Raw genomic sequence first — 57671 nt, 5'->3', positions numbered from 1 at the left:
TACTCACTTCAACTACGACGAGGGTTTCTGGGGAGATTTTAACGTAATATTACCCGAAGACAAACTGAATGAGGCTATTAGCAGAATCACCTCAAAGATAGAGGAAACGAACTACTAATCTCCTGAAAATCATAAAGGGAGCCTTTTCGCAAAGGCTCCCTTTATAGGTTTTTAATAGGTATTAGTCTTTAAGGCAAAAAGATTGTTTAGGTTATCTGCATGCAAAGATGGGCTAATTAATATAATTGAGCAAATAAAAAAAGATATTGTACAACACATTTTTTTAAGTTTATCGAAATTTCTTTGCAGCTTGTGTTACTTTTTAACAATTACAAGCTCCAATAGATCATCTGATGGATGCGACCTCGATAGACTCCTTTCACGTCCGCCAACACGGCATGTTCGTTCGTGATCGACATGAAGTAGGACTCATCCAGCTTCAAATAAGTCGTATGAGCGACAGCTACCACTACTGCGTCATATTTCTTCCCGGGCCTCTCTACTAACCGGATACCGTACTCTTGCAATACCTCAAAAGGGGAAGCGAACGGATCCATCACATCGACCTCGGCTCCGAAGTCCTTAAACTCATTGATAATATCGGCTACTTTCGAGTTACGTATATCCGATACGTTTTCCTTAAAAGTCATACCCATCACCAACACATGCGCTCCTAGGATATTTTTCCCCTGCGAGATAATCTTTTTCACGACCTTCTTTCCGATATACCGTCCCATGGAATCGTTCACGTAGCGACCGGAGTTGATCATCTTCGTGTGATATTGCAATTCTTTGGCTTTATGCACCAGATAGTAAGGATCTACCCCTATACAATGCCCACCTACCAATCCGGGAGAGAAAGGCAGGAAATTCCATTTTGTTCCGGCGGCTTTCAAGACATCAAACGTATTTACCCCCATTCGATCGAAAATAATGGAAAGCTCGTTCATAAGGGCTATATTCACATCACGCTGGGTATTCTCGATAATCTTGGCGGCTTCGGCTACCTTGATACTAGGCGCACGGTGCAACCCCGCTTGAACGACCAGCTTATAGACGTCCGATATCGTTTCCAAAGCTTCGGCATCGCAGCCAGAAACGATCTTCACGGTATTTACCAAGGTATGTACCTTATCACCCGGATTGATTCGTTCCGGTGAATATCCAACCTTAAAGTCCTCTCCTACTCTCAACCCTGAAACCTCCTCCAAGATCGGGATGCAATCCTCTTCCGTACATCCCGGATATACGGTAGATTCGTATACTACATAATCGCCTCGTTTAAGGACTTTGCCTACCGTGCGGGTCGCACCCAACAAAGGGGATAGATCCGGCTCGTTATGGCTGTCTATCGGGGTAGGAACAGCTATCACGTAAAAAGAAGCCTCCCTTAGCTTCTCTATAGAAGAAGTAAATGTGATGTCCTTATGTTCAAATACCTCAGAGGAAAGCTCACCACACGGATCTATACCGTTCCGAAGCTTGTCCAAGCGATCCTCGTTGATATCAAATCCGATAACGGAAACATGTTTAGCGAATTCCATCGCGATAGGAAGCCCGACATATCCTAGTCCGATTAGGGCAAGTTTTGTTTGTTTATCTAGTAACTTTGTATACATCTTATTATTTCATCATTCTACTTAAAAAGTCCGGATTCCGACGAGTATCCCAAACAGACAAGATTGTATGCAAATGTAGCAATCTTCAGTTTACCTAACGGAATAAAGGACGTTTTATTTCATAAAGAAGGTCCCTTATCTCGTTTTCAAAATAAGGGACCTTGTCTTCTAAGTATAAATATGTTTCTTTTACTGCAAACGGCGAATACCTATAGCCTTGTTATATTGGGCTAAAGAAGCCTTTTGCTGATACCAAGTCTGGATCAAGCTACTGTAAGACTGAATCCATGACAATTGGGCGGAGAGCACATCCAAGATCGGTAGTTTACCCTCGTTGTAGCTGAAGGTATTCAAATCAAGGTTCTCCTCGGCAATCTTACAAGCCTCTTCCGCGACGGTAATTTGTTTCGTATACTCGGTTAGGCTTGTCCATGCGTTCGCTACCTCTTGAGCGATCTTATCACGCGTATTGTCCAAGGCGTATTCCTTACTACGAAGGATGGCCTTCTGGGAATTTACCTCCTTGAAACGGGCTCCCCAACGGAACAAAGGTATCTTCAAGGAAGCGAAGACGGCCGGAGTCCACAACTGGTCCGAACCTTTCACGTTCAACATCGGCGTACCCCAAGTACCTTGAAAACCGATCGCCAAAGACGGGTTATATTTCGCCTTCGACAAATTGATCTGTCTCTTTTGATACTCTATGTTCAACTCGGAAATAGCGTAGTCCGGACGATTCCGAAGAGCTACATCCTCTCCTACTTGCAACGGCAAGGCCAGATAGGTCGTAATGGAATCTTCCACCTCGATCGGGTCTAACGGAGACACACCCATCAATGAGTTCAAGTTCTGTAACGCGATCTGATATTCCTTATAAGCCGAGCTTTTATTCAATTCCGCTTCTTTCAAGCGGGACTCCACTTGCAATAAATCGGTCTTGCTGATCTGGCCGTCATTGAAACGGATCGTCAACACGTTCGCCAACTCCCCGACAATGTCTACATACTGACACATCACATCGTACATACCTTTACGTGCGGCGGCCGTCCAATAGTTCAAATCGGCGGAATAAACGATATTATCCGTTGTCAATTCTTCCGCTTGCTCGGTGATCTTGCCTTGTACCTGAGCTGCCTTATAGTTATTATAGATCTGTCCGCCGGCATAGATGGGCTGGCTCACCGTAGCGCCTAGGCTATACGTATTATGGTCCATCTCTACGGACATGCCCGGTCCGAAATCCAAATCATATTTATTGATACGGTACTGATAACTGCCGGAGAAGTCCACCGAAGGGAAGAAACCGGTCTTAGCGGCCTTGATCGCATGCTGCATAGCGATACGCTCCTCAGAGCTTTGCTTGATCTGACGGCTGTATTCAAGGACCCGTTCCTTATATTCCACAGCCGATAGCCGGGCGTCTTGCGCTTTAGCGGACAAGGCACCCAACAATAAACAACCTATGATTATTTTATTTCTCATACCTTTTACTCTGATTTAATCTTAAAGAAAACACAATAAGTAACCGGAAGCACGAAGATCGTCAAGATCGTAGATACGAACAGACCACCCATGATGGTAGCCGCCATACCGGCGAACATAGCGTCACCCAACAACGGCAACATACCTAAGATCGTCGTACCGGAAGCCATCGTCACCGGAACGATACGGGTTTTCGTTGCCTCTATCACGGCATTCACCGGAGACAAGCCCGCGTTCAATTGTAAACCGATCTCGTCCACCAGCACGATCGCATTCTTGATATTCATACCGATCAAGCCCAACAGACCCAGCATAGCAAAGAAGTCGAGAGACTTACCGAACACCAACAATCCCAATACCACACCAATGAAGATCAACGGCAGCATCGCCATGATCAATACCGGTTTCCGGTAATATTTCGGGAATAAGAATAACAAGGTGACATAAATCAAACCGAACATCAACGGGATATTAGCGGCGATCGCCTTATTACCTTTATCTTGCTCGGATTGCTCACCGAAATACGTCATCTTATATCCTTCCGGCACCTGAATCTTCTCCTGTACCTCTTTCCACAAATGACTGAAAGCAGCCATCGTATTGGCGCCACGCTTCGGCTCACACTGCATAAGCATACACGGCTCACGGTTGAATCGTCTCACTACGTTAAACTCATAATCCAGCGAGAAATCATCGATCACCTGCTCCACTTTTACCGAACGGCCTTTAGCGCTATAAACCGGCAAAGTCTTTATATCATTCAGACTGATAGAATCCTTATCCGCATCTTTCAGTAAGATCGGCATAAACACGTCGCCCTCACGATACTCACCCAAAGGTACGCCATTCGTAGCCGAACGCAAGGAATAAGCCACCTGCTGACGGGTAATACCCAGACGCAAACCTTTCTCTTGGGAATATAGCGGCTTCCATACCGGAACCTTGTTACCCCAACTATTGCGAACCTCCATCACCTGATCATAATTCCGGGCGATCTCCTGCGCCCTTTGCGTCAAGGCAACCAACGTATCTACGTTATCGCCGATAAAACCGATCTCGATCGCCGCATCCGGAACCGGAGACAAGGCGAACAAAGCCGAACGGGTCAATATATTCGGATAGTTAGCGACCATATAATCGTAGAACTTACCCTCTTCCGCTTGCGCATCCTCCGGATCTTGTGTCTCGATCAACACATTGGCGAAGTTTGGCTTCGGACCGATAGAAGAACTGGCCAAGTAATAACGCACCGGCGAACCTCCCAAGGTAAACGAGTATGATTTGATATTCTCATTCTTGCTGAGATATTCCTCCTCTATCTTCTTCACGTTCGTCTCCACGTCGTAGATGCTATATCCTTCCGGGAAGATCAAGTCCGCACGGAAATAAGGCTTGCTCATGATCGGGAAGAAACTCTGCGGCATGATGCTCATCACGAACAAGGAAAGGAATAACGTAGCTACCACGGTAGAGATCGTTACATATCTACGCTTGATCAAACGGCCCAATACCGACTCAAATTTATGATACAGCTTCGTATCGTACGGGTCTTTGCTCTCACCCGGTTTCGCCTCTTTCAAGATAAAATTACCGAAGGTAGTCGTTTGCGTCAAGGCCAAGACCCAGCTTAATCCCAAGGATACCGCCAATACGATAAACAACGGTTTCACGATCTCGGCCACGGATGCCGGTGCCAAGTACATCGGCAAGAAAGAACATACGGCGATAAAGGTAGCGCCCAACAACGCCCACTGCGGTTTCGTCGCGCCATCGATCAACGCCTGATAACGGGAAAGTCCCCGCTTGATACCGACTTGGGCATTATCCGTCACCACGATAGCGTTATCCACCAACATACCCATAGCGATAATAAAGGCCGCCAACGAGGTTCGGTTCAAGCCGACACCCCAGATCAACATGATCAATAAGGTACCACCTACCGAGAACAACAACGAACTACCGACCAACATACCGGCACGAGACCCCATCACGATAAAGATAATCACGATAACGATCAACAACGACTCGATCAAGTTCAAGATAAAACCGTTGTTCGCCTCATCCGCGATCTTGTTCTCCGGATAGATCGTTTTCAGGTCCATACCCACCGGGAACAGCTGCTCCATCTCCGCTAAATGATCCGCCACGGCGTTACCCACGGCAACCACATCGTCTTTCGAACCGGTAGCGACACCGATACCGATGGCACGCTTACCGTCCACACGCATCAGGTTCGAGGGAGGGTCCATATAACCACGCTCTACCGTAGCGATATCTCCCAAACGAACCTCACCGCCACTTTTCGTCACGATCAATTGGTCCCGGATATCTTGTATATCCTTATACGTACCTTCCGCACGCAAACGCAATTGATAATTACCGGTATTGATATCTCCCGTATTCACCAACAAGTTCTGCGTTTGCATCACCTGCTGGATAGCGTTCGGGTCGATACCTAGGTTAGCCAGTTTCGGGATAGAGATCTTTACGTTGACAACTTGTGTCTGTTCACCGAATAGGTAGACCTTCTGTACACCCGGTACAGGAGATAGCTCCGTCTTGATCTTTTGCGCCCAATTACGCAGGTCGTCGTAAGTATATCCCTCATCGGCCGTCAAGGCATAATAAATTCCGAATACGTCACCGAAGTCATCACTAACGGATATCGAGGAGGCGCCAGACGGAAGGCGGGGCTGTATATTCGCCACCTTACGACGCAACTCGTCCCACTTGACCGGCATATAATCCGGAGACAAGGTAGGCTGCAACTCAATAGAAATCTTGGACATACCGAAATAAGACTCAGATTTGATCTGGAACACATCCGACATAGCCTGAATCTCCCGTTCGATCGGCTCAGTCACCAGCTTCTCCACCTCCTGAGGTGTCGCTCCCGGATATTGGGTAACCAAAACCGCTTGCTTGATTACGAAGGGAGAATCTTCCTTCTTCGGCAATTTAAAGAAAGAATATATACCACCTATCAGCATGACCGCTAGGAAAAAGTATATAATCTTCTGATTCTCTAAGGAATATTTTGGAATATTCATTGTTTATCTCTTAATCTGTTAATACTTTTACCTGTTGTCCATCCACCAAACGAGTGGCTCCGGCTGAGACAACCTGTTCGCCGGGTCGCAAGCCATCCGTTACGATCACGCCATCCTTGCCGATCAGCATAGACTCGGTAATCTTGCGACGCTCAACCTTTTGAGACTGCCCATTATAAACAAACACATACTTATCGCTATTGGCATCGTCAGCCACGACAGCGGCTAGCGGAACCAATACGGCGCCTTGCGTGAAACTCTCGCTATCCACGTTCAAGATCACACGGCAAGAGAAACCTACGGCTACCTTATATTTCTCTAAATTAAAGTTCGGATCGTCGATATACAGATATACGGGAACGCCGGAACCATCCGGAGAGGCTTCCACGTATTCTTTCACCTTCGCCTTGAAGCGAACGCCCTTGTAATTATCGAATTCCACATAAACAGAATAAGGAGAAGAGAAGTAATTGATATTACTCTCCGGCATCGTAAACACGACCTGTAACTTATTCGGGTTGATCAAGCAAACGATTCCTTGTCCGGCCTGTACCTTCTGGTAATTCTCCACATATTTCTTCTGGATAAATCCATCGAACGGCGCACGAAGCTTTGTCTGGTTCAATGTATTTTGCGCATACTCGAAAGCCGCCTTGGCATTTGAGTAAGAGGCTTCCGTAGACTCATACTCTTGTTTGGAGATAGCTTGTTTGGACAATAACTTCTTCGCACGTTGCAATTGCGCCTCAGCGGTCTGGAAAGACGCTTTCTTCGCCTCATATTCCCATTTAAAGTCCAGCGGATCAATCTCGGCCACGATCTGTCCCGTACGGACCTTCTGGCCTTCATCCACGTTTAATGAGATCAGCGGGCCGGACATCTTAAACGCCAAATCACTGAATTGATCGGGCGATACCACTCCACTGAATGATTTCTCAACCATGTTCAGAGAAGTAACGTCCGCCAATTTAACTGGACGAGGACCTTGCTCCTTAACGGGTGGTTGACTACAGGAAACCAATGCTGCCAAAACAAACACAGGGATTAATTTTCCTTTCATGATAACTTGCATTTTGTTATTTAATTATGATTTCTTTTTCTTCACAGTAAATATAAAACATTCTCGCCTAGAGATTGTTGAGCATAACGTGCCTTAAAAAGACCAACTACCATCATTCACGTATGCTTCCATCGGATTTTCTATCGAATCAGGCAAAGAAGGGAAAAAATCAATTCCGGTAACCTTCTCAACGCTATCGATAGGGATCATCATCGATTTCAACGGAGTCTTTCCATAGTCTTTATTATCAAACAGAAAACCTACCCCTTCCGGTTTACCGTTCGTTATCGTACAGATTACCTTATAAAAGGTCTTCGGGATTCCCACCCGATTCTTGCCTAACCGTTTCAGGTCGTCCGTGATCACCGGGCCGGTCACGATCAACAAAGAGCCATTCTCTTTCGCCCACAAACGAGCCTGCTCTTCCAGATCTTTCCAGATACCCCGGTTCAAGCCGGGCTTTTGCGGACAGATATTACTTAGGTAGAACGATTCCCGCATGGCCTTGGCGGACCATTTCATATCGCCGGCAGGCGCCATATGTCCTCGGTCATAGCCGGAACGGGTATAGTCCTCGTTCGTGGCGCTAGCCCCTTTCACCATGGGGTCCGAGACGAACTTATTAGACCGCTCGTTCTTCTTACTTGTCGCCTCTTTCGAGGTCAGTTCATAGGCTACCCAATTGGCGATCTTATAATCGGAATTATAAGAAACCGTATAGCCCTCATGCTTTATAACCTGCTCTTTTTGTTTATTCTTTAGTCTCGGTATCTCAGCTCCCTCTTGAAAAGTATAAGCGGAGGTCTCTTTCTTTGGGTTCGTCGTTTGCTTGTTTTTCGTCGCTTGCGCGGCTTTCTTACCCGATGTTCCGGAACCGCCCTTGTCCGAGATATTCGGACGGACTATTGTCTCCCCCCGATCCTGTTTCTTCTCTACAGGCCGTGTCTTGGATACCGGATAAAACCAGTTATATATGAATAATACACCGATAAAACAAACAACTACCGCAAAAGCGCCAAGAAGCATCTTCTTTACAGAAGACATGAATGATGATGCCCGCTTCTTCTTGCTTTTCCGGGGTTGAGGCTTACCTTTCTTTTTTGCCATACCTAAAACTTCCTATTCTTAACCTTTCGTATTGGGCGCAAAAATAGATAAATCCGGCATGTTATACAACACTATTCTAGGATAGTATTGGTCTCGATTACTATAAAAGACGGCTTAATTTAATGCAGACAGCATCCGGTGCAAATTCTTAGGGAAAATCATCGGTGGAATAATAAATATCTGTAACTTTGCTTACGGTAACAGAGTGGTATTTAATTTGTCAACAAATATTTCTTATGGAAGAACTCTTTCGACTCGTACGGGATGAAAACGACATTGACAAAGCCTTGTCTATGATTCGTTCGGGCTACATGCTGGAACCGTCTTACAAGGACCAATACAATTGCAGTCTCTTGTTCCATGCCGTTTATCGGAAAAGCCTGGAGCTGGTCAAAACACTGGTGGAAAAAGGCTTTGACGTGAATGACAGGTTGCCCGATGGTGCGACACCCTTGATGTCTGCGGCCAAAAACAATGTCATCGACATTGCAGAATACCTGCTGGAGAATGGGGCGGAGCTGGATGCGTGTGACGAGGAAGGTTGGACTGCCTTGATGACTTCCGCTTCTTTCAAACATTTCGACATGATGCGTTTTTTGGTTGAAAAAGGCGCAAATATTCATGCAAGAGCCAACTGGGGATACACAGTCCTGTTCTATGCCGTGATAAAAGGAAGCCTTGCCGATGTCCGATACTTGGTAGATAAAGGTGCGGACGCCAACGATAAGAACGATGGCGACCGAACCGTACTGATGGACGCGGTAACAAGAAACGACCCGGAAATGGTACGTTTTCTCATAGAACGAGGTGCCGATGTGAAGATACGGACAACTGAAAACAACTGTTGCGTGTTGGGAGAAGCCGCCCGTTGGGCTAACGCGGAGATTGTGCAACTGTTAATTGAGCATGGCGCGGATGTCAATAATGTCGATACGATGGGAATGACCCCATTGTTGTATGCTGCCACACACGATAATGTCGAAGCTGCCCAAATGTTGATAGAAAACGGAGCTAACCTAGAAGCTCGCGAACGATATAAAGGTTTCACCCCTTTGCTGTATGCCTGCCATTTGCTCAAGCCGAAAATCATACCTTTGCTGGTAGAGAAAGGGGCAGATTTAAACGCAAAAGACAAGAAAGGCAAGACCCCATTGGGGAATGCCTGCAAAAAAGGAGGGCTTGAAATAGTGAAGTACTTAGTGGAACATGGAGCTGGTTTACAGGTCGGCAAAAAGAATGTAGCGGATGTGGTAAAAGACAAAGCGATCAAGCAGTATCTTTCCGAATTGCCATGAATCTCATATTGAATCAGACAATCCTTAATAAATTACTGTAGTTATGTCAATGCATGCAATAGAAAGTTTGGTGGAATATTCCGTAATAACCATAGCGACCGCTTCGCCTGTTCCGCCTACGGCACAAAGACTGCGGGTACACGGCCTTGCGAGTTCGTGACGAACTGGAAAAATCGGTTATCTCTCCCTGCTCTCACCGGAGCAATTGCCCGAACCCGAGCGTTCTGAACACTGAGCCACATTCTTTTGTACGCATTCCCTACTTGTATTGGCATAACAATAGACACAGAAATGGCGGCAAGTGTTATACCTACCGATATCTTTGCTTATCATGCAACCACAGGCTTTCCGTTGGCCTTTGTCTTTTAGGTCTTTGCGTTTGTCGGGTAAAGCGGGAAACGTACCAAAAAGATCCGGTTCGGGTAATTGGCCTGTTCGAAGATAATAAACCAATTCATAATCCTCCCCAAACACACGCTCCATTAAATCACCGTCGATACACCGGTTATGCTCAATGCCATAAACCGTAAGGTCAATATCCTCGGCACAAGTAGCGAGTGTCACATTCCAACCAGTAGAAGCCCAAATTTCCCTCAACTTCACCAATCCCTCTACAGTTTCTTGACGTTGCATCGCATTCATCTCAGCGGTTTCCACATCCTCTTTCGTAAAGCAATTCGTCTCTTTTATAAGATTGTTCTGTACCTTACGATACGCCTTTACATCTACGAAACTGAACACGAGCTTATCAGTATATCCTTTCAACTGATTGCCGATCTTCCAAATACGGCTAAGCAGGACACGAGGCGTGATAGATGGAGTTATAATCAATGGGTCGAATCGCCAGATCACCCGTTCCTTCCCTATCATTTCCGACAACTCCCGAAATGTCTCCACCCGTTGCGTAACGCTCGGCACATTCGGCTCAAAGCCTTCGCTCACATAGTCATTCAACGTGAACTGGAAATAATAATGGATACCCCTCCTATCCAACTCATGCAAATAAGGTAATATCGGCTTCGGGTTCTTTGTCCAAAACACGATTGCCTTACACCGCTCAAACGACACATACATCTTCCGCCGATTAAACGGATTATACCAAACACAATACCCCTTGGCCAAACGATTAAAGAACCACTTGACATAAAAGGCCGGGATATCCGTTGACCGGCTGGCCGAAATGATGATGGGAGCAAGTGCCTCGACTTGCTCACCGGAGTCCGTTGTGATCATTCTTCCGTATTATTATGTAATTAGGGTCATAACATCCGTAATTTGTCTACCGCAAGATAGGGATTATCTCGCTATTTTTGTATCCTAAAAATGAATGTAGAACCTAATAAATAACAGTAAACATGAAAAATGTATTGATTTTATCTTCCAGCCCCCGTCGTGGAGGCAATTCCGATACGCTATGCGATGAGTTTATGCAAGGGGCGATCGAAAGCGGTCATCGTGTGGAAAAGGTTTTTCTGCGAGACAAGACCATTCACCCCTGCACGGGATGCGGCGTGTGCAGCCAATACAAGAAGCCTTGTCCACAAAAAGATGACGCGGCAGAGATTATCGGAAAGATGCTTGCCGCCGATGTGATCGTGATGGCTACGCCGGTCTATTTCTATGCCATGAGCGCACAGATGAAGACGCTGATAGACCGTTGCTGCGGTCCTTATACCGAAATGAAAAACAAGGAGTTTTACTTCATCGCCACGGCCGCTGAAGACGATAACGGCATCATGGATCGCATTGTAGCCAACTTTATGGGATTCCTCGACTGTCTGGAGAACCCGACCGTGAAAGGAACGCTATTCTGCGGTGGTGTGTGGCACGTGGGCGAGGTCGAAGGGAACCCGACCTTGAGGCAAGCATACGAGCAGGGAAAACGAGTATAATACTCTTGATCGCGACCAATACGTCCGGGTATAATCCATACAAGCGACCTACTTCTATGGGGAGCGAATACGGTAGTCCTTTTCTACAAGACCTTTTCCTCGTCTTACAGCTATACCCGTTTAGGGAAGATAGAGAATCCCGCAGGGTTGGTCGACGTACTTGGCAGAGGAAACGTGAGGGTTGCCCGCTTCTCCCTAAGTAAATAATGCTCCGATACCGCATAAATACCTTATCGGTAGCAGATGAATTCTTGTTCGCATACTGTATAATTCTACAAACCACGACGTGGTCCGTACAGATCAAGACGTGGAATATACAAATCACGACGCGGTCTATACATTCCACAGTGATAATTTGGAAATAGATCAAGTAATAAGTATATTTGTATATAGTAAGAAGAATGTTTTTAACTTGAAGATACGAACAATTATACCTAGTAGCAGTTATGGCAGAATATATCAAGCAAGAGATGTGCGACCTGAACGGGACGGGGGAAAAGCCGGTGTATTATCGGATGAAGATACAACGGAACATGGACATGGAGGATTTCGTGGAACGGATCACCTACCCCGGATCGGGCTTGAGCAGGGGTAGCGTAATACAGGTGATGACGACAGTAGCGGAACATCTGGCCTATTGCATGGCGGAAGGGCAGTCGGTCACGTTGGATGGCATCGGTACGTTCACGCCCCGCCTAGGCGTAGCGAAGGACAAGGAGATCGACTCGCTGGATGGTGACGAACCGAAGCGTAACGCACGGAGCATCGAGGTGAATGGTATCAACTACCGGGCCGACAAGGAACTGATACGGGAGACTAACCTGCGTTGCGATTTAAGACGGGGAGGTATCAGCCGTGTCCGGAAATCGCCCTTCACCGAAGAGGAACGCCGGACACGGGCATTGGATTACCTGGATGAACACCCATTCTTGCGCATACAAGACTACATGGCTGTCACCGGACTAAAACGTAGTAGCGCAAACCGTGAGCTACTACGCCTCAGTAGCGACCCGACGAGTGGGATCACCATATCGGGTTATGGAAGCCACCGGGTGTATGTCCGCAGGAAAACAGAGGGCGATCACTAATCCACCCAATGGTGCCCCGGGCCGGAGAAAATACATACATTTACTCCGGCTTTTGACTAAGCATTTGTATCGTTTCAGTAAACTCCGCGACTATAGACTTCAAATTGGGATTATCGAGTCGAATAATAATCGCCGCATAATTCTGTATCCCATCTGCATCTCGGATGTCCGCAGACATGAAAGCGAAATCAGATTTACGCGGCGAGGAATGAAACCAAAACTCAAAAAGGCGATTGCGCATACTCTGCTTGCTATCTCCTGTCTCACAAATATACAACAGAGTTGTATTAGAACATTCGAAAAACTCATAGACTATCGCCATTATCGCCCGCCTCAACTTAGAATCACGAGGAGACTTTCTATTATTCGTATTAGCAATAATAAATTGATAGGATTCATCACTAAGCATCAATTCGTCCTCAAGAAAACTGACATAATAAATCACACCAAAGTCCGTAACAAACCGGAAACACATAGAATCCCTAAGAGCTGTTACCGCATAAGGAGAATTAGAATTTATACGTTCAAGGTTAAGGCTTACCATACTTCAAAATAAGTAGCTTCTTGCCCTGTACGTTTCTTAAACTCTTCTTTCATCTCTTTTTCCAGTTTAGCTACATACTCTCGCTTCAGCTTCCGTGCGGTCTCCAACCGACGCAAAGCCTCTTCTCTGGTAATCTTGCTATTTTTCTCTTTTTCCATATCCTTCGATATAATACTTATATATTACAAATGTAGGATAAATTCCGTTCTTTACCAAAATATTTATTCTTTGCTTCTGTTTTTGAGAAATATAACAAACACACAGATCACTAATCCACTTGATGGTGCCCCGGGCCGAGATGCTTGCGGGTACCATTTGGCTTTATCAGTTCGGCGGAGGTGCCTTCCGGGATTTGGAGATCGAACTTCATTCGCTTGCCTTTCTTCTTGATACTTACTTGGATGGTTCCATAATGAGTCTCTAGACTGGCAGAGGCTTCCGATAAGGAACCCAGTTGAGGCGAGATCTTAAAGGTACGGAAGCCGGGAGAGGTTGGCTCGATACCGCAGACCTTCTGGCTCAATAAGGTAAGCGGGCCACCGCTCCAAGCGTGATTGATCGTGCCGCCACCGAAGCCCTCGGCTCCGATGCCCCATCCCTCGAACAAGGTCGTATATTCGGCATAATCCAGCATACGGGTGTAACGTTGCTTCATCCGTTCCAAGGCAAACGTCGGCTCGCCCATCTGGAAAAGGGCCTCTAGGACATACTTCTCCATATAAGGGCTGGCGTGATACTCCTTTTTAAGCACCTTCGTCAGCGCCGGATACTTATCTTTCGAGGCCAGCCCGGAAACAACCGCCATGGCTTGGGAGCGATCGTCCGTCTCCCCTTTATAGCCGGGGGAGCGATAGGCGGAACCTGTCCAGAACTTCGTGTCGAAACAACGTTCTATGCTACGCATCATCTGGGAGATCTCATCGGCATCCTTATCCTTGCCGAGTTGCAGGGCGAAGGCTCGCTCCGCTTTCAAGGCCAGATAATACCAGCAATTGGTCAATACACCCATATCGACGTGCTCGCCCCAGTCGCCCCAACTCCAAGCGCCTTGACGCTCGATCACCAAGCCACTCTTATCGACTTGCCAGACCTCGTGCAGGTAACGGCGCATCCGGTCGTATATCACCGGAACGAAACTACTGTCGGCACTATAATAATATTGTGTATAAAAACCGTACCAACCGATAGACGCCAACATCTGTAAAGGAAGCTCCTTATCCCAATTACCCGCCGGAACCGGAGAGTAGAGCGTTCCGTCCTCCCGCTGCCAATTCATTAATTCATGGATGCCTTTTACGGCTAGTTTCTGCCCGGACGGAGAAAAGGCGTAGAAAGCCTCGCCTAGCTCATTCACCTCGTCGCCCCACCATTGGGCACGTTCACGATCCGGACAGTCCATATAATTATCACGCATCGTTATGTATAAGGTGCGGGCAGAACGTTGCCAAAGCTCGTCGTAGAACGGGTCGTCACAATGGAAAGAGCCGGCGAGGTCCGTGTTGTAACCGGTCTCACGGTATTTCACATCCAGCACCTTCACGCCCTCGGGGATGATGTAATAGACCTCATGGCCGTTCATCCAGCCATAGCTTTCGTATTCCTGCTCACCCTCATGGGTAATATATTCGGCACGTACGTTGCGCTCGCTTCCTCCCTCGTAATTATCCATCCGGATGTGGATAGTCTTCCCGGCCTCCGCCTCTACTTTCAGATACGGAGTGATCTGGGCATTATAGGGCAAACGACAGAACAGGGTATCGCCTCTCAAGGATTCCCGGACGGATACATAGGATAACAGGCCGCTGTTTTTCCACTGGGGTATCGGACGTTCCACCAGCTCCCCGAAAGGAGCTTTCCCCGCCTTACCGACGCAGACCGCCCCCGGAAGGGAACCTTCGAAACTCGTACGGTTCCAGTTTGTTATCGCTTGACGGGCATCGAAGCGGATATTACTCTCCGGCATACGGTAATTCGGGAAAGGGGCCTCGGTATTTTGATAAGCCTCATACAAGGCGCACTGCCAGCTCGCGTCGGAGACGATCTCCAGTCCCGGAGCGATCGCCTCGAATAACAAAGCTGCTTTCCCGCTGTTAATATGACTGAAACCGTCTTTCCCGAAATGCCAGAGCAAGATAGCGATGGTGTTCGAGCCTTTTGTCAGGTAAGGGGCGATATCTACCGGATCGTAATAAGTCCCGGAAGGAGAAGGTCCTCTTTTCAAGCCACCCTCAAAGATAACCAGTTGGTCGTTGATCCAAAGCCAATACTTGGAATCGGCGGCGATACGGGCGATGAGTTGATTCGGGACATCCGTCACAGCGAATGATTTACGGTAGATCAACCAAGTATTCGTAGCGCTTTGGCAACGCTCGGTATTGATCCATTGGGCTTTCCAAGGGAAGGCAGCGGGACAACTGTCCGAGGCAGTCACTTTTATCCAGCTGAAAGATAGGAGAAACAATAGAAGAGCAAGAAGTAGCTTGTTCATACGTTTAATCTTTAAGGTTCTCAATTATTTGCTTTCGAAATCCCCAGTTGTAGAGACGGGGCACGCCCCGTCTCTACAACTAGGTAAAATAAGCCAATATAGGCGATGTCATTACCGGCTTACTAAAGTCATACGGTTCTTATCACACCGGATATGAAAACGTATGCGTACCGGCGGATACGGTCTCGGTCTGATCGCCTACCACGATATCGGCGGAGCAATCAGCCGGAATCGTCACGGTAAGCATAACCTTATCCCCTTCCCGTTTCCATTCGCTGGCGATACGGCCGCGTACGGAATGGTACTCACCTTTCGCCCAATCCAGTTCTTTCACGAAATGAGGCGTGATACGGATATGACGGAAGCCCGGAGCCGAGTCGTCATGATTGATACCGGCCAGCTGGTTCATCATCCAAGCGGAGACATCTCCCATAAAGACATGGTTCAAGGAAGCGTCGGCAAACTTCGGACTAAGTGTCCACGTCTCCGGCAATGTGGAGTAACCCATCGTCTCTACCCAATATCCCCAAGAAGGTGCCTCGGTCTTCGTGATCATCTTCATGGCATCCTCGATATAGCCATATTTCGTAAGCATGGCCGGAACGGTCTTACTGCCTAATAGACCAAAATCCAAGAAATAGTTATTTCCCGCTACCACCTCACGCAGCTTATCCGCCACGAGTTGTTCCTTTCCTTCCGGTACAAGTCCCAGATACAAGGCCAAGGCTTGCGCCGTTTGGGTCCCTTCGGCATACACACCGGTCTCGGCGTTGAAGAACTTCTGGTTGATCAAGGATTTGAGCGTATTCGCTTTCTCTTGATAAGGAGCGGCGTCCTTGCCCAGCAAAGAGGCGAAGCGAGCCATCAACTTATAATCCAGATAATAGTAGGCGGTAGAGGTATATTCATTATTCGTCGTAGCTTTCCAATACACCCAGTCACCCAAGCCAAACGGCAAGTAACCGTCTTTCTCTTTCGTCTTCAAATAATCCAGATATCGCAGCATCGTAGGATATAAGCGTTCTATACTGCGAGACTCGCCATAATAATCATACAAGGCGTTCGGGATGATAAACATGACAGCGTCCCAAACCGGACCCGGCCACTCGCCATATCCCCAACCGCTGGAAGGAATGATACCGGAAATCTCACCCGCCTCACGCTGGTTATCGATAATATCATTCATCCATTTCTCATAAAGCGTGATACCATCGAAGCCCAGCAAACCGAGGTCGATCGCGATATGCGCATCGGCTGTCCAGCCATTCTTCTCCCGTTGCGGACAATCGGTCGGGATACTGTGCAGGTTACTGCGGTAAGCCTGCATCGTAGCCTCCCATATCTTATTCAATAGAGGATTCGAACAAGCGAAGGAACCGGACGGACGGACATCGGTATGCATAAACAAGCCGGTCAAGTTCTCTTCCGTTAAAGTAACGGGACGGCTACTCTCCACCTCCACGTATTGGAAACCGTGATAAGAGAAGGAAGGCATGAAGATCTCCTCCTCTCCCGTACCTTTCAAGGTAAAGACATCCATCTGGAATACCTCGTCCAGTTTGACCGGATGATAATATACATTGATATTGCCTTGCTCCAAGCGACCGTCTTTCTTCAACAACTCACCATGTTTTAACGTGATACGGGTTCCCGCCTCACCTTTCACCTTCAAGCGGCAAAGGCCGGACATGTTCTTCGGGAAAGAATATACATATAACTGATCGGAGAAACGTTTCATCGACACGGGCCTCACCTCTTCCGTGATACGGATTCCCGGCATTTGCTGGGCTACCAACAGAGGTGCCGGAGCCTGCGCCGGAAGTGCCGCTTCCCATTTACTATCGTCGAAATGAGCGGTTTTCCATCCGGCCTCTTCCAGCCGGGCATCGAATTTATCGCCGCTGTATATATTATTATAGGTATAGGCCCCGGTGGAAGTCTTCCAAGTCTCGTCCGAACCAATCACCTCCGTCGTACCATCCGTATAGGTAATACGCAACTCACATAGCAGGCGGGGACGATTCCGCCAGCGTGCCTCATGAAAATTCCAGACCGCCACGGACTGCTCATTGTACCAGCCGTTTCCCAGAACAGCGGCCACGGCGTTGTCGCCTTGCTTCAGCAAAGAGGTAACATCATGCGTCACGTACAAAATACGTTTATCGAAATGCGTATACCCCGGGTCCAGATAATTCGTTCCGACCCGCTCGCCATTGATGAATAGCTCATGATACCCGGCGGATGCTACGTACACACGGGCATCCTTCACTTCCTTGCCTACCGGGAAAGACTTGCGGAACAGAGGGGCAGGCTCGAACTCCTTATCCTTATGATCGGTAATCCAAGAGGCGGACCAATCCGAGGGATCGAACTTAGCGGTCTCGAAAGAAGCCGTCTCCGAGGTAGCGCACGGACGCCCTTCACCATCCCATACCGTAACATTCCAGTAATAACGGGTATGAGGTTTCAGGGCCATTCCCTCCGCATAGGGCCGCAAGTCGTCCGGACTCGTACCGATCCGTACCTCATAGCGGGAAGCCTTAAAGCCCTCCTCATTTCCGGAGTATTCCCATGTAAAGCGAGGAGACGAAGTATCCAAGCCGATAGGCTCCGTAAGGTATTCCGTACGGAGATTCGTAGGTATCGTTAATTCATTATTGCTTTTGCAACCGCCTAATAAGAGGGCGGCGAAAGCGTAGATGCAAATAGTTTGTTTCATATATTCTATAATTATATACATTCAACATATCCAGTTGTAGAGACGGGGCGTGCCCCGTCTCATCCCAGCTAAATGGCAACTTAAATACTATCAGTCTATGGTGAGACGGGGCACGCCCCGTCTCTACAACTAAGTATAAGAGCTACGGATTAACTCGTATCTCTTCAGGAGCGTTGATATGGCTTATCACCTTGCCGTCCGCACCTTTCTCATGTCGGATCTCAATCACCCCATAAGGCGTGGGAAACGTACCTTCCACCCATTCGAGATCTCCCAGATGTGGGATGATACGTACCGTACGGCAACCCGGTTCCACCACTTGTACGCCCAATACGTACTCGCTCAACCACGATGTGGGGCCCGAAGCCCATCCATGGCACAAGCTATGGCGGAAACCTTGATAGCAATACGCCCCATAATCCCCATGAATGTCTTTTTTCCCAGCGGGGACCAGCTCATCAATACGCCCTGCGTCAGGAAGCCATTCCATATTGAAATCCTCCCAAAACGTCGTAGCACCTACATCCAGCATAGCTCCCCAATACGTACGGATCACATCTAACGCACCTTGGTAATTACCAGCCAACGCCATCGCCCGTAGCATATAATACCCGTAAAACGTAGAGAAGCCTTTCGCCCCGTCCACCGCCAAGCAACGCTCGTTCGCCTCCTTAGCATCCATGATACCCGCCAGAGCCATCAAGGCGGCGGCCTGTTTATCCCCGGGCGTAATCCGATCTTTCTCCGAAGGGAACCGGGATTTCTTCCGAAGGGAAAACTCAATAGCTTTGGAAGCTACCGCACGGCACTCCGAGGCCAACGCATCCTCGCCTAAAACGGTACATAACTCCTCTCCCGCACGCATGGCTTGTATCATCAGCGATTGAAGGCCGGCATCGATAGCGGGTGTATTCTCACTGGAAGGCCAATCCAAGAAACGGTTCCCATCCAGTCTCTCTTGTCCGCTTGGGTCAACCTTCGAGATCAAGTGACGCAGCAAAGCAGTCATATAAAAGCGTTGCTCTTGTAGATACGCAAGATTCCCTTGGTAATAATACCAATCCCGCTGAATCAACAACCACCAGATCGAGTACGAACTGATACCGTTCATCCAACTAGGCAGCGGCGTAATATCCCGAATCAAATCCAAGCTCTTAGGAACCACCTCATTATAACCGAAGACGGTACTGACCGTCATTACCTCCGGATGTAAATCCCCCACCCAGACCAGACGATCCCGTTTTACGCCGTCCCATAGATATTCCTGCATATTCAAGTGGACCGTGTACGCACCTGTCTTCCAGATCCGGTTCAACCGCTCGTCATTACAACGGAAAGAGCCCAGATAAGGAATATCCCGGAACGTGGAGATCGCACGGACCTCTTTTAATTGCAACTCCGTAGAATCACCCAATACATCAATACGCACGAAACGGAAACCGGAATTACCGATCTCCTGCACGCCCAGCCAAGGGAGCGATACCACGAAATCCCGCATCGCATGATCGTTGCTCGCCCCGTTCGCGCCATCGATCTCGCACATAGCCTCACTAACGGACTCGCCGAAACGAACCCGCACGGAAACCGGATCGTGAGACGGCGGCATACCGGTCACCAGCTGAAGGCCGCCTTGCAACTCCTTCCCGAAATCAAGCAGCAAAGCGGGATGTTCGGTTGGCGTACTTTTCAACACACACAACCGATTATTCGCCAAATCCGACTGTCCGTTGCCCGGAACAAGCAAATGGTTCGCTCCCGTAATTCGCGAACTATCTTGCTGCCAGACAATACGGACCGGAGCGATATACTCCCGTGTCCGATGGTCTCGCTGCTGGGCGAACAACGTGAACGAACCGATCCCTATGAATAGAATGATTAATTTCTTTCGCATACGCTAGAGTCCAAAAGCCGGAACCAAGTCATCCAATTGCTGATCCGTCATACCTTCCGGCTCGTAACCGGTCATGCGGGCACTGAAATAGATCTGGGCGGATTTACTCAACGTATCGATCGCATCGAAGCACTCGATCAGGTCCTCACCGACGGCAAGGATACCGTGCTTCTCCCAGAACACCACGTCGTGCTCCTCCAACTGACGGATCGTAGCGTGCGCCAACGCCAAAGTGCCCGGTATCTCGTAAGGAACGATACCAACCCCTTTCGGCACGATAATCCGACATTCCGGGATCATACGCCATAACGTGCGGGTAATCTTCTCCGAATCCAAGAACGGCTTACAATGCGTCATGCCGATAATATCCGTCGGATGCGTATGCAATACCACCCGGTTATCCCGTCCCTTCGCACGCAAGAAATTGTGCATCAACAAATGGGAAGGCAACTCGGAAGTCGGTGGGATCGGTTGCTCCGCTAGGATATCATACGATTTCCCATCGGCGGCGATACGGATCAAAGAGCCGTTGGCGAAAGGATCTTTCGCCACGTAACGCATCCGTTTTCCGGTACCCGTCACATAAAAGACGTGCCCGCATAAGGCCGTCATCGCCTCTTGCAAGGGAATCGAGGAAACCAAAGCCGGCAACGCCTTCTCCTCCTCGCTCAATAAAGTAGTCAGGTTCACCGATATATTCCCGCCGTTTCGCTCAGCCCAACCCTTGGTCCACAAATAGCCGGCGACCTCGGCGATACGATCTATTTCCGCCATCAGGCGTTCATTGTTTCTTAGTATTATCATGTCTATTTTAATTAAACTATATTCAGATATAATAAGGAAAGGATCAAGATACACATGCCGGTAATCAATACCACGATTGTCCGGCGATCCACACCCTTCCATTCTTTTAATAAGATGCCCCAGACATTACTGAAAATAACATTCAACGACATCAGGATACTCCACGAGAAAGCCAGCATAACCGGGGAATCCGAGAAATAGCTCTTTCCCATCCCCAGTCCAAAGAACTGCGAGTACCAAAGCACGCCTGCCAAAGCGCAAAATAAGACATTATTCAGCAATGTACCTCCCGATACCGAGAAATAATCCTTGCCCGTCCCGTTTTTCACGTTCTGGAAAATACAATACACAGCGTTCGTACAAAAGCCGCCCAAAGTAACCAACAGTATCACGGGATTCAAGGCGAACAGATCGCTAGCTCCCGCCTCTCTCGCTTTCGCCAGCACCTCGTTTCCCGATTCCAAACCCAAATTGAAGCAGGCGCTCATCACACCGGCAAGCAAGGCTACCGCCAAGCCCTTAGTCAAGGCAAAATCCTTCACCGCCGCTTTCTTCTCCTCCTCACTCATATTCCGGGCCCGCAGGCTTCCGGCGTAACCGATCACGGCGATACCTGCCAAGGTAATGCAAACACCGGTCAACAGGATCAATCCGGTTCCCTCAAACAGATTCGTTCCACCGAACAAAGCCGGGAAGAGCGTACCGAAACCGGCGCATGTACCCAAGGCGATGCTCTGTCCCAAAGCTACGCCCAGATAACGCATACTCAACCCGAAAGTCAACCCGCCGACACCCCAGAGCATGCCATAGATAACCGCTCCCAAGCTACCCGGCGAACGCCATAGTTCCAGCAAGGTACTCCCTTCCGGTACCGCCAACATCGCTCCGAGATAAGGGAAAACCAACCAAGCGAAGATACCTTGCACCAGCCAAAAGCTTTCCCAACTCCAATCCCGGACCTTATTGATCGGCACGTACGAGCTACTCTGCCCGAAACTGCCGATCGCGATGATCAACAACCCGATCCCGATCTCTATCATTGCCGTCTTGAGGTAACGTCGGACTCATATTTCTCGATCTCAGCGATATAAGACTCTCCTACGGGGACCCCACTTTGCAGACAATACATATCCCAAACCGCACCCCAAGGCAGACTCTTCGCTTCCTCCTGCAAGGCAAGACGCTGGAAATACTTACCCTCATCCTCGTACTGGCGAAGCAAGGCGATCGGCTCCAGCAAAGCGAGCATAAAGGCTTTTTGCGTAGCACGGCTACCAATGACATAAGCACCGATACGATTGATGGTAGCGTCGAAATAATCCAAACCGATATGTACCCGGTCCAAGGCGTCGCAACGCACGATCTCACGAGCTAAATCCTGCACATCGTCATTCAAGATCACGACATGATCGCTATCCCAACGGATCGGACGACTTACGTGCAACATGATCTCGGGCGTAAACAGCAATAACGAGGAAACCTTGTCGGCGATACTTTCCGTCAAATGGAAATGGCCAGTGTCCAAGGTAACGATCTTGTTCTTTTTCGCCCCGTAACCCAAATAGAAATCATAGGAACCTACCGTATAACTTTCCAGACCGATACCGAAGAGTTTCGCCTCGATACAATCTTTCATCCATTTATATTCGGTAGCGAATATCTCATCCAGCGATTCCTCCAAGATACGGCGATAACGTAAGCGGCTGGCCGGTACTTCCTTGCTCCCGTCATGTATCCAAAGGTTCATCATGCAAGGATCGTTCTGGGCTTTACCCATCTCATCGCTGATCCAGCGACAACGCTTCGTATGCTCGATCCAGAAGTTACGGATATCATCGCTGGGGTTCGCCAAGGTCAAATCTCCGCTTTTAGGGTGCGAGAAAGAGGTACTGTTGAAGTCCAACTTAAAATCATTCTCTTTCGCCCATTGTATCCAACTCTCGAAATGATGGGGTTCTACCTCGTCACGGTCTACTTTCTCCCCTTGGAAATCCCCGTAGATCTCATGCAGACTAAGCCGATGATTACCGGGGATATAGGATTTCGCCTTCAATACATCCCGACGCAACTCGTCGATAGTACGGGCACGTCCCGGATAATTGCCGGTCACTTGTATACCACCGGTCAAGGAGCCGCCTTGGTTCTCGAAACCGCTTACGTCATCGGCCTGCCAGCAATGCAGGGATAGGGATATTTTCTTCATATCCTCTAATGCTTTACGAACGTCTACACCTACGGCCGCATAACGTTCTGCCGCTACTTCAAATGCCTGTTGAATTAAACTGTCTTTTGTCATGGTATGATGTTTTTAAATTTATATGATTTGAAAGTGTATCACCTTTCCGGATAAAATTCCTTGGGAGGGAATGCGGTGGCTATCAGTCTTCGCATCTCCCAACAATCCGTCAGTAATCCTGCCGACTTAGCCTGTATCAAGCAATTTCCAATGGCTGTCGCCTCAGACGGGCCTGCCAATACGGGAATACCGATAGCGTTGGCTGTCAATTGATTCAGCAGATCGTTCCGAGAGCCACCACCTATCACATGCAATCGTTCGATCGGATGTGGCGACATCGATTTGAGTATTTCCAGCACCTCTTTATAACGATTCGCCAAGCTATAAAATATACAATGTACATAATCGGCGTCCGAAGCGGGAACAGCCTGTCCGGTTTCCTCACAATAGGCCGTAATCTCACGTAGCATATTCTCTGGATTGGCGAAACGGGGATCATCCGGATTGATCAAAGAAGTAAATTCGCTCAACTCCGCCATCCGAACCATATCATCGTACGAATAATCCAATCCGGACCGCTTCCATTGCTCCCGGCAACGTTCCAAGATCCACATACCTGTAATATTCTTCAAAAAGCGAGTCGTACCCTCGATACCCCCCTCATTCGTGAAATTATTCTTGAAAGAGACCTCGTTGATGATCGGCTTCTCCACCTCGATACCCATCAAGCTCCAAGTACCGCTACTCAAGTAAGCGAAATTAGGAGAAGAAGCAGGAACAGCGGCTACCGCCGACGCCGTATCGTGACCGGCTACGGCGATTACCGGGATTTCCCCGATTCCTGTCTTACGGGCGATCGACTCGCTCAACCGCCCGATCAACGTCCCCGGCATCACCACCGGACACATCAAGGTAGGAGATACACCCACGGCCTCCAAGAGTTTGTAATCGAATTTATGGGTTTCCGGATTCAATAATTGAGACGTGGAAGCGATCGTATATTCACATACCATACGCTCCGTCAACATATAAGCCAAAAGGTCCGGTATGAATAATATCTTTTCCGCCACTTCCTGCGGTATAAACGAGTCTTGCCCCGCCCTGAAAAGCTGGAACAAGCTATTAAACGGCATCACTTGAATACCTGTCCGCTTATAGACCTCTTCCTTGGGAATCCGTTTGAAAAAGTCCTCGGGAGCGCCGTCCGTATAAGGATCTCGGTAAGCACGAGGTAAGCCCAATAAAGAGCCATCCAAAGCCACATACCCAAAATCCACCCCCCATGTATCTATTCCGATCGAGTGCAACCGGATTCTTTGCCGGGCGCATATCGTCAAGCTTTCTATAAGAGAAGTATAAAGATGATAGATATCCCAATAAAACCGTCCGTGTAATTCCACCATCGGATTCGGGAACCGATGGATCTCTTTCATTTCAAATTTGGCATCCTTTAAGGTCCCGAGCACGGCCCGTCCACTGGTAGCCCCTATATCAAAGGCTAGAAAATTATATTCCTTCATGGCTTAACAAAGTTATTTGTTTGACGAAAGCAAAAGTAGAAGCATTATTGCTATATTTGCTTACGAAAATGATTTTAAACCTTTCAAATCTGACATGAACGAACTGCGGAATGATTTACTACGTTACTTGACGATCAGCGCTACGGATGAGGAATGGGGAATCGTCGTCACGACGGTCGGATATCAATTCATCCCGCCGGGTTGCGCCTATCCGCTTTCCCGGCATCCGGAGAAGTATAATTTCAAGCCTCAGACCGGACGCATCCTGAATGAGTATCAATTGGTATATATAACGAAAGGTAGCGGGTACTTTTCCTCCCAGTCTTGTAAATCGCAAAAGATAAACGCAGGGACGATGATCCTCCTTTTCCCCGGGGAATGGCATAGTTATTATCCGGACCGGGAAACGGGATGGGATGAGTATTGGGTAGGTTTCCGGGGCATTCATATCGATAAACGTGTGGAGAAGAAATTCTTTACCAAGGAAGAGCCGCTACACCGGATCGGGCTGAGCGCTACGATCGTCGGACTTTATGAGGATATACTGAAGTTCGCCTCGGAGGAGAAATCCGGTTACCAACAGATGATCTCCAGTATCGTGCTTCATATATTAGGCTCCGTATATTATAAGGAAAAGAACAACTCCTTCACGAACACCTATGTCGTAGATAAAATCAACGAGGCACGTATATTAATGAAGGAGAACATCGAGGACCCATTAAGCCCGGAAGAGATCGCTGCCCATCTTGGTTTAGGTTATTCATGGTTTCGCCGGATGTTTAAGGAATACACCGGCGTCTCCCCCGCCCAATATCAATTACAACAGAAGCTCCTTCGTGCGAAAGAGCTTCTGACTAGTACCCTTTTGACGATCTCCGAGATCGCCTATAGCCTACATTTCGAGAATGCCGGCCAATTCTCCACATTCTTCAAGAAGAAAGAAGGGGTTACACCCTCGGAGTTCAGGGATCGGACGCATTGAGCTGGAGTGAACCGCTCAATAAGGTTTATAAGGCGTACGCATGACATTCCATGTTTTTGGTAGCCACACTCTATAACGTTCTGCCTGATTCCACGTATTACCAGCTGATGCGAAATCGCACAGATGAATCGGGCGAGCCTTGCCGTTTCCTTCCAAATCCGTTCCTAAAACCATAGGAACGGTAAAAGCCATCCAAGCGAAATCGGGGGCTTGTACCGGAGTTAATTCCACATAACCATCCTTGCTGACGATCACGGAAGCCTCATCCACATCTCCATCCTTAAAGCGGCTATCTCTAGCCAGCACCAAAGGGCCTCTTACGATCGCTTGAGCCTCGTTCAGCTCCACCAAGCGAGCCCGCATATCCAACTCCACCGTAATCTCATCCCCTTTCTCCCAAGTCCTATGAATCGGTAGGTATGCTCCAGCCAACAGATCCGTTAAAGGCTCACCATTGACAGACACCACAGTTCGCTCACTCCACGCCGGGATACGCAAGGCGATCGTAAAATCACTCGTCTTCTCCGGTTCCACCACAATCCGGACTTGCCCATCTATCGGGTAGTCCGTCTCCTGCGTCATCGACACCCTCGTCTTTTTATCCAACTCTACCTCCACGCTCGAAGCCGCATATAGGTTGACATCGATACGTCTGCCGTTTACCTGATAAGCGAATTGCGGAATCATCGCGAAAGCACGAGGTCCATTCGCATTGCAACAATTGATATGCATACCGCATTGCTCCTCTCCTTCATGCCGCCAGCCCTCCAACGGACTGTATTTCGCTATTTGAGAGGCATCCGCTTTCAGCGAGGCTAGTAAAGCGTTATACATAGCCTTCTCGATCTGGTCCGCATATAAGGAATTTCCGGTTAGTCCGAGCATCCTGTCACAAATCTGCATCCACGTGAACGTCACACAAGTCTCCATCGTATGATAAGTAGGATAAGTCTGTAACGCCTTGCCTCCATACCAGCACTCGAATGCACTACCAGAACCGGCCACATTGATTTCCTCATTGATTATATGATTCATCGTTTTCTCCACCACAGATAAATATAATGGATTCTTAGTGACCTTGTAAAGTTCCAACAAGCCCTCATAACAAGACATCATCTCATATGCTTTTTGTCCATTCTCCGGAGAGAACCAAACCTTTGGATGCGGGAAACGTCCGGCGACAGGAATATCCGCAATCGCCTTACTAATCAATCGAGGGCCTTCCGGAGTCTCCCATTGCTTTACGATGTACTTGGCAAAATCCAGATATTTATCTTGCCGGGTACGATTATACAGATACATCACCGGCTCAAGTACCGAAGAGCTTGGCATTCCTATATAATTACCGGTCGTCACGATATTCACTTTTCCGGGTCCCACCTGCGTCATCAAATGGTCGATCACCCGGCAGGCGGCATCCAAAGCTTTTCGATCCCCGGATAAGTCATAATAAGCGATCAAACCTAAAGCCGTGTATTTTCGCCCCCATATATCCCACTGGTTCAACTGTGCTTCCTCGGAATAGTTACCGATATATCCATTTGGCAATTGGGTTTCCATCAACAATTCCGCTCCATTCTTAATAATCTTGTACAACTCAGGATCTTTATCATAACGGTATGAGGCGATCGCCCCTTGTATCCATTTTCCCCAAAATTCCGATTGCCAGCGCGAGGTCTCTTCCTTATGCCGGAAAGGTTCCACCAAATGATCCACATCTTGAGCTTTCACTCGATACTCGATACAAGCGTCGATCCGTTGCCCCAAATAACCGGATATCCTCAAGTGACGTACAGGATCAGTGTTTCTTACTTGCGCATTCATACAACAAACACAAAAACAAAAGAATAGACACGACATGCCTTTTGTTAATACGGATATACTCATAAACACAATTCTTAAGGTTAATAAATGTGATAAAGATAGCACATTCCACTTGTTCGGAACTTTCAGAATTGACAAAATAAATATGAATATTGACACACAAATCGTATCTTAAAATAAAATATCTATTATTTTTCCCCTGATATATTTTGTATGAATCCCAGTAAATACATATTTTTACTTCAAAAAAATTTAAGTTATGAGGGTCATTTATCTTTTACTATCTTTTATGCTTTGTTTCTACCCTGTCACACAGGCGCAAAACACGACGAATCAATTTATGACACAGGCACAAAGCAGCCTGGAAAAAAAAGACTACACCAAAGCTCGTTATCTTTTTTTACAAGCTTACAAGAGCTTATCCCAAAAAGGTGATTACAAACAGGCGATCGATGCCGGTACGCAGGCGGCTTATCTATATTATCGCGAGAATTATTACCAAGAGGCATTCGATCTTTGCCGCCAGATGAACCAATTCATCTTAACCGAGGAACAGAAGTTGCAGAAATCGCTCTATGAGCAACGCTTCCAAGTAACGAAAGAGCGGTTGGAAATGTATATTAAGCTAAAGAACGCCGCCCAAGCGCAAGTTCAACTCAATACATTAGATAATCTGGCCAGCCAAGCGGGCGATGAGAAGTTATCGAACAATTTATTATATACCCAAGCAGGTTATTATTATACGTTCGGGCAAAACGAGCAGGGGGATGCTGCTTTCCAGAAACTGATCAACCAGTATAAGGAGAAAAAAGAATACGAGAAGGTGAACGATTGCTACCGGAACCTGATCTCTATCGCTCGTAAGGCAAACAACGCCCCACTGATGGAACGTACCTACGACAAATACATCGTATGGACGGATTCCGTAAAGGCTCTTACGGCAGAGGATAAACTAGGGGCATTACAGCAAAAATACGATCAGAGCCTACAGACAATACAGGAGAAAGACGATAAATTGTCTGTTAAGCAATATATGATTGTCGGACTTATCACATTCGTGGTAATCCTGATAGCCGCCTTGCTTTTCTTGGGATTCCTTCTATTACGCTTTATTGTGCTGAACAAGAAATTAAAGAAAATCATCCAGACGACAAACGAGCATAGCGAACAACAAGCCCAATTCATCCAAAACATATCGGTTCAGATGGAGCCTACCTTGAACAAGCTTAGCGCATCCGCCAAAGAATTACAGGCGGTAGCTCCGAAGCAGGCCGAGGATGTATGGACACGGGTAGAGGCTTTGAAACAGTTTACGGTTCATATCCAAGAGCTTTCCTCCTTGGAGAATACGTTGATGGAACCGTATGAGGTTAGTTCTTTTAATGTAGGAAACTTCAGTAAGAAAATCGTGGAGAAGGTTAAAGGGGATATTCAACCGGAGGTCAATCTCGTAACAGACGTGCCCCAATTGGAGATTAAGACGAACGCCGAGCATCTGGAGCAAGTCTTATTACATTTGTTAAAGAATGCCGCATTATATACTTCCAGCGGTAACATCCGTCTGGAATTTAAACGGAAAGGCGCTCATGTTTGCCAATTTATCATTACCGATAATGGTACAGGCATACCGGATGATCTAAAAGAGAACTTATTCAAGCCATTCAATGAGGCGAAGGATCTAGCGCAAGGCGATGGTTTGGGATTACCCATCTGCGCACTGATGGCTAGTAAATTAAACGGAACCCTATCTATCGATAAGGAATATAAGAAGGGATGCCGGTTCGTCTTGGTATTGCAGATATAAAATAGACTCACCTTGTTTGTCTTTTTACCGCGATGCGGATGCAGTGACGCTGCAATCCGGGTTGCAGTAACACTGCATCCGCATCGCGGTAGCACTGCAACCCGGATTGCAGTAACTTATTCCGGTAAATGCTTCCGTAAGAACTCAATCCAGTTACCAGAGGCGATACGGTTGATAGCATCGTCCGTAAAGCCACGGTATTGAAGGATCGGGAATATCTTTTGGAGATCGGCGATCGTTATTAGGTCATACGGGCATTGCTCCGTACCGAAAGCACCATCCAGATCACTGCCGATAGCCACATGGTTCGCGTTTCCGGCCAATTGGCAGACATGATCGATATTGTTCGCCATAATCTCCATTCCACAGTTCATGCCTCTTGGAGTAGACTCGCCTCGCACCCAGTTCGGTACCATCATCCAAGCGTCTAGGGCAATACCGATCACGGCGCCACGCTCTATCAACGCCTTGATCATCTCGTCGCTAAACTGGCGGTTGTGATCTACGAAGGCCCGACAGTTGTTATGGCTCGCCCAAATCGGTCCCTTATACAAATCCAACGCATCCCAGAAAGCCTCATCACATAAATGGGTCACGTCAAGAATCATACCCAAGCGATCCATGGTACGCAACAACTCTTTCCCCATGGCATTCAGATGACCGGTAGAATCCGTACCGTTGGCATATCTTCCGGGGCCGTAATGTGCCGGGCCAACCGCCCTCAAGCCATAAGCATACGCCCTTTCCATATGATTCACCGTGATGAACGAGTCGGCTCCCTCGATACTTAATACATAACCGATCGGCTTCTTGTCGGCGGGTTCACCGTCTTTCCAAAGAGCCAGATGCGTATCCAAGGCCTTCTTATCCCGGATCATGACCATCTGGCCCTCCTCTTCCATCGCCTTATACCAAGCAAGTTGGCCTTGGGTCTGCGCCCAAGCTTGTTCCGGGGAATGCCAACCGGGAAGTGGATTATCCGGCCCTACATAGCGACCGATCTGGGTGGCGACTACCAACCCGACGTTTCCTTTACGCAGTTCCTCAAACGATATAGTGGCGTTTCCACGGTCGGGCTTATCGGTCATACCGATTTCTCTCCGGTTTATTTCCTTTAGGGGTTGACGCAAATCCCGGTTCCACTCCAAAGCGTTCATGCTAAGGTCGAGATGAGCGTCGATAATAAATGGCTTATTCATTTTATTAATTGAGAGTTGATAATTGATAATTGAAAATTTGATTACCGTTAATAGGTGATGCGACGTGAACGGGCAATGATAGGCCATTCGCCGATCGCCTCACGATCCCGGATCACATAAGCCTTGTCGTATAAAGCGACCGTAGGACAAATATGAACGGGAATGCCATAGAATACGGAACCTAATGGATAGAGCCGACTGTCCGGGACTTCCAAGACCAGATGCTCCTCGCTCTGGGAGATAGGTTTCGCCTCCGGATGGTTCAAGAAAAACACACGGGGCAAAGGACTTTCCGAGGCTACCGCCTTGTAACCAAGATCTACGCAAACATGATGCTCATCCAGCACGGAAATGACCCGAGTTATCAATAAGGCAGCTACCTTGAACGGCATATCCGGATAAGCGTTTCCATACCCCCAATCCCAGAACACAAACGTGCCGGGACTGCATTCGCAATCCTTCCGCTTCGCGTACATCGGGAATGTAGGAGTACCTCCCATCACCTTTACCAATGGATAGGCAAACTTGCGGGATATCTCCCGGAACACACGTTCGGTCAAGGCGTACGCTGCATCCGCACCTTGGCAACGTACCGATAGCTCCGCGTCATGTATATGTCCGTCGTAGCCATGCAACCCGATAATCTGCAGAGACTTCAGCGGCAGGATGGCATCCACCAGCGCCTCCGCTCTCTCCGGGAGGACTCCGGTACGATTCATTCCCACGTTCAGATCGATAAAGACATCCAAGGTGATATTCCCGGCCTCGCAAAGAGCCGAGATCGCACGGGCATTCTCCGCTTGGTCTACCAAGCAGGAGTAATGGGTGGCGGGATATGCCTTTATCAAATCTAATAAGCGGGAAATCTTCGGGCCTACCGGCTGATAGGCTAATAATACATCGGGGGCATTAATATGCCCCAGCATCTCGGCCTCGGCAATCGTAGCGCACTTGAACTTCCGGATTCCGGCATCCAGCAGCATGCGGGATACCTCAGCCGCCTTATTCGTCTTCACGTGCGGACGAAGCCGGTTCGTATCGCCTATGATCCTCTTGGCCAACTCGATATTGCCGGAAATACGATCCGGATAGAACGCCAAGGCTGGCGAGTCTATCCGGTCTACATTACTTATGACGTACCAATCGTCCATGGCTTATTCGTATAATTCGAACAAAGCCTCTATCTCTACAGGAATATTATCGGGAAGAGAACCGAATCCTACGGCGCTACGGGTACCTACACCGTTATCCGGCCCCCATACGGCGGCGAACAACTCGCTACAGCCATTGATCACATAAGGATGCTTTCCGAAATCGGGCGTACAATTTACCATACCCAATACCTTGATCACTCTCTTTATCTTGTTGAAGCTACCAAGGTTCGCCTGGATGGTCGCCAACATGGTAAGTCCTACTTGCTGGGCGGCGAGTTTGCCTTCATCCATCGTCAAGTCCTTACCGATACGTCCGATGATCAAGGACTTATCATTCCGCACAGGCCCGTGACCGGAAAGATACAGGTATTTGCCATCTATCACACAAGGCTTGTAAACCCCGGCCGGAGCCGGTGCGGGAGGTAAGGTCAACCCTAATTTCTCAAAATTCTCATCTGCGTTAATCATGCTCATAATTTCTTTCATTTATATGTTAGTAAAAAAATATATTGATCTATTTCCTGACTCTTTCCGTTACCGGTTGATTCGTGGCGACAGAGATTCCTTGTAGCTCTACATACTCGACGCTTAAAGGATTCTTGGAGCTGGCTTTAACGTAGAGGGATTGGAGAATCGCCTGTTGGTTGTTGATCGTTATGTAGCATACATAGCGGGAATCACGTTTGGTAATCGTCAACTGGCGGGAGGGATAAGCGGTCAATGAGCATACACAAGCATTATCACTCGCCGAGATCAGTTTATACCCATAAGCCATTTTCCGTTGGATATAGCTCAAGCCATTGGTTTCCCCCGGATGCTTTTCCCGATTGACCCAATAAACGTTCAAGGGATCATGTGTATCCAGCTTACCATCCCTCAGATTCACATCGTAACAAACCAAGTTCTTATTCACGCTTCGTGCTATATGAAAAAGCCTCCCGACCGTTGGATAAGTACCTTCCTCCGGGTCCGCCGCAAACGAGGCGACGAAAGGGAAAAGCATAATAACGATACTAAGCAGCCATCTCTTTCTCATTGCTCAATCATTCTTTTGTTATACAATCAAATTTAAGATCATTACCCCGATCAATCCTACGACCGACACGATCGTCTCCATGATAGACCATGAGCAGATCGTATCCTTTATGCTTAGGTTAAAATATTCCTTGAACATCCAGAAGCCGGAATCGTTGACATGCGAGAACATCAAGCTACCCGCTCCTAAAGATAAAACCATCAAGTTCGGGTTCGCACCCGTTTGCGTAACTAAAGGCATCACCACGCCCGCCGCTGTCAACGCCGCCACCGTAGCCGATCCCACGCACAAACGGATCACGGCAGAGATCAACCAACCCAAGATCAACGGATGAACGGGCAATTGCTCCAGGCTTGTCGCCAGCTCATTGCTTACCCCGCTATCCTCCATGATCTGCTTGAAGATACCGGAACCCGCGATGATCAAAAGGATCATAGAGATATCTTTCACGGCCTCCCCATAGACTGCCATAACCGACTTGATACTACGTCCCTGCCGGATGCCCAGCGTATATGTAGCGAACAACAAGGCGATCAGCATTACAATGGAAGGAGCACCAATAAAAGAGACTATCCCGCTCGCCATCTCGCCCATATCCTTAAAGCAATAAGGAATAACCGTCACGATAATCAGTAAAAAGACAGGCAACGTAGCGCTGATAAAACTATTCGCCTTGCCCGGCATGCTATATCTCCCGCTATCCTCTTTCTGCTCGAACAACGTGACCGGACCGGATTTTATATGTTTCAACCGACTGCCGAACACCGGCCCGGCGATAATGATAGCCGGAATCGCCAAACATAAACCGTAGATCAGCGTAAGGCCGATATTCGCGTTGAACTGTACCACCAAGGCTACCGGAGACGGATGCGGGGGCAGGAATCCATGCGTCACGGACAACGCCGCCAACATCGGCAACCCGATATAGACCGCCGGAAGCTTGTATTTATACACGATCGAGAAGATCAATGGCACCAACAACACAAATCCGATCCCATAAAATAACGGAATACCCACGACAAAGCCTGTCACCATCAGCCCCCATTGTATATGCTTAGTACCAAAAAGCGACACCATCACGGAAGCGATCTTCTGTGCCGCTCCGCTCTCGGCCACCAACTTGCCTAGCATAGCACCTAATACGATAATCAACGTCAACCCACCCAAGATACTCCCGATACCGTTATTCACCGAGTCCGGCAGCTTCTCCAACGGAATGCCCAAAGCGATGCCCGCCAAGATAGAGGAGATCAGAAACGCGATGAAAGCATCCACCTTAAAGTAGGATATCAAGACAATCAATAAGGCCAAACAAAGTACGACAATGATAAATGACATGTTTTTTCGCTGTATTAGTTTATAATCCGTAAACGGGATACAAAGAAAACATTTATTTCCGAACTACCCCTTTTTACGATAACTAATTACCGCTAACAGATTAAAAAAAACAGCAAATAGACAGACAATCACAAAATGTCCCCGTAAATCGGCAAAGCCGCTCCCCTTTAAATAGACCATACGCATCACCTCCACGAAATAACGCACCGGGTTCGCCAGCGTGATCTTCTGCGCCCATTCCGGCATACTGCTGATCGGCGTGAACAATCCGCTTAGCAAGGCGAAAATGATCAAGAAGAAAAACGCCGTAAGCATCGCTTGTTGCTGTGTGGACGAGAAGGAGGAGATCGCCAAGCCAAATCCCGTAAAAGCGATCAAATATACGGCGGCAAACAAATAGATCACCCCGAAACTCCCCTCTGGCACCAAGCCGTAGATTAGCCAAGCGATGAGGATCGCCACCGTCAGCAGGACAAAGCCTATCACCCAGAAAGGGATCAGCTTCGACAGCAGGAACAGGGACTTGGGTACGGGCGAGACGTTTATCTGCTCGATCGTCCCTTTCTCCTTCTCGCTCACGATATTCAAGGCGGAGATCGATCCCCCGATAATCGTCAGCAAGAATACCATGATGCCGGGAACCATATAGATCTTGTAGCTCAAGTGGGGATTGAACAGGTTAATCGAAGCCACTCCCCTGCCCGATCCCATAGAGGCGAAGCCTTTCTCCCTATTGAAATCCTGTATAATCGAGGAGAGGTAGGAGCTACCCAAGCCGCCCTTGGTTCCGTTCACGGCGTTAGCGGCGATCATCACGTCCGCCCTGCCCTCCTTCCCCAAGTCCCGCTCGAAATCAAAGGGGATTTCCAGAATGATATCGGACTCATTGCTCTCCACCGAGGTCAGCGCCTCGTCGTAACGATCCGACCGGTCTGTCAGGCGGAAATATCCGGAGGATAGTACCTTATCTACCAATTGCATGGAGGTGACGGAATGATCGTTGTCCACGATGCTAAGGTTAATATTTCGCATCTCGAAATTAGCGGCGAAAGGCAAGATGATCAACTGCATGATCGGGATGATGAAGATAATCTTCGGCATGAACCGGTCCCGACGGATCTGCTTGAACTCTTTCTCTAACAAATATCGTAACATAGCTTATAATCGTATTTTAAAACGTTTCACACTCAAGAATACCAGCACGACCGCCATGAACGACAGTATCCCGATCTCCTTCAAGATCGACACGGCGGGAAGCCCCTTGATCATCACGTCCTTCACGGCGATGATATACCATTTGGCCGGAACGATATGGGAGAACCATCGCAGGATATCCGGCATATTCTCTATCGGGAACATCATGCCGCTCAACAACATGATCGGAAGCATCAAGGCGATACCGCTGATCAACATAGCCGCCTGCTGGGTATCGGCTACCGTGGAGATCAGCAGGCCCAGACAGAGGGATACGATCGCGTACAGGATGGACACGGAAACCAGCAACAGCAGGCTGCCTTTTATCGGAACGTCCAGCAGGAAATAGGATAGCAGCAAGATCGTAGCGATATTCACCATACTCAGCAATAGGTATGGGATCGCCTTGGCCAGAATGATGTAGATGGGTTTCAACGGGGAGACCAGCAGGACTTCCATCGTTCCCATCTCCTTCTCTTTCACGATGCCGATCGAGGTCATCATGGCGCATATAAGGATCAAGATCAAACCCATCACGCCGGGCACGAAGTTGTAGGCGCCTTTCATTTGAGGGTTGTAGAGCAAAGAGGTAACCGGGGTCACGGCTTTACTCTCAACCACCGACTCTCCTTTCAACTGTTCCGCGATGATCGCCGAGCAATAGGCGATTAGCTGCGTGGCCTCGTTCGGATCGGTAGCGTCCGCCAAGACTTGTACTTGGGCATCGGCCGTGGAAGCGTATTGAGGGGGAAAGACAACTATGACGTGTACCTTTCCTTGCCGAAACAAGGCCTCGGCATCCTCATAGCTATCGACGGTCGTATACAGCTCGAAATACTCGCTGGCATTCAAGCGGTCTGCCATCTTCAGTGTCAGCTCATCCCGGCTTTGGTCGAAAATAGCGATCGGCACACGCTTGATCTCGGTCGTGATGGCATATCCGAACAAGATGATCAGGATGACGGGCATGAGCAAGAGGATCATTGTCGTGCGTGCGTCCCTGAAAATGTGATAGAACTCCTTTCTAACAAAGGATATGAATTGTTTCATCGTTTATTCTCCTCTCGTTGCTTTTCGAGCCAAGGCGTGAAAGACTTGGTTCATATTCGTTGTCTTAAAATCCCGCTTCAAGGCGGAGGGACTGTCTAACGCTTCGATCTTTCCGTCTACCATGATGGAGACACGGTTACAATACTCCGCCTCATCCATATAATGGGTGGTGACGAAGATCGTAATCCCCCGGGCGGCGGCCTCATAGATCAACTCCCAGAACTGGCGGCGGGTGACGGGATCGACGCCTCCGGTAGGCTCATCCAAGAAAACGATCTTGGGATCATGGATGATCGCCACGGAGAAGGATAGCTTCTGTTTCCACCCCAAGGGCAGGGAATCGACCAAGGTATTCCGCTCCTTTTCCAGCCCGAGGATATCCAGCAACTCATCCGTTTTCTGGGACAGCTGCCGTTTAGACAAGCCGTAGATACCGCCGAAAAGACGGATATTCTCCCATACCTTTAGATCGCCGTATAGGGAGAATTTCTGGCTCATGTATCCGATATTCCGTTTGATGGACTCGCTCTCCCGGTAGACATCGAAACCGGCTACCCGGGCCTCGCCGGATGTCGGGATGGATAGGCCGCAGAGCATACGCATGGCTGTGGTCTTCCCTGCCCCGTTTGCCCCGAGGAAGCCGAATATCTCGCCCGGCTCCACCTCGAAACTGATATGATCGACGGCGGTGAAGGTGCCGAAACGTTTGGTCAGTTGTTTTACTTCTATCGCTTTCATTTTTTATCCTTATTTCATAATTACAATGCCGCATTTCCCCAAGATTCGACCTCGCGCCCAATGCGAGGCCCCGCATTTCCCCGAGATTCGACCTCGCGCCCGACGCGAGCCCCGCATTTTCCCGAGATTCGACCTCGCGCCCGACGCGAGCCCTCGCATTTTTCCGCGATTCGACCTCGCGCCTGACGCGAGCCCCGTATTTTTCCAAGATTCGACTTCGCACCCGACGCGAGGTCGAATCTTGGGGAAATGCGACACATCCCCTCTCTTACAAGGCCATGAAACAATCCTCAACGCTTGGCTCAAGGCGTTCGATGCTTACGTCCGCGTAACCTTTGCCTTTCAGATATTCCTGTAATCGCCTCATGACATCCTCCCCATCCCTCCTCAACGTAAGATGATGAGCATCTCCAAAAGCGAAACACGAGTTTGTATCCGGGAACTCCCGCAAGTCTCCCAACAACTTATACATCGACGCACATCGCACCGCGTATAGCCGCCTATCGAATGAGGTACGGATACCTACCGGCGTATCGATAGACAGGCATTCCCCAGAACGCACCAAAGCGATACGGTCGCAACGGGAGGCCTCATCCATATAAGGCGTAGAGACAAGTATCGTAATGCCTTGCCGTTTCAGACGATCCAGCATATCCCAGAACTCAGAGCGGGAGACAGGATCGACCCCCGTCGTAGGCTCATCCAAGAACAAGACATCCGGACGATGGATCAAGGCGCAACTCAAAGCCAGCTTCTGCTTCATACCACCGGACAGCTTCCCCGCCCGCCGATGCTTGAACGGCTCTATCTGACTATAGATATCCCGTACCAGATCGTAGTTCTCCTCGATCGTCGTATTGAAGACCGTAGCGAAGAAGTTCAAGTTCTCCTCTACTGTCAGGTCTTGGTAGAGCGAGAAGCGGCCGGGCATATATCCTACCCGCCGACGGATCTCCTTCAAGTCTTTCACCACGTCCAAGCCGCAGACAGAGGCGGTACCGCTATCGGCCAGCAACAACGTGGTCAGGATACGGAACAGGGTGGTCTTTCCCGCCCCATCCGGACCGATCAGCCCGAACAACTCACCAGAGCCGATCTCCAGCGACAGATCCCGCAGGGCCTCCACCCCATCATACCTCTTCGAAATATGATCTATATAAATTCCATTATCCATTATTAATTATTCATTATTCATTAAAAGAAGTTTCCCCATATTGCCCGATCTTCAGATAACCATCGTTGCGGACGGCGATCTTGATGGCATATACCAAATTAGCCCGTTCGTCCTTCGTCTGGATACCTTTCGGGGTAAACTCGGATTTATCGGAGATCCACGTGATCGTACCGGGGTATTCCCGGCGATCATTCCCATAGTCGGCGAAGACCTTGAGAGATTGCCCTAGTTTCAGGTGGGATAACTGATCCGCCGTCACATAGGCACGGAGATAAAGCAAGTCCGTATCGGCGATCTTGTAAAGCGGTTTGCCTGCCGCCGTCACCTCTCCCGGTTCGGCGTATTTCACCAATACCGTACCGGTCTGGGGATTGAGGATACGGCTTTTCATCAGTTGATCATCCAATTGCATGATCTGGTATTGCAGGCCCTCCGCCTCGGCGTCGGCACCTCCCGTCGTCTTGCTTAAGGAGGAGTATTGGGCATCCAGTTGTTTCTGGAGATATTTGATGTTATTCACGATATCGTCTAGTTGCTTTTGGTTACCCGCTTTCGCACGCACCAAGTTTTCCTGTCGCTGTTGCTCGGTCTTAGCCGTGGCGATTTGTTGTTCCAAGACAGCGATCTGCTTACGGATATCCGGCTTGCGAATATCTACCGAGCGAAGGCTGGCAGAGAGTTGCATCTTCCGCAGAAAAAGCTGGGTGCTATCCACGTAACCCACGATGGCGCCGGCATCCAAGCGATCGCCCTCCTCGATATTCAATTCCATGATCTTTCCGTTGGCTTCCGAAGATACCAAGATCTCGGTTGCCTCAAAGGTACCGGAAGCGTCAAAATCATTGTCTGTATTACCGCAAGCCGTCCATAGAAGGCTGCATAAGCTGATAAAAATCAAATGTCTCATAAATCAATTGTATTTGTCATACTCTATTTAATTCGTTGTATACATATAATTATAAATGGTCATCAAGCGCTGTACACGATGCGCCGCGGCGGTTTGCCGGGCCATGTCCTCGGCGTTGATCTCCCGGATTAGGTCCGTGACGGAAATCACGCCATTCTCCAGCTTCACCTCCGCCGCCTGCTTGATGCTTGTTCTCAGACGGATGATATCGTCATCGGCACGCATCAGGTCCGTCATTTTCTTTATCTCCGTGTTTTGCTGCAAAAGTTGCAGGCGGGTATTGAATAAGAAGGTCTCCCGTTGCACATCAATCTGGCGACGGCTTACCTCGATCTTCCTCCGGTCGTTCTTCAGCGTGTACAACTTCCCCAGATTCCAAGAAAGACGGACACCGGCCACATAATAAGGCTCGAAACTATCCTCCAGCATATTCAAGCCCGGCCGGCCGTAACCACCTTGTACGAAAGCTCCGATACGAGGCATCAAGCCCGCCGTTACCTGCTTGTTTTGCGTCTCGATCCATTCGCTCTTAGCATCCAAGGCCCGTAATTCCGGACGGTTGATTTGCGTGAACAATGAACGCTCGGGTGACTCCGGAGTCTTCAAGACGACTTGATCCGTCAGCGGTTTATTGATAAAGGTCGCCAACATCTGCCGATATACCGTACGAGACGCTTTTAGCTCAATCTCATTTTGGCGGGCATTCAGCAGTTCCACTTCCATACTTTCCAGATCCGATTGATTCGCCACGCCATTCTCCATCATCGCCTCGATACGCTCGATATTGACCTGCAACTCCTTTTGGAGCAAAGCGTTCTGACGTATCAACTCGTCTTGCAGCAGGCAACCGAAGTAGATTTGATTCACCCGGTCGTTCAGCGCATACAACTCACTTTCCAATTGCTCCCGGTTGGCGATCGCCTCGGCACGAGTCAAGGCACGGGCCGAACGGGTGCTACCGCCGTCCCAAATCGTCTGGTCCACCTGCGCCACGACTTGATACTGATCCTTGCTCAAGCTCGGGATCTCAAAGCCGGGAAGAAGCGAGGAAATCTTATCGCCATCGAAAGGCAACTTCGTCACGTCGCTCTGATAGCTTGCCTTACCGCTTACCGAGAGCTGGGGAAGCCAAGCCTTGCCCACATTACTCAAGCTATAACGCTCCGTCTGATCGATCAAACCCATTTGATGAATCTGCGGATAATTCGCCCTCGCCCATTCGTAACATTGCGTGATCGTGACCGATTCCTGTCCGCCAACCCTCCCGGCATACCCAAACAGGCTAATTAACAATAATACATATACACCTCTCATATACTCTATGATATGTTTATTAAATTGAACAAATCCATCATCTGGCATCCGGGACCATCAGCTGGGTTATTACCTCGACGATCAAATCCCTGCGCCTATCCATATATTCCTCAAACCGCCCCATATCGTTATCCAAAAAAGCCGCCGCTAGTGGCTTGCGGATCAACAACGGGAAGACCACTAGGCTCACCAAGGTCGAAACTAAATCTATGACCGGCATCTTCCGTAGAAGCCCCTTGTCCATCTCCTCCTCTATCTGACGACGAAGACGCAAGATGGGCTGTATTTTTCTCGGGTCTCTCAGCACGGTCTGGAATAAACGTTCCGGATCTCTGTTTAACTCGCCCACCACAAAACTCGGAAACATCGGGTTCGCACGAACAATTCCCATATACAGATCAACGATCACCGGCATTTTCTCCAGCATCGTACTCTTCTCATCCAAAACCCGATCGATGTTCGGCAACAATGAAGAAAGCAATTGCCCGAAAATAGCGTCGAACAGAATCTCTTTCGTCCTATAATAATAATGTAAGGCCGTCCTGCCAATACCCACTTCTGCCGCCACGTCACTCATGGTAGCCGCCTCGTACCCCTTTCGGACAAACACTCGCTTCGCCGCTTCTATGATGCGAGGCTCCATCTCATTCATGTCTTTCGCTTCCATAATTAAATGTTATTTTTTGTTTTGTCACTATCGTTTGTCATTATAGTTTGACATATGCGTCAAAAGTAGTATAAAAAAATTACATAGCAAGTAAAACCTAAGTTTTCTTGCTATGTAATCCTTCTTAAATAATTATTGGATCGTGCGAGCCTCAACTCCTTCGGTCGTAATCTCCACAGGATTGATCAATCCCTCCTCGTTAAACGTCATCTTCTCAATACAAGTCTCCCGGTGGTCACGTGTCTTGACCCCGGCCGGCCGGCGATGGTACACGATGTAGTAATCTTCCGAATTCGGCACATGCATGATCGAGTGGTGACCCGCTCCGTTGGCGATATCGAAATTTTGCCGCAAGACCTCCCCGATACGATTGAACGGGCCAAAAGGAGAATCGGAGATGGCGTAAGCGACCTTGTAATCCGGTCCGGTCCAACCACCCTCACTCCACATGAAGTAATATTTACCATTCTTCTTAAACATAAACGGGCCTTCCACATAATCCTTGGGAGTTACCTCTTTATAAATCGTTCCGTCCTCGAACGGTATAAGTCCGGTAAAGTCTTTATTCAAGCGTACCATGTTGCAGTGCTTCCAACCACCGTAATACATATAATACTCATCATTGTCAGCGTCGTGGAAAACAAACTGGTCGATCGGCTGCGCCCCGTTCACGATCTCGTTGATCAGCGGCTTACCCAGCAAATCCTTATAAGGCCCTTCCGGACGATCGCTCACGGCAACACCGATGCCTCCGATCTCTCCCTCGTGCACGTCATTCGCCCCAAAGAAAAGATAATACTTACCGTCCTTGTTGATTACCGAAGGAGCCCACATAGCGATCTTCGCCCATTTCACCTCAGCCGTATCAAGAATGGCGGTATGCTTGGTCCAATTCACCAAATCCTTAGAAGAGAAGCAATCGAAGAAGGTTTGCTTCTCATATAAATCACTCGTAGTCGGGTAAATCCAATAGGTATCCCCGTAAATAATTCCCTCCGGATCGGCGTACCAACCCTCGAATACAGGATTACCACTCTTCGCTACCTCTTCGCTTGGAGCCTGTTTAGGACCCCCGCAGGACATCAAGGCACCGGCCATCAATACTGTGTAAAACAGGCTTTTCTTTCCGTTTATCATCAATAGTAGATTATTTATTAGTAAATCAAATAGTATCTTTTAATTATTCGAGTTCTCCATGTTCTTCGCCAAACCACCTTCCGAGGTCTCCTTATAAAGACTGGGCAAATCATTACCTGTCTGGCGCATCACCTCAACCACCTGATCAAAACTTACCCGGTGTTTTCCGTCGGAGAAGTTCGAGAACGTATTCGCGTCAAGTGCACGGGCGGCGGCAAAAGCGTTTCGCTCGATACAAGGGATTTGTACCAAGCCACAAACAGGATCGCAAGTCAATCCCAAGTGATGCTCCAATCCCATCTCGGCGGCATACTCGATCTGCGCGGGCGTACCACCAAACAACTGACTGGCGGCAGCGGCAGCCATAGCGCAAGCCACGCCAACCTCACCTTGGCAACCTACCTCTGCCCCCGATACGGAGGCATTCGTACGCACCACATTTCCAAACAAGCCTGCCGTAGCCAACGCACGCAATATACGGGAATCACGGAACTCACGCGTCTCCTTCAAGTGATAAAGGACCGCAGGCATTACACCGCAAGAACCACAAGTCGGAGCGGTCACGATCTTCCCACCGCACGCGTTCTCCTCAGACACCGCCAAGGCATAGGCATACACCATTCCCCGGCTCTTGATACTGCTGCCATAGCCTTTCGCACGGATCATATAATCGGAAGCCTTACGACGAATGCCCAAACCTCCCGGCAAGATGCCTTCCGCTTCCAGGCCACGACGAACCGCATCCTGCATCACTTCCCATACCTCAGCCAGATAATCCCAGATAGAAGGGCCTTCGTGCTGCTCGACATATTCCCAATAGGAATGGCCAGTCTTCTCACACCAAGCCTGTATCTCCTTGATCGTATGCATATCGTATACTTGCTCCGTCCTCAACTCATTGAAAGACTCGTTCGCCAAGGTTCCCCCGCCGATACTATATACGGTCCACGTATCCAGCTCCTCGCCACTCTCATTATACGACTCGAACAACATCCCGTTCGGGTGGAACGGCAAGAAAGTCTTGGGTTCCCAAGTAATATTTGTCTTCGCGACCGGCTGTAATACCTCAAGAATAGCTGCGTCCGTCATATGGCCTTTTCCCGTAGCCGCCAGACTACCATATAAGGTTACGTTAAAACGAACAGCGCCCCGGTTACGTTCCAAGAACATTTGTGCCGCACGCATCGGCCCCATAGTATGACTGCTTGAAGGGCCATGACCCATCCGGTATATTTGTTTGATTGATTCCATCTTTCTTCGATCTAAGTTTTCTTGTTTCTATACTTTAAGGAAAATATTATGTTTATAAAACGCATACAAAAGTACATAAATTACCGATACATTGCACATGGCAATGAGCACCGGATAATAATTTCCTAAATATTGCTGGGTTCCGAAAAACAAGGATTCGCCGATACACCTAAAACTTACCACGTTAGTAAGCATATAAGCCAGTATTGAATTCATGCCATACACTTTCAGCCAAGTCGTATACTTTCGATGCCCTTTATAGTCGATCCAATAATAGAACAACCCCATAAGCAAGAAACAGTACCCACTGCTCACCAATACCATCGAACTGGTCCACAGTTTCTTAATAACAGGAAGCTCGATACCCCAAAGCCATCCGGCGATAACCATACCCAGACCAATACCGAATAACATCCGTAATTTGAGCCGCTCGGAATATAATTTGTTCTTTAGGATATATCCGGCGAACAACCCAGTCAACACGGTTACCCCGAAATTCAAGCTGCTCAGTATCCATGTATAACGATACCAAGTAGCGAATATCACCTCCCCGTTCTCCACCGTCGCCCCATCCCGGAGACGTCCCAGTACGGTGCGGTCGATCCATTCGGCCAAATTACTATCCGGTGTGTACGAACCTCCCCCATAGTTACCGACCGTAATAAACTCCATCGCTCCCCAAAAGATTAATAAAAGAGATGCCGCTATACCGATCTGTACCCGTATCCTTACATGCAAGAATAACAAGGAAGCAATCAAATACCCCATAGCGATCGACTGCAAAGTATTTGAATACAGATAAACCCGATCCGGGTCCAAAGCCAATAAATTACCTTGGCACATCATACCGAAGACCCAAAGCAGTAGCACCCGTTTCCCGATCCGCCGATATACCGCCATCTTATCGGGCATATCCTTATAACGAGACAAAGAGAAAGGCATGGAAACTCCCGCCATGAATAAAAATAAGGGCATCACGAGATCCCACGTAGAGAATCCCTCCCATTCCACATGCGAGAATCCCCACATAAAAGAATTAAACCAAGGCATATCGATCGCATGGGCCAGCGGATGCAACACCATCTCCAACACCACTAAGCAAAAAAGGTCGAAGCCACGGAGTACGTCCAATGACTCCAACCGATTTAATTTCTTCTTCTCCATCCGTCTATTATACTTTCAAGAAAATACGTTGGCGATATAAGAAATACAAGAATCCCCAACAAACAGCGATATATGCGATAGCGCTAACCAAAGGCTGGGCGGTCTCGGGCATCAATTTCGCCAACCCTCCGAATATAGCCTCGGAAGTATAGGAGAAACGGATGAAACGCTGTGCCAAATAGATCGTAATAGAGTTCATGCCGATCACGGTAAAAAACAAGGTCCATTTACGCCACCCCAATACATCTATGATATAGAAGAACAAAGCAAACATCCAAACGGAATAAGCACCTACCACACAGACAAAAGAGCTTGTCCATAGCTTCTTATTGATAGGGAAGACCAAGCTCCATAACAAGCCGACGATCAACAATACAGCTCCCGCTCCTACTAAACAAAGCACTTTCTTTCGGTCGGTCAGCCCCTCTTTCCGTAACTTAATCCATTCACCGGTGAACATACCCAACATTGCCGTGGCAATTGCGGGAACGGTGGAGAATAAACCCTCCGGATCAAAAACAGTCTCGTGCAAACGTCCGGGAAGAAACAGGCGGTCAATATACCCTACCAAGTTTCCCTCGAGCGTGAACGGCCCCGCTCCACCGGCGTCCGGCACAGGCACAAAAGCCATCGCCAGCCAATAGCCAACCAAGATAAGAACCGTTATCCCTGCACGCGCTTTCCAACCGAAACGGACAAACAACAAGGCCGCGAACATCCATCCCAACCCGATACGCGCCAGCACGCTTGCGCAACGCAGGTGGTCAAATTCAAACGACAATAACCCGTTATATACCAATCCCAAGAAAACCAAGGTAATCCCCCGACGGACGATCTTCTTATAAATCGCCCCTTCCGTCATACCTTTTCCTCGTTGCTTCTCTAGTGAGAACGGAAACGAGATACCCGCAATAAAAAGGAACAGTGGGAAGATCGTGTCGTGATGCGCCAATCCGTTCCATTCCACATGTTCCATCTGCCCGGCTATCGCCTGAAAAAAAGGATTCGGAAACAATGTCGCCAAAGCGACAAATAAAGAAGCACCGCCCATAATAAAGAGCATGTCAAAACCCCTAAGGGCATCCAATGATTGCAACCGCTGGGGTTGTTGTTTTTGTTTTTCCATATAATCTATTTACATTTAAAGTCAACACAAATATACTCAAACTCACTTACATACGAATGGGGTTTGACATAAAAGACGCTCCTAATCTTTCCCCTCGCATTTAGCCTCCAGTTTTTCAGCGTACGCCTCTTTCCTCATCAGATATAGATGAATAAAAAGGAGTTATAAAGTTCAGAAAACCATAGCGCTTCTAACGTAGATATCAATAAACTTTTCCCAAAACGGCGAGGACGACTCAGAAAGTAAGGCTTACCTTTCGTCACCAATTGGTAAATCAAGGCAGTCTTATCCACATATAAATAGTTCTCATTCCGAATATTTTCGAAACTCTGTATTCCTATCGGTAATTTACGCATAGTCGTCATAACCTTTTTTCTTACCACACCTGTTGTTGAACAAAGATAGAACTTTTTTCCGGAACAAGTCTCCGATTATAGTTTTCATTCTATGAAATACTCAATTTTTTCTACACTAATAGAGGGCGATATTTTACTTTCCATAAGCTGGAAGTAGAATATCGCCCTCTATTTTACAAGACAGTTTGTCTATGAGTAAGCACTATATCTAAGGCATACAAATATTTCACTGAGTAAGATCACCTCATAGCCTTAGCAAAAGCTCTAATCGCATAATGAATAAAATAATAAACAGCCTTATACACCGGCAAATCCATCTCATTTCTCAAAATGTTCCACTGCCAACGCATGGCTTTTAATTTATTCGAAGAGACCGAATGGTCACTAACTCGGTAAAGAGCCGTCACCGTATTTGTGTTCTGCGCTTTATACCCTTGCTTTAAGATAGAAAGCCAACATACATAATCCTCATGCCCAATTTCCTTGAAAAATATCTTTCCCGTCAAGGCTGAATCATACATGGCTGTCAAGCATCCTATACAATTCCCTTTCAATAACAAAGGATAATCAACCTCACAAGGAGCTATTACCTCACGCCCGCATCGCTCTCCGCCTAGACTTACTTTCTCATAGTTAGAGAAAACAATAGCGACCTCAGATTTCTCAAAGACTTTTAACTGATCGCTTAGCTTATTCGGTAACCATATATCATCGCTATCCAAGAAAGCAATATACCGTCCTTTCGCTTCCTTTATTCCCATATTACGGGGTAACGTAGGCGAACCGGATGGTTTATCCGTCCGTAAATATCGAATACGGGAATCTATTCTCGCATACTTTTGAATGATTGAGAGTGAATCATCACTAGAACAATCATCCACAATAATCATCTCCCAATCCCCAAACGATTGAGCCAATACGGACTCAATCGCTTGGGATATAAAAGAAGCCGCATTATAACACGGGGTTATAATGGATACAAGAGGCAACACGTTAAATACAAATGATTATTTAAATAAATAACGTTTCAACTTAGCGAATGCCTTAAGCGAACGTTTCAAGTCTGAAGGATTACGCAAACCGACTCTCAGCCTGTGTAAAATGTAACTGGCACGTAAATAATATTTCTTCCGTGCCCTATTACAGAAATCAACCATTTCCCCTGCGGAAAGATCCGGTAAAGACAATACGGTGTTATGTGTACCATCCGGCAAACAATACTTCTCATAATCCGTCTCTATATAGTTATTTTCCCTCGCCCACTGATAAGCCTCCGTACCGGGATAAGGTATCAACGGGAAAAACTGGGCGGTATCCGTATTCAACCTTAACGCTAACCGAAGAGTCTCTTCCATGGTTTCCCGGGTTTCGCCTTGGTTACCGACCATATAACAAGCATGTATTAACAAACCCGCCTTTTTAGCGTTGGCAACATACTGATAGAAATATTCCACCTTCGTTCCTTTCTTGATGTTATCCAATATCTGTTGGCTACCACTCTCTATACCCGGAATAATCAAACGACATCCGGCCTTTTTCATAGCCAACATCGTTTCCAAATCAAGGTCTACACGAGCATTACATAACCATTTCAGCCGTTTATTCAATTTCTTTTCCACTAACAAACGACAAATGTCCAATACTCGCTTCTTATTGGCTGTAAATGTATCATCTTCGATTACTACCTCTTTCACATCTGGGAAATTAGCGGCAATGTATTCGAACTCGGCCACCACATTCTCTGCGGATCGTGCCCGAAAAGCATGCCCATGCATCGTTTGCGGATAGACACAGAAATTACAACGAAAGGGACATCCACGCCCGGTAAATATCTGGATAGAGGGATATGTGGCAGCAGCGAAAAAGTAATCCCTCTCATTTAAATGTTCCTTGATAAATTGTGAGGCAAAAGGAAGATCATCCAAATTCTTCATCGGTGGCATAGGCGCGGTTCGTACAAACTCCTTCCCGTCCCAAAAACAAAGCCCTCGAACCTCCCGCAGATCCTTTCCTGCGTCCAGAACATTCGCTAGCTCATTCACGATACAATCATATTCTCCAATAGCGACCGCATCCACCGCATCCGAATAACCCAACGTCTCTTCTGCGCAAGCCGAAGGATGAGTCCCCACAAGCACGACAAACGAGTGAGGATACAATGCCTTCAGCTTCCCGGCAAAAGCAACGTCACTTTTAATGGAAGGCGTACTTGTATCTAAAACAAACAATGAATGCTCATTATCCGTCTTCCGAATAATGTTTAAAGACTGTTCCTCATTTAACTGTTTAGCTGGAGCATCCAAAAAAGAGACATTATGTCCCTGTTTGCTTGAATACAAAGCCGCATAAATCAGCCATAGAGGATAATATAAAGCCCCACTTTTCGTAATTGCTGGACTACGGGACTCACGAGAGAATTTTCCATACTCAGCTTTGAAAGGGGGATTAATGAAATAGATGTTCATATCGATTTTCTTTTATAAGATTTTCCGTATAAAAATAATTCTAAAACAGGAGATATAGAAACTATGTTCTTTATCCATATAGAAGCATAACAAATGAATAATGAGAATATCAATAGAAACAAAAAACAAAGTATATTATCAACCGATGATAAAGTAACATAATTGGATAATACCAATAAAAAGGCAAAAGGTCCGTTGTGAGTCACATAAATAGATAAAGACTCACGTCCAAAATATTGGAACATATTATCTACCTGTCTATTCCAAGAAACATGGCGAACAATAAAGGACAGAGAAGGGATTGCGAATAAAGACAAAACAATCTTCATCAATTGGTTAAATATTGAGGACATATCATATACAAAAGAAGGAATCAGTAGGCAAAACATAACAAATGAAAACACGAAAAACAAATCATTATCCAGAACAAGATTCCTCAATTTGGTTTGTTTGCATACAATTGTCCCTGAAAAGTAAAACGTAAAATAACTAAAAACAGAACGTACACCTTCCGAATAAATCTCATCTTTAGGCAAAGATTTATACAACAATACAATAAGTACAAACAAGAATGATAAGATCACATAATCCATAATGATAGATTTGGGACTTATCAACTTAATAATCAATCTATATAACAAGAATAAAATCGAGAGAAAAAAGAGAGTAGCGAAGAACCATAATCCACCTCCCCACATTTTAATATAGCTTAATAGATAATCAATAAGGTTGTTCTCAGCAGTTGACCTTAAGAAAAAGAAAGGAATCACGATTCCCCAAGTTATCATAGGTAACAACAATGTCCTAAACTTTTTGATCATGAAAGAAGATACCTCATTCCAACCAAAATTCTCTATCCGAAATGTCATTTGGGCTACATACCCACTAATGAACATAAAAAGAGGCATGTGGAATGAATAGATAAAGCGCCATAGGAAACTATTCTCACAATTGTTATACCCTATGACATGTCCAAGCACAACTAGTAAGATAGCGATTCCTTTTAATTGATCGATGTAAGATATCCTTGCATTCATATATCATTTAATTACAAATTCAAAAGGACAAAAGGATGTGATTCTCGTTTTTCGACAGGAGGAATTGACATATAATCTTCTCCATATAAATTCCTCAAATAGGTTGTTAAGTCATTTGGAACATAGGCTTTCACTCCCTCGAAAAGCATTTCCTTTGGAGGATAAAACACATCTTTATGTAACAGTTCTCCAAAATAATGTTCTCGGCCAACAGGAATAGATAGCCAATTAGATATTCTGCACAAAGAAGTCCATTTATCAAACCATAAACACATTTTGCGATAGCTAATAAAAAATAAAGAAGCACCTACAAACAATCGAAACTTATAAAATAAATGCAACTTGATATTGGAGCTAAAAAAACTATCAGAACGTTCATTACGACATAACCACATACCTTTTGAATTAGCCAGAAAAAACATAATATTAGAAACTACACCATGAAAAAAACGGGGTAATTTATTATCCGGTACAAAATCCATGATAGTAATATCTATAGACACACCGGATGGACCTATATTTCTTTTATCGAACAAGTTGACAAGCAAAGTTCCCTTACGATGAATACGAGGCACTATATCAGGTACATCACCTCCATTTGACGGAGATGTCACATCATATTTATCACCAAAGTCTTTTTTGAATGTACTTAAAAACAAGAATATGTCTTTTCGGGGTATAATCAAATCAATATCATCATCCCAAGGAATAAAGCCACCATGCCGCACTGCTCCTAATGCGCTGCCACCACCCAGCAAGACTGTTAATCGCTTTTTCTCACAGATATACAATATATCTTTATACATATCTAGCAATATATCTTGAATTTGCTTTAGTTCCTCCTTCGTTGGCATTCTTAAGCCTAATCTAGCTTGTGTCTCTGAGTTTTTTACGTAATCTTGTATGCTTAACATAACCACAATTTCATTTATATATTCCTAAAACTCGTCTCAAACCTTCTTTCAATGATATTTGAGGTCTCCAGCCTAAAGATTCCAATAATGAAGAATCCAATACAGCTCGTTGCACTTTAGAATATCCCTTAGATTCAGAATTGGAAGGAATATCATACATAATCTTTACACCCACTGTTTGAGCTATTAACTCCGCCAGTTCTTTAATAGATAATACAGAGTCACTATTTGCGATATTGTAAGCCTTGCCATTTATACCTCGTAGCAAAATATATAATAAAGCAGAAGCGCAATCATCCACATGGCAATAAGAACGAACTTGACTACCATCACTCTTCAATAATATATCCTCACCAGCCTTTGCCTTTCGCAGAAATTGTGCAAAGGCCCGATCATCACGCTCTATATCTGAACCATAAATATGACAAGGACGAGCGATTACTACATCTACCCCATATTGCTCTTTGTAAGAGACACATAACGTCTCGGAAGCTCGTTTACTAGATGGATAGCAAGCTCTAGGATTAAGACAATCCACATAACCACTATAGTCTTCAGTAAAATCCGAGCCATCCCCTTCCCCATACACCTCTCCCGAGGATATATATAAAAGTCTTGCTTTTTTCTCTTTTGCCAACTCCAATAGATTCGATCCCCCCCCAAGATTGGACTTCATGGTACCCACCGGATCGGTAGCGTAACGCTTCGGAGAGGCATTACTCGCTCCATGAACCATATAATCAAAAGGAATGTCCAAGGAGAAAGGTTCTATCACATTATGACAAATAAAGGAAAACAAAGGATTTCCCCAATAAGCCTCAAAACGTTTATGCGCATACTTCTCGTTCCGGCTCATCGCATAAATACTTATATGGGTACCTTGCTCATTATAGCGCATTAAGAGATCTATGAATGAGGAGCAAATCAAACCCGAAGCTCCGGTTATCAAAATATTCTTGTTTCTTAAATTATCTGCAAAAGTCTCCGTATTCACTTCAATCCCTCCTCTTTCTTATAATCTAATAATGAGGTAAAAATCTCTATATCTTCCACCGTTGTAATTTTCAAATTCCTTTCAGATCCTTTCGAGAAATACACGATCTCACCCAATCGACACATCAAATCACAAGAAGCTACCGTATTTGAAATGCCTAATCGCTCACTTTCCCTATGTGCCCACAACAGTTTTCCTAACTCATACGTATGAGGAGTTTGCGTACGAAGTAATTCATCTCTAGGTATGTTTATAGTAGAAGACTTACCATCACTGCTCTTGAAAACCACCTCTACACAAGGAATTACCGCAACCGCACTTCCAAACTCTTTCTGCTTGGCTAAACTATCTGATATGATATCCGGGCTAATCATCGGCCGATTCCCATCATGTATCATCACGACATCAGATGTATCACAATGTTTTCCTAATTCCAGCAATCCATTACGAATAGATTCATGACCGGTATTTCCACCAGGCACAACCCATTTTAACTTAGTTATATTAAACTGCTTGGCATACGCCCAAATAATATCAATCCAACGTTCCAACCCCACTACAATAATTGCGTCTATACTAGGATGCCGTTCGAAAGCCTCCATAGTATAAATTAATATAGGCTTATTACGGACATGCAAAAATTGTTTTGGAATATCTTGATGCATGCGTGTACCAGTTCCTCCGGCGGTTAATAATGCAATGTTCATCATTTTTTAAATTTCAGAATTCGATATATAAATAAACTAGACACTTGGTCATTGACACTAACTTTCTTATCTTGTAATAGCAAATTACAACTCTCTCTAAAAACATTAAAATTACCTCTAAATAATATCTTTAATAATATAGGTATTAGATTTATATGATACTTTGAGAAACCTATATCTGTCAAAAAATCATTAACTCTTAACCATACGTTAAATCTACATACTAAATATTGTATACTCTGCTTTGACATAAGAGATCCCTCCCTAGCCTCCCTAATATAAATACATCTCTCATCAAATCCTGTAGATTTAGAACAATATGCCATTCTAATAGATCCCATCATATCATTTGCGACTACGGTTTCATCAAATAAAATTGAATTATTTCGTATCAAATCAGAACGAATCATTTTCGCAAATGGAACATAAGCAGTATATTTATATTTATCTTCATTACCAGCTAATGCTTCTTTCATCAATTCCGTATACTTACGGTCTCTTTCATGTATTTCTTTTGTAATAGCATCAACACATCTAGAACCAAAATATATCAAGTCATGCTTTGATTCTTTCAAAGTATCTATAGTTGATAAAAAAGCTTTAGAGAAATAATCATCTGCATCCGCAAAGAACACCCATTTCCCTTTTACATGTTCTATTCCTACATTACGAGCATATCCAGCCCCTTTTCCCTCTTTTGTAAAATACACTTCTACATTAGGAATATTCATCCCTGGGAAATTATCAAAATCCACCACTTGAGGGTCGCTATTATCATCCACCACAATAATCTGAACATCATCCCTATACGGAATATAATCCAAACAACGCTGCAATAACTTAGGGATATTCCTATGTGGAATAATAATCGAATAATTTATCATTATATTTATACTTTAAGATAGATCCTGCACTCATAAAAAGAAACAACTCAATTTCCCACAAAGCATATGGTCTTTGCAAGAATGACGCAGCATAAAGAATTAGCAATCCAACATAAACAGGAGATAAGCAATAATAAACAAGCATGCAATAAAAAGCAAACAAAAAAAACAAACTTATTATCCCATTCTGAACTATAAATGTTTTATAAGAGCTATTTCCACTACCAAATCTTCTAACAAATTCCTCATCTCCTATTCCGAGAAAAGCATCATTCTTTTGCAAAAAAGCTTTATCATAATAATAATCAAACTGGCTGTTCGTGCGATTATTTCCTGAGATCCCTCGTTCCTCATCATAATCCAACCGAGCTACGACTAATTTTGAATAAACAGAATCCGGATTATTTACATAAAATATGACAGAGATCACCACAGCAGAGCAAAGAAAAAAAGACACACGAAAAACTCTTCTAAAATAATGCTTGCTTTTCAGTAAATAATACAATATCATACCTAATATAAGCAGTACATAAGCTGCTAGGGAAAAAGAAATCAGTACTGATATAAAAAGAATAAATACTGATATTCTTTTTAAATTATATTGATTTACATACAACAATAAAGAAGAAATCATCCCCACATGTCCGGGTTCCAAAAAAATAGACTGAAAACGAGAGAAGAATTCTGTTTCGTTCCGTATTATCAAAAATATATAATTTTTAAAACTAGGATACCCAGTATTATACTCATATCTCATGATTGTATATGGTATACTTATATCCAATAAGTAAAATATATAAGCTATTATACTCACAAATAGTATAACTGAATACACTTTAGTAAAAATCCTCACTAAATTCCTTTTTTCATCATTCGAAAAAAGAATAACAAAGAAGACCAGCAACAAATTCCTAAATAAATATTGTATAATAAAAACCGGATGAACAAGATCTAACAAATCAACACTGCTATACATAAGTAGGCACAAGCAACAAAGAATGAATTGTTTCCTTTTCAATGTTTTCTTGATAAAAGGGAGCCTTACAGAGATAAACAAAAGAATCAAAGCATATAATATAGCCGTTGTACCATTCCAAAAAAACCAAGGCTTCATCGAATAAAGCATTATAACACAAAGTATTATTATGCTTAGCTTAGATAAATACCGTCTAATGGAATCCTTATTTATACGTACCGAGAGAGTTTCCATGTTCAAATATGTACAGATATAGAAGAACCACTTAAACTACCTTTTGGCAACCGGATCTTATATTCTTTCTTATTAAGGCTAAGGAGCATTTGATCCCTCTTTTGCGAAGGATCACTGATATAAAAATCATTAAGCAACTTGTAATCAGGAATTAAAACAGCACAAGGTGAGTTCACATATAATTTTAAGTCCCTATAATCAAACCCTCCAGCCTCATAAAACACAACTTGTAACTCATGTGTTTTCGTATTAACTACCGCTTGCATAAAAGAGTCATTTCTTAGGACCTCAATATGATTGATTAGATGAGACCTAAATTCATCCTGTGTTAAACCCGGAACAATCATATATGAATATTTCCCATCTTTTGTATCCTTTCCATGATCTATGTAAAGAGAAAATATTTTCTGCTGTATATAGTCTTTCGATTGGGTTAAATTAATATCTCTCCAACTTCCTTGACGAATATCAGCCTCTACAATCATTCTAGAAGAATCCAGGCTATAATAAGCTATATGATCGTGATATACAGATCCTGTATCTTGTACTACATCACCTCTGCACAGACATTGATTGATGGAAGTTATGGTCTCCACATTTGGATCATTTCCTTCTATACCCGCACCCAGACAAATAATCTCATCCTTGAAAAAGAAATAGCCTTTACGAGCCCTCACACCATATTCCGCATAATCCATAGCGAAAGCCCCCATCTTACCATCTGAAACTCCACCCACAAAAACGGTTTTACCCGGCTCACCCCATTCTTTGATATAAGATGGAACTTGATTCAACGATGTCACTCCCGGTATTTTTGACCAATCCCAACAGGGGAAAATATTAAAATACTCATCCCCTGAAACACGTATAGAGAATGATCCTGCCGACAATAAAGTTCCTTTTAGGTTCTCTCCATTACCTCCAGTCTCGGCCTTATAAGTCCGTACGGACGCTCCCCGTACGGACGCTTGATAGGATGGATTATTTTGTACCATATAATCAGAACGCCAAAACAATCGATTATATTCATCTTTAACATTAGATACTGATTCTATTTCCCGTGCAAGCTCTTGGTAATTAAGTTCATTCTGTACATCCAACTCTGATAACAACTCCAATTTTTTTACAATATCGCTCTTTCTTAACGCATTTTTCCGTGAAAGAAGCCGTCCCCCGGCATTATAGTCCTTATAAACTGATCGGAAAATAGAACCATATCCGTTCAATACGAAATCTGACAGAACATTTAACTGTTCCTCTGATAAACCGTAGTCTGTTCCTTTCAAGTAACAGGCAATAGATAATACACCATCTATCAACACATCACCGTAACCGGATATGTACAGTTGATCTCCATGCTGATGATAGGAGTCATCTATTTGTATTCCTTCCCTTTTTCCTTTCGAAAGCACACCGAAAGCCTCTTTTACGGTCTCTTTCATCAATTTATCATCTCCAGTCAGAGCGGCTCGAAACAGATAATGTAAAGCAATGTCCATTTTATTGGCTCCCTCATGTTTTTTAAGATTACCCTTTTTCATACACAAGATTAACTGATCCCGTAATTCCATATTCAAACATTCTGTTTCATCTAAGAGAATCAATATCTTACCTATCGTCTGAGGAACTGAAATATCATTAAACCACCAATTCGTACATATTGGAGATACACTTATCCAATAATTTAAGGCGGAAATGATAGCACTACCCAAACCTATATCTTTAAATGTATCCATTCTCTCACTTGTATAAGCGAAACTCATCTCCAATATACGATTCAAATGTTGCTGTGGAGACCAAGGAGTCCTTGATTTATCTTGATAATCCAGATCAATCCAACTACCATTTTCCCTGATAGATTTTTTCCATTTTTTAGCCTGATCTAAAACCTTAGAACTATTCACATCCTGCCATAGAATTACTTTTATATTATTTACGACTTCATTCATGTCTACATATGAAAAATTCTTGGCTGCTCCATGACTTTCTCCCAGCAAAGCTCCCATAATAACTATTCCTAGTTTTTTTAATATATTCATATTGTGCTATATAATAATCCTAATTTCTTATTCAGAAAAAGTAGGGAAACGAAACAAAAAACCTCTACCGTTACCGCCATCATTGTCACCGTATACAGATTGATGTTACCCGCAAGCCACAACAGCCCGATGCCGGACAAGAAAAACAGGCAATTTCCTACCATCACCTTCATATAGACCGATGAATATCCGAAAGGAACCAGTCGGTTTCCTCCCATAAAAAAATTGAAAGAGACCAAGAGAGCAGATATACCCAGCAACCGCATGACGGTAGAGGCTTCCTCCATATATTCCCCAGTGAAAAGATACACGATCCGGTCGCTACCGAAAAACATACAGACGTAAGCCAGCAGCACGGTTCCCACCACCAAGAGCATTATCCGGTTCACGAAACGGATATTACGTTCCCGGGAAATCTTCGGGAAAACAGTTTGCGCCATCATGGAGATGGGGAGCTTCATCAGATGCAATACCTTATCCGCCATATCATAGATGGAGACCTCAGACATCCCCAAGAAGGACCCGATCACCAACTTGTTTACATTCACGTAAATCTGTGTGGACAGACCGGACACGAACAACGGGAAACTCTCCTTATAAGCCGATCCCAATTCCCGCACAGGTATCACGGACAATTTTATCCTTTCTTTCCTCAACACGATATACAAAGAAAGACAACCCGCAAACACCGCCCCGATCCCGTTTAACAGGGGAACGATCAGATAATCCTCTTGCTCATGGACAAAAAGGAAGATCGCCGCCACGAACAACAGGCGGGCTGACAGGTTCACGACCGTGATATATTTCATCTTCTCGATCCCCTGGAAGAACCAGATGGGCAACAGAAGCTCATTGAACGTCAACAGGAAAGAGAGGAGATAAACCCAATAATGATCCCGGAAAAACGGGACGATGCTTATAACCGATAAATAAACGACAAGGCAAATGAGCCAAAGGATGAACTTACACAAATACGTAGATGATACGATCCTCGATAATAGCGCCTTATCCTCCTTATAAACCGCCACGTTCCTCGCCCCGGACATATTGAACCCGAAATTGATCACCAACGAGACATAGTTGATGATCGCTTGGGCAAATATGATCACCCCATACAATTCCAACCCTATGACCCGCAACAAATAAGGATAGGTCAGCAAGGGAAACAGAATCGTAAATACCTGCAATATGCTTAAGTAAGAGAAATTGGC

At 46.1% G+C, this 57671-nt stretch carries 49 protein-coding genes and 1 pseudogene (1 of these 50 running past the window's edge); 7 read left to right on the top strand and 43 right to left on the bottom strand.

The annotated features are described in order from the left end of the window. Positions 1–118, top strand: the end of a protein-coding gene (locus D7V92_RS15490) for an STN and carboxypeptidase regulatory-like domain-containing protein (protein ID WP_036614286.1). It extends 1439 nt beyond the left edge of the window; 118 of the gene's 1557 nt are visible here — the last part of the coding sequence; the start codon falls outside the window, past its left edge; the stop codon is at positions 116–118. A 211-nt stretch (positions 119–329) separates the two neighbouring features. Here D7V92_RS15490 and D7V92_RS15485 read toward each other — a convergent pair whose 3' ends face one another. The 5 genes from D7V92_RS15485 to D7V92_RS15465 form a co-directional block, all read right to left on the bottom strand. Further along, positions 330–1619, bottom strand: a complete 1290-nt coding sequence (locus D7V92_RS15485) for a nucleotide sugar dehydrogenase (RefSeq protein ID WP_121773242.1) — start codon at positions 1617–1619, stop codon at positions 330–332. 189 nt (positions 1620–1808) lie between these two features. Then, on the bottom strand, positions 1809–3101 hold the full coding sequence (locus D7V92_RS15480) for a TolC family protein (RefSeq protein WP_009276023.1): 1293 nt from the start codon (positions 3099–3101) through the stop codon (positions 1809–1811). Positions 3102–3106: 5 nt separating this feature from the next. After that, on the bottom strand, positions 3107–6151 hold the full coding sequence (locus D7V92_RS15475) for an efflux RND transporter permease subunit (protein WP_005868335.1): 3045 nt from the start codon (positions 6149–6151) through the stop codon (positions 3107–3109). Positions 6152–6161: 10 nt separating this feature from the next. Beyond that, positions 6162–7211 (bottom strand): efflux RND transporter periplasmic adaptor subunit, encoded by a 1050-nt coding sequence (locus tag D7V92_RS15470; protein WP_008778321.1) that lies wholly within the window; start codon positions 7209–7211, stop codon positions 6162–6164. A 93-nt stretch (positions 7212–7304) separates the two neighbouring features. Beyond that, positions 7305–8318 (bottom strand): DNA/RNA non-specific endonuclease, encoded by a 1014-nt coding sequence (locus D7V92_RS15465; RefSeq protein ID WP_121773241.1) that lies wholly within the window; start codon positions 8316–8318, stop codon positions 7305–7307. Between the two features lie 236 nt (positions 8319–8554). On the opposite strand from D7V92_RS15465, the gene D7V92_RS15460 reads away from it, so the two are divergent. Beyond that, positions 8555–9613: an ankyrin repeat domain-containing protein gene (locus D7V92_RS15460; RefSeq protein ID WP_008771966.1), complete on the top strand. Its 1059-nt coding sequence runs from the start codon at positions 8555–8557 to the stop codon at positions 9611–9613. Positions 9614–9790: 177 nt separating this feature from the next. On the opposite strand, the gene D7V92_RS15450 is transcribed toward D7V92_RS15460, so the two are convergent. After that, positions 9791–10846 carry a DUF1848 domain-containing protein gene (locus tag D7V92_RS15450; protein ID WP_121773240.1) on the bottom strand — a complete coding sequence of 352 codons (1056 nt, stop codon included), beginning with the start codon at positions 10844–10846 and terminating at the stop codon, positions 9791–9793. A gap of 122 nt (positions 10847–10968) precedes the next feature. On the opposite strand from D7V92_RS15450, the gene D7V92_RS15445 reads away from it, so the two are divergent. From D7V92_RS15445 to D7V92_RS15435, 3 genes are all read left to right on the top strand, one after another. Beyond that, positions 10969–11505 carry a flavodoxin family protein gene (locus tag D7V92_RS15445; protein ID WP_087342912.1) on the top strand — a complete coding sequence of 179 codons (537 nt, stop codon included), beginning with the start codon at positions 10969–10971 and terminating at the stop codon, positions 11503–11505. An 18-nt stretch (positions 11506–11523) separates the two neighbouring features. Further along, positions 11524–11712, top strand: coding sequence for a cyclophilin-like fold protein (locus D7V92_RS15440; RefSeq protein WP_121773271.1), 189 nt, complete (start codon positions 11524–11526; stop codon positions 11710–11712). 239 nt (positions 11713–11951) lie between these two features. Next, entirely contained in the window at positions 11952–12593 is a 642-nt protein-coding gene (locus tag D7V92_RS15435) for an HU family DNA-binding protein (RefSeq protein ID WP_121773239.1), read from the top strand. Between the two features lie 40 nt (positions 12594–12633). Here the strand turns inward: D7V92_RS15435 and D7V92_RS22505 are convergent, their stop codons facing one another. The 9 genes from D7V92_RS22505 to D7V92_RS15395 all read right to left on the bottom strand — a co-directional run bounded on the left by D7V92_RS22505 (position 12634) and on the right by D7V92_RS15395 (position 24795). Beyond that, complete coding sequence (locus D7V92_RS22505; protein WP_226766850.1) at positions 12634–13002, bottom strand: DUF6169 family protein; 369 nt, start codon at positions 13000–13002, stop codon at positions 12634–12636. A 128-nt stretch (positions 13003–13130) separates the two neighbouring features. Beyond that, positions 13131–13295, bottom strand: a complete 165-nt coding sequence (locus D7V92_RS22275) for a hypothetical protein (RefSeq protein WP_005856488.1) — start codon at positions 13293–13295, stop codon at positions 13131–13133. A 110-nt stretch (positions 13296–13405) separates the two neighbouring features. Continuing rightward, on the bottom strand, positions 13406–15625 hold the full coding sequence (locus D7V92_RS15425; RefSeq protein ID WP_121773238.1) for an alpha-L-rhamnosidase C-terminal domain-containing protein: 2220 nt from the start codon (positions 15623–15625) through the stop codon (positions 13406–13408). A 142-nt stretch (positions 15626–15767) separates the two neighbouring features. Next, positions 15768–18365 (bottom strand): family 78 glycoside hydrolase catalytic domain, encoded by a 2598-nt coding sequence (locus tag D7V92_RS15420; RefSeq protein ID WP_121773237.1) that lies wholly within the window; start codon positions 18363–18365, stop codon positions 15768–15770. Positions 18366–18486: 121 nt separating this feature from the next. Continuing rightward, positions 18487–20235, bottom strand: coding sequence for an alpha-L-rhamnosidase C-terminal domain-containing protein (locus tag D7V92_RS15415; protein ID WP_057328506.1), 1749 nt, complete (start codon positions 20233–20235; stop codon positions 18487–18489). A gap of 3 nt (positions 20236–20238) precedes the next feature. Then, a complete protein-coding gene (rhaD, locus tag D7V92_RS15410; RefSeq protein ID WP_057328507.1) occupies positions 20239–21039 on the bottom strand; it encodes a rhamnulose-1-phosphate aldolase in 801 nt (266 codons plus the stop codon). A gap of 11 nt (positions 21040–21050) precedes the next feature. Further along, positions 21051–22076 carry an L-rhamnose/proton symporter RhaT gene (rhaT, locus tag D7V92_RS15405; protein ID WP_121773270.1) on the bottom strand — a complete coding sequence of 342 codons (1026 nt, stop codon included), beginning with the start codon at positions 22074–22076 and terminating at the stop codon, positions 21051–21053. Next, positions 22076–23335, bottom strand: a complete 1260-nt coding sequence (locus tag D7V92_RS15400; RefSeq protein ID WP_005856475.1) for an L-rhamnose isomerase — start codon at positions 23333–23335, stop codon at positions 22076–22078. Before D7V92_RS15400 ends, rhaT begins: the two co-directional genes overlap by 1 nt. A 38-nt stretch (positions 23336–23373) precedes the next feature. Next, complete coding sequence (locus D7V92_RS15395; RefSeq protein WP_121773236.1) at positions 23374–24795, bottom strand: rhamnulokinase family protein; 1422 nt, start codon at positions 24793–24795, stop codon at positions 23374–23376. Between the two features lie 94 nt (positions 24796–24889). Here D7V92_RS15395 and D7V92_RS15390 point away from each other — a divergent pair, with 94 nt between their 5' ends. After that, positions 24890–25777: an AraC family transcriptional regulator gene (locus D7V92_RS15390; protein WP_121773235.1), complete on the top strand. Its 888-nt coding sequence runs from the start codon at positions 24890–24892 to the stop codon at positions 25775–25777. Between the two features lie 15 nt (positions 25778–25792). Here D7V92_RS15390 and D7V92_RS15385 read toward each other — a convergent pair whose 3' ends face one another. After that, positions 25793–27664: a glycoside hydrolase family 127 protein gene (locus D7V92_RS15385; RefSeq protein WP_008771950.1), complete on the bottom strand. Its 1872-nt coding sequence runs from the start codon at positions 27662–27664 to the stop codon at positions 25793–25795. 196 nt (positions 27665–27860) lie between these two features. Here D7V92_RS15385 and D7V92_RS15380 point away from each other — a divergent pair, with 196 nt between their 5' ends. Further along, positions 27861–29405 (top strand): HAMP domain-containing sensor histidine kinase, encoded by a 1545-nt coding sequence (locus D7V92_RS15380; RefSeq protein ID WP_036614327.1) that lies wholly within the window; start codon positions 27861–27863, stop codon positions 29403–29405. A gap of 116 nt (positions 29406–29521) precedes the next feature. Here D7V92_RS15380 and D7V92_RS15375 read toward each other — a convergent pair whose 3' ends face one another. The 27 genes and pseudogenes from D7V92_RS15375 to D7V92_RS15245 all read right to left on the bottom strand — a co-directional run. Continuing rightward, complete coding sequence (locus D7V92_RS15375; RefSeq protein ID WP_057318792.1) at positions 29522–30604, bottom strand: dipeptidase; 1083 nt, start codon at positions 30602–30604, stop codon at positions 29522–29524. A 47-nt stretch (positions 30605–30651) separates the two neighbouring features. After that, on the bottom strand, positions 30652–31755 hold the full coding sequence (locus D7V92_RS15370; protein ID WP_005868304.1) for a D-TA family PLP-dependent enzyme: 1104 nt from the start codon (positions 31753–31755) through the stop codon (positions 30652–30654). A gap of 3 nt (positions 31756–31758) precedes the next feature. After that, positions 31759–32232, bottom strand: a complete 474-nt coding sequence (locus tag D7V92_RS15365; protein WP_005856453.1) for a RidA family protein — start codon at positions 32230–32232, stop codon at positions 31759–31761. Between the two features lie 40 nt (positions 32233–32272). After that, positions 32273–32794, bottom strand: a complete 522-nt coding sequence (locus D7V92_RS15360) for a DUF4833 domain-containing protein (protein WP_005856451.1) — start codon at positions 32792–32794, stop codon at positions 32273–32275. A gap of 18 nt (positions 32795–32812) precedes the next feature. Next, complete coding sequence (locus D7V92_RS15355; protein WP_057318793.1) at positions 32813–34132, bottom strand: gluconate:H+ symporter; 1320 nt, start codon at positions 34130–34132, stop codon at positions 32813–32815. A 63-nt stretch (positions 34133–34195) separates the two neighbouring features. Continuing rightward, positions 34196–35287: an ABC transporter permease gene (locus tag D7V92_RS15350; protein ID WP_121773234.1), complete on the bottom strand. Its 1092-nt coding sequence runs from the start codon at positions 35285–35287 to the stop codon at positions 34196–34198. A 3-nt stretch (positions 35288–35290) separates the two neighbouring features. Beyond that, on the bottom strand, positions 35291–36376 hold the full coding sequence (locus tag D7V92_RS15345; RefSeq protein WP_121773233.1) for an ABC transporter permease: 1086 nt from the start codon (positions 36374–36376) through the stop codon (positions 35291–35293). 3 nt (positions 36377–36379) lie between these two features. Further along, positions 36380–37114, bottom strand: a complete 735-nt coding sequence (locus D7V92_RS15340; protein WP_121773232.1) for an ABC transporter ATP-binding protein — start codon at positions 37112–37114, stop codon at positions 36380–36382. Positions 37115–37382: 268 nt separating this feature from the next. Next, complete coding sequence (locus tag D7V92_RS15335; RefSeq protein WP_121773231.1) at positions 37383–38288, bottom strand: ABC transporter ATP-binding protein; 906 nt, start codon at positions 38286–38288, stop codon at positions 37383–37385. Between the two features lie 13 nt (positions 38289–38301). Continuing rightward, entirely contained in the window at positions 38302–39195 is an 894-nt protein-coding gene (locus D7V92_RS15330) for an HlyD family secretion protein (RefSeq protein WP_121773230.1), read from the bottom strand. 27 nt (positions 39196–39222) lie between these two features. Then, positions 39223–40509 (bottom strand): TolC family protein, encoded by a 1287-nt coding sequence (locus tag D7V92_RS15325; RefSeq protein ID WP_036653225.1) that lies wholly within the window; start codon positions 40507–40509, stop codon positions 39223–39225. A gap of 37 nt (positions 40510–40546) precedes the next feature. Next, a complete protein-coding gene (locus tag D7V92_RS15320) occupies positions 40547–41176 on the bottom strand; it encodes a TetR/AcrR family transcriptional regulator (RefSeq protein WP_036651081.1) in 630 nt (209 codons plus the stop codon). A gap of 132 nt (positions 41177–41308) precedes the next feature. After that, on the bottom strand, positions 41309–42313 hold the full coding sequence (locus tag D7V92_RS15315; RefSeq protein WP_036614350.1) for a glycoside hydrolase family 43 protein: 1005 nt from the start codon (positions 42311–42313) through the stop codon (positions 41309–41311). A gap of 39 nt (positions 42314–42352) precedes the next feature. Continuing rightward, a complete protein-coding gene (locus D7V92_RS15310) occupies positions 42353–43564 on the bottom strand; it encodes an L-serine ammonia-lyase (protein ID WP_008771936.1) in 1212 nt (403 codons plus the stop codon). 27 nt (positions 43565–43591) lie between these two features. Next, the gene (locus D7V92_RS15305; RefSeq protein WP_057326350.1) at positions 43592–44728 is read right to left on the bottom strand and encodes an acyltransferase family protein; all 1137 of its coding nucleotides are present in this window, start codon (positions 44726–44728) and stop codon (positions 43592–43594) included. Between the two features lie 7 nt (positions 44729–44735). After that, positions 44736–45854 carry an acyltransferase family protein gene (locus tag D7V92_RS15300; protein WP_121773229.1) on the bottom strand — a complete coding sequence of 373 codons (1119 nt, stop codon included), beginning with the start codon at positions 45852–45854 and terminating at the stop codon, positions 44736–44738. A 185-nt stretch (positions 45855–46039) separates the two neighbouring features. Then, positions 46040–46219, bottom strand: a pseudogene (locus tag D7V92_RS15295) (AAA family ATPase); the annotation flags it as partial. Between the two features lie 230 nt (positions 46220–46449). Further along, positions 46450–47202: a glycosyltransferase family 2 protein gene (locus tag D7V92_RS15290; protein WP_121773228.1), complete on the bottom strand. Its 753-nt coding sequence runs from the start codon at positions 47200–47202 to the stop codon at positions 46450–46452. 15 nt (positions 47203–47217) lie between these two features. Beyond that, entirely contained in the window at positions 47218–48675 is a 1458-nt protein-coding gene (locus D7V92_RS15285; protein WP_005856426.1) for a radical SAM protein, read from the bottom strand. After that, entirely contained in the window at positions 48672–49712 is a 1041-nt protein-coding gene (locus D7V92_RS15280; RefSeq protein WP_121773227.1) for an acyltransferase family protein, read from the bottom strand. Before D7V92_RS15280 ends, D7V92_RS15285 begins: the two co-directional genes overlap by 4 nt. Positions 49713–49723: 11 nt before the next feature. Continuing rightward, positions 49724–50626 carry a phosphorylcholine transferase LicD gene (locus tag D7V92_RS15275; RefSeq protein WP_080707103.1) on the bottom strand — a complete coding sequence of 301 codons (903 nt, stop codon included), beginning with the start codon at positions 50624–50626 and terminating at the stop codon, positions 49724–49726. Positions 50627–50636: 10 nt separating this feature from the next. Next, positions 50637–51620 (bottom strand): NAD-dependent epimerase/dehydratase family protein, encoded by a 984-nt coding sequence (locus D7V92_RS15270; RefSeq protein ID WP_255420299.1) that lies wholly within the window; start codon positions 51618–51620, stop codon positions 50637–50639. Beyond that, positions 51617–52330, bottom strand: a complete 714-nt coding sequence (locus tag D7V92_RS15265; RefSeq protein ID WP_309498301.1) for an IspD/TarI family cytidylyltransferase — start codon at positions 52328–52330, stop codon at positions 51617–51619. Before D7V92_RS15265 ends, D7V92_RS15270 begins: the two co-directional genes overlap by 4 nt. After that, positions 52327–53211 (bottom strand): glycosyltransferase family A protein, encoded by an 885-nt coding sequence (locus tag D7V92_RS15260; RefSeq protein WP_036629399.1) that lies wholly within the window; start codon positions 53209–53211, stop codon positions 52327–52329. Before D7V92_RS15260 ends, D7V92_RS15265 begins: the two co-directional genes overlap by 4 nt. Then, positions 53180–53968: an O-antigen ligase family protein gene (locus D7V92_RS15255; protein ID WP_147441527.1), complete on the bottom strand. Its 789-nt coding sequence runs from the start codon at positions 53966–53968 to the stop codon at positions 53180–53182. The genes D7V92_RS15260 and D7V92_RS15255 overlap by 32 nt, the downstream gene beginning before the upstream one ends. Before the next feature lie 455 nt (positions 53969–54423). Further along, positions 54424–56460 (bottom strand): polysaccharide lyase family 8 super-sandwich domain-containing protein, encoded by a 2037-nt coding sequence (locus tag D7V92_RS15250; protein WP_121773225.1) that lies wholly within the window; start codon positions 56458–56460, stop codon positions 54424–54426. Next, positions 56457–57671 (bottom strand): oligosaccharide flippase family protein (locus tag D7V92_RS15245; RefSeq protein ID WP_121773224.1); only part of this gene is annotated, 1215 nt, incomplete at its 5' end. The genes D7V92_RS15250 and D7V92_RS15245, both read right to left, overlap by 4 nt.

This window comes from Parabacteroides sp. CH2-D42-20, from assembly GCF_003670185.1.
Taxonomy (GTDB): Bacteria; Bacteroidota; Bacteroidia; order Bacteroidales; family Tannerellaceae; genus Parabacteroides; species Parabacteroides distasonis.
The sequence above is the reverse complement of the archived record's forward strand: the minus strand, read 5'-3'. Positions and strand labels throughout refer to the sequence as shown.

What these genes read in the sequence shown, in the direction of transcription:
- D7V92_RS15360 (WP_005856451.1), bottom strand. Translation starts at nt 32,794, where the DNA reads ATGAGAAAGAGATGGCTGCTTAGTATCGTTATTATGCTTTTCCCTTTC.
- D7V92_RS15445 (WP_087342912.1), top strand. Translation starts at nt 10,969, where the DNA reads ATGAAAAATGTATTGATTTTATCTTCCAGCCCCCGTCGTGGAGGCAAT.
- D7V92_RS15390 (WP_121773235.1), top strand. Translation starts at nt 24,890, where the DNA reads ATGAACGAACTGCGGAATGATTTACTACGTTACTTGACGATCAGCGCT.
- D7V92_RS15415 (WP_057328506.1), bottom strand. Translation starts at nt 20,235, where the DNA reads ATGCGAAAGAAATTAATCATTCTATTCATAGGGATCGGTTCGTTCACG.
- D7V92_RS15370 (WP_005868304.1), bottom strand. Translation starts at nt 31,755, where the DNA reads ATGGACGATTGGTACGTCATAAGTAATGTAGACCGGATAGACTCGCCA.
- D7V92_RS15345 (WP_121773233.1), bottom strand. Translation starts at nt 36,376, where the DNA reads ATGAAACAATTCATATCCTTTGTTAGAAAGGAGTTCTATCACATTTTC.
- D7V92_RS15310 (WP_008771936.1), bottom strand. Translation starts at nt 43,564, where the DNA reads ATGGAATCAATCAAACAAATATACCGGATGGGTCATGGCCCTTCAAGC.
- D7V92_RS22275 (WP_005856488.1), bottom strand. Translation starts at nt 13,295, where the DNA reads ATGGAAAAAGAGAAAAATAGCAAGATTACCAGAGAAGAGGCTTTGCGT.
- D7V92_RS15425 (WP_121773238.1), bottom strand. Translation starts at nt 15,625, where the DNA reads ATGAACAAGCTACTTCTTGCTCTTCTATTGTTTCTCCTATCTTTCAGC.
- D7V92_RS15340 (WP_121773232.1), bottom strand. Translation starts at nt 37,114, where the DNA reads ATGAAAGCGATAGAAGTAAAACAACTGACCAAACGTTTCGGCACCTTC.
- D7V92_RS15250 (WP_121773225.1), bottom strand. Translation starts at nt 56,460, where the DNA reads ATGAATATATTAAAAAAACTAGGAATAGTTATTATGGGAGCTTTGCTG.
- D7V92_RS15435 (WP_121773239.1), top strand. Translation starts at nt 11,952, where the DNA reads ATGGCAGAATATATCAAGCAAGAGATGTGCGACCTGAACGGGACGGGG.
- D7V92_RS15380 (WP_036614327.1), top strand. Translation starts at nt 27,861, where the DNA reads ATGAGGGTCATTTATCTTTTACTATCTTTTATGCTTTGTTTCTACCCT.
- D7V92_RS15260 (WP_036629399.1), bottom strand. Translation starts at nt 53,211, where the DNA reads ATGATAAATTATTCGATTATTATTCCACATAGGAATATCCCTAAGTTA.
- D7V92_RS15365 (WP_005856453.1), bottom strand. Translation starts at nt 32,232, where the DNA reads ATGAGCATGATTAACGCAGATGAGAATTTTGAGAAATTAGGGTTGACC.
- D7V92_RS15375 (WP_057318792.1), bottom strand. Translation starts at nt 30,604, where the DNA reads ATGAATAAGCCATTTATTATCGACGCTCATCTCGACCTTAGCATGAAC.
- D7V92_RS15450 (WP_121773240.1), bottom strand. Translation starts at nt 10,846, where the DNA reads ATGATCACAACGGACTCCGGTGAGCAAGTCGAGGCACTTGCTCCCATC.
- D7V92_RS15470 (WP_008778321.1), bottom strand. Translation starts at nt 7,211, where the DNA reads ATGAAAGGAAAATTAATCCCTGTGTTTGTTTTGGCAGCATTGGTTTCC.
- D7V92_RS15460 (WP_008771966.1), top strand. Translation starts at nt 8,555, where the DNA reads ATGGAAGAACTCTTTCGACTCGTACGGGATGAAAACGACATTGACAAA.
- D7V92_RS22505 (WP_226766850.1), bottom strand. Translation starts at nt 13,002, where the DNA reads ATGCTTAGTGATGAATCCTATCAATTTATTATTGCTAATACGAATAAT.
- D7V92_RS15475 (WP_005868335.1), bottom strand. Translation starts at nt 6,151, where the DNA reads ATGAATATTCCAAAATATTCCTTAGAGAATCAGAAGATTATATACTTT.
- D7V92_RS15275 (WP_080707103.1), bottom strand. Translation starts at nt 50,626, where the DNA reads ATGTTAAGCATACAAGATTACGTAAAAAACTCAGAGACACAAGCTAGA.
- D7V92_RS15320 (WP_036651081.1), bottom strand. Translation starts at nt 41,176, where the DNA reads ATGGAAGCGAAAGACATGAATGAGATGGAGCCTCGCATCATAGAAGCG.
- D7V92_RS15480 (WP_009276023.1), bottom strand. Translation starts at nt 3,101, where the DNA reads ATGAGAAATAAAATAATCATAGGTTGTTTATTGTTGGGTGCCTTGTCC.
- D7V92_RS15465 (WP_121773241.1), bottom strand. Translation starts at nt 8,318, where the DNA reads ATGGCAAAAAAGAAAGGTAAGCCTCAACCCCGGAAAAGCAAGAAGAAG.
- D7V92_RS15350 (WP_121773234.1), bottom strand. Translation starts at nt 35,287, where the DNA reads ATGTTACGATATTTGTTAGAGAAAGAGTTCAAGCAGATCCGTCGGGAC.
- D7V92_RS15385 (WP_008771950.1), bottom strand. Translation starts at nt 27,664, where the DNA reads ATGAGTATATCCGTATTAACAAAAGGCATGTCGTGTCTATTCTTTTGT.
- D7V92_RS15400 (WP_005856475.1), bottom strand. Translation starts at nt 23,335, where the DNA reads ATGACAAAAGACAGTTTAATTCAACAGGCATTTGAAGTAGCGGCAGAA.
- D7V92_RS15420 (WP_121773237.1), bottom strand. Translation starts at nt 18,365, where the DNA reads ATGTATATAATTATAGAATATATGAAACAAACTATTTGCATCTACGCT.
- D7V92_RS15330 (WP_121773230.1), bottom strand. Translation starts at nt 39,195, where the DNA reads ATGAGACATTTGATTTTTATCAGCTTATGCAGCCTTCTATGGACGGCT.
- D7V92_RS15355 (WP_057318793.1), bottom strand. Translation starts at nt 34,132, where the DNA reads ATGTCATTTATCATTGTCGTACTTTGTTTGGCCTTATTGATTGTCTTG.
- D7V92_RS15255 (WP_147441527.1), bottom strand. Translation starts at nt 53,968, where the DNA reads ATGAGATATGAGTATAATACTGGGTATCCTAGTTTTAAAAATTATATA.
- D7V92_RS15305 (WP_057326350.1), bottom strand. Translation starts at nt 44,728, where the DNA reads ATGGAGAAGAAGAAATTAAATCGGTTGGAGTCATTGGACGTACTCCGT.
- D7V92_RS15280 (WP_121773227.1), bottom strand. Translation starts at nt 49,712, where the DNA reads ATGAATGCAAGGATATCTTACATCGATCAATTAAAAGGAATCGCTATC.
- D7V92_RS15265 (WP_309498301.1), bottom strand. Translation starts at nt 52,330, where the DNA reads ATGATGAACATTGCATTATTAACCGCCGGAGGAACTGGTACACGCATG.
- D7V92_RS15335 (WP_121773231.1), bottom strand. Translation starts at nt 38,288, where the DNA reads ATGGATAATGGAATTTATATAGATCATATTTCGAAGAGGTATGATGGG.
- D7V92_RS15395 (WP_121773236.1), bottom strand. Translation starts at nt 24,795, where the DNA reads ATGAAGGAATATAATTTTCTAGCCTTTGATATAGGGGCTACCAGTGGA.
- rhaD (WP_057328507.1), bottom strand. Translation starts at nt 21,039, where the DNA reads ATGATAATACTAAGAAACAATGAACGCCTGATGGCGGAAATAGATCGT.
- D7V92_RS15300 (WP_121773229.1), bottom strand. Translation starts at nt 45,854, where the DNA reads ATGGAAAAACAAAAACAACAACCCCAGCGGTTGCAATCATTGGATGCC.
- D7V92_RS15485 (WP_121773242.1), bottom strand. Translation starts at nt 1,619, where the DNA reads ATGTATACAAAGTTACTAGATAAACAAACAAAACTTGCCCTAATCGGA.
- D7V92_RS15325 (WP_036653225.1), bottom strand. Translation starts at nt 40,509, where the DNA reads ATGAGAGGTGTATATGTATTATTGTTAATTAGCCTGTTTGGGTATGCC.
- D7V92_RS15285 (WP_005856426.1), bottom strand. Translation starts at nt 48,675, where the DNA reads ATGAACATCTATTTCATTAATCCCCCTTTCAAAGCTGAGTATGGAAAA.
- D7V92_RS15315 (WP_036614350.1), bottom strand. Translation starts at nt 42,313, where the DNA reads ATGATAAACGGAAAGAAAAGCCTGTTTTACACAGTATTGATGGCCGGT.